Origin of the sequence: Tabrizicola fusiformis (genome assembly GCF_013328815.1) — a bacterium.
In the GTDB taxonomy this organism is placed as follows: domain Bacteria; phylum Pseudomonadota; class Alphaproteobacteria; order Rhodobacterales; family Rhodobacteraceae; genus Fuscibacter.
Window position 1 is genome coordinate 54,706 of the sequence record NZ_JABUHN010000011.1, and the last position, 54,642, is coordinate 109,347.

General features: G+C 62.7%; 59 protein-coding genes and 1 pseudogene (1 of these 60 only partly in view). 28 read left to right on the top strand and 32 right to left on the bottom strand.

The genetic code is table 11. The features are described 5' to 3' along the window. The 4 genes from mrdA to HS053_RS16895 all read left to right on the top strand — a co-directional run. Positions 1 to 104, top strand: partial view of a penicillin-binding protein 2 gene (mrdA, locus tag HS053_RS16880; protein WP_174212438.1) — the end only. Its footprint begins 1,849 nt before the window's first position; 104 of the gene's 1,953 nt are visible here — the last part of the coding sequence; its start codon lies beyond the left edge, outside the window; the stop codon is at positions 102 to 104. Further along, a complete protein-coding gene (locus tag HS053_RS16885) occupies positions 101 to 577 on the top strand; it encodes a c-type cytochrome (RefSeq protein ID WP_165053279.1) in 477 nt (158 codons plus the stop codon). Before mrdA ends, HS053_RS16885 begins: the two co-directional genes overlap by 4 nt. A 104-nt stretch (positions 578 to 681) precedes the next feature. Then, positions 682 to 1,407, top strand: a complete 726-nt coding sequence (locus HS053_RS16890; protein ID WP_051911390.1) for a DsbA family protein — start codon at positions 682 to 684, stop codon at positions 1,405 to 1,407. Further along, on the top strand, positions 1,404 to 2,060 hold the full coding sequence (locus HS053_RS16895; protein ID WP_174212439.1) for a hypothetical protein: 657 nt from the start codon (positions 1,404 to 1,406) through the stop codon (positions 2,058 to 2,060). The genes HS053_RS16890 and HS053_RS16895 overlap by 4 nt, the downstream gene beginning before the upstream one ends. A gap of 62 nt (positions 2,061 to 2,122) precedes the next feature. Here HS053_RS16895 and HS053_RS16900 read toward each other — a convergent pair whose 3' ends face one another. Together HS053_RS16900 and HS053_RS16905 are read right to left on the bottom strand one after the other, a co-directional pair. After that, complete coding sequence (locus HS053_RS16900) at positions 2,123 to 2,590, bottom strand: DUF411 domain-containing protein (protein ID WP_035714052.1); 468 nt, start codon at positions 2,588 to 2,590, stop codon at positions 2,123 to 2,125. 98 nt (positions 2,591 to 2,688) lie between these two features. Beyond that, a complete protein-coding gene (locus HS053_RS16905; protein ID WP_105515995.1) occupies positions 2,689 to 3,300 on the bottom strand; it encodes a hypothetical protein in 612 nt (203 codons plus the stop codon). A 209-nt stretch (positions 3,301 to 3,509) separates the two neighbouring features. Here HS053_RS16905 and HS053_RS16910 point away from each other — a divergent pair, with 209 nt between their 5' ends. The 3 genes from HS053_RS16910 to HS053_RS16920 all read left to right on the top strand — a co-directional run bounded on the left by HS053_RS16910 (position 3,510) and on the right by HS053_RS16920 (position 5,970). After that, the gene (locus HS053_RS16910; protein WP_165053273.1) at positions 3,510 to 3,845 is read left to right on the top strand and encodes a hypothetical protein; all 336 of its coding nucleotides are present in this window, start codon (positions 3,510 to 3,512) and stop codon (positions 3,843 to 3,845) included. Between the two features lie 66 nt (positions 3,846 to 3,911). Then, the gene (locus HS053_RS16915; protein ID WP_035714057.1) at positions 3,912 to 5,387 is read left to right on the top strand and encodes a multicopper oxidase family protein; all 1,476 of its coding nucleotides are present in this window, start codon (positions 3,912 to 3,914) and stop codon (positions 5,385 to 5,387) included. Positions 5,388 to 5,448: 61 nt separating this feature from the next. After that, positions 5,449 to 5,970: a TlpA family protein disulfide reductase gene (locus HS053_RS16920; protein WP_088217531.1), complete on the top strand. Its 522-nt coding sequence runs from the start codon at positions 5,449 to 5,451 to the stop codon at positions 5,968 to 5,970. A 62-nt stretch (positions 5,971 to 6,032) separates the two neighbouring features. On the opposite strand, the gene HS053_RS16925 is transcribed toward HS053_RS16920, so the two are convergent. From HS053_RS16925 to lnt, 7 genes are all read right to left on the bottom strand, one after another. Beyond that, the gene (locus HS053_RS16925) at positions 6,033 to 6,509 is read right to left on the bottom strand and encodes a DUF411 domain-containing protein (protein ID WP_035714060.1); all 477 of its coding nucleotides are present in this window, start codon (positions 6,507 to 6,509) and stop codon (positions 6,033 to 6,035) included. Next, entirely contained in the window at positions 6,506 to 7,669 is a 1,164-nt protein-coding gene (locus HS053_RS16930; protein WP_051911392.1) for a M23 family metallopeptidase, read from the bottom strand. The genes HS053_RS16925 and HS053_RS16930 overlap by 4 nt, the downstream gene beginning before the upstream one ends. 16 nt (positions 7,670 to 7,685) lie before the next feature. Then, positions 7,686 to 8,228 carry an SCO family protein gene (locus HS053_RS16935; RefSeq protein ID WP_051911399.1) on the bottom strand — a complete coding sequence of 181 codons (543 nt, stop codon included), beginning with the start codon at positions 8,226 to 8,228 and terminating at the stop codon, positions 7,686 to 7,688. Positions 8,229 to 8,266: 38 nt separating this feature from the next. Next, a complete protein-coding gene (locus tag HS053_RS16940; protein ID WP_035714065.1) occupies positions 8,267 to 8,740 on the bottom strand; it encodes a copper chaperone PCu(A)C in 474 nt (157 codons plus the stop codon). 3 nt (positions 8,741 to 8,743) lie between these two features. After that, entirely contained in the window at positions 8,744 to 9,334 is a 591-nt protein-coding gene (locus tag HS053_RS16945; protein ID WP_105516000.1) for an SCO family protein, read from the bottom strand. 99 nt (positions 9,335 to 9,433) lie between these two features. Beyond that, a complete protein-coding gene (locus HS053_RS16950; protein WP_088217530.1) occupies positions 9,434 to 9,610 on the bottom strand; it encodes a hypothetical protein in 177 nt (58 codons plus the stop codon). Next, positions 9,607 to 11,172, bottom strand: a complete 1,566-nt coding sequence (gene lnt / locus HS053_RS16955) for an apolipoprotein N-acyltransferase (protein WP_241699904.1) — start codon at positions 11,170 to 11,172, stop codon at positions 9,607 to 9,609. Before lnt ends, HS053_RS16950 begins: the two co-directional genes overlap by 4 nt. Positions 11,173 to 11,473: 301 nt before the next feature. Between lnt and HS053_RS16960 the strand changes: the two genes are divergently transcribed. Both HS053_RS16960 and HS053_RS16965 read left to right on the top strand, forming a co-directional pair. Then, entirely contained in the window at positions 11,474 to 12,139 is a 666-nt protein-coding gene (locus tag HS053_RS16960) for a L,D-transpeptidase (protein WP_174212440.1), read from the top strand. Between the two features lie 89 nt (positions 12,140 to 12,228). Then, positions 12,229 to 12,504 (top strand): hypothetical protein, encoded by a 276-nt coding sequence (locus HS053_RS16965; RefSeq protein ID WP_035714143.1) that lies wholly within the window; start codon positions 12,229 to 12,231, stop codon positions 12,502 to 12,504. A gap of 39 nt (positions 12,505 to 12,543) precedes the next feature. Here HS053_RS16965 and HS053_RS16970 read toward each other — a convergent pair whose 3' ends face one another. Further along, positions 12,544 to 13,725, bottom strand: coding sequence for a ZIP family metal transporter (locus HS053_RS16970; RefSeq protein ID WP_105516001.1), 1,182 nt, complete (start codon positions 13,723 to 13,725; stop codon positions 12,544 to 12,546). Next, positions 13,722 to 14,867, bottom strand: coding sequence for a multicopper oxidase domain-containing protein (locus tag HS053_RS16975; RefSeq protein ID WP_035714076.1), 1,146 nt, complete (start codon positions 14,865 to 14,867; stop codon positions 13,722 to 13,724). The genes HS053_RS16970 and HS053_RS16975 overlap by 4 nt, the downstream gene beginning before the upstream one ends. Positions 14,868 to 14,981: 114 nt before the next feature. Here HS053_RS16975 and mntR point away from each other — a divergent pair, with 114 nt between their 5' ends. Then, the gene (gene mntR, locus HS053_RS16980) at positions 14,982 to 15,437 is read left to right on the top strand and encodes a manganese-binding transcriptional regulator MntR (protein WP_051911394.1); all 456 of its coding nucleotides are present in this window, start codon (positions 14,982 to 14,984) and stop codon (positions 15,435 to 15,437) included. Positions 15,438 to 15,447: 10 nt separating this feature from the next. On the opposite strand, the gene HS053_RS16985 is transcribed toward mntR, so the two are convergent. Genes HS053_RS16985 through HS053_RS17005 form a run of 5 tightly spaced genes read right to left on the bottom strand, consistent with a single transcriptional unit; the run spans position 15,448 to position 19,938 of the window. Further along, a complete protein-coding gene (locus tag HS053_RS16985; protein ID WP_035714079.1) occupies positions 15,448 to 16,107 on the bottom strand; it encodes a DsbA family protein in 660 nt (219 codons plus the stop codon). Next, positions 16,104 to 16,541 (bottom strand): disulfide bond formation protein B, encoded by a 438-nt coding sequence (locus tag HS053_RS16990; protein ID WP_241699905.1) that lies wholly within the window; start codon positions 16,539 to 16,541, stop codon positions 16,104 to 16,106. Before HS053_RS16990 ends, HS053_RS16985 begins: the two co-directional genes overlap by 4 nt. Further along, the gene (gene lspA / locus HS053_RS16995; protein ID WP_035714081.1) at positions 16,528 to 17,013 is read right to left on the bottom strand and encodes a signal peptidase II; all 486 of its coding nucleotides are present in this window, start codon (positions 17,011 to 17,013) and stop codon (positions 16,528 to 16,530) included. Before lspA ends, HS053_RS16990 begins: the two co-directional genes overlap by 14 nt. Then, complete coding sequence (locus HS053_RS17000; RefSeq protein WP_105516002.1) at positions 17,010 to 17,633, bottom strand: methyltransferase family protein; 624 nt, start codon at positions 17,631 to 17,633, stop codon at positions 17,010 to 17,012. Before HS053_RS17000 ends, lspA begins: the two co-directional genes overlap by 4 nt. A gap of 4 nt (positions 17,634 to 17,637) precedes the next feature. Then, positions 17,638 to 19,938, bottom strand: coding sequence for a heavy metal translocating P-type ATPase (locus HS053_RS17005; RefSeq protein ID WP_174212441.1), 2,301 nt, complete (start codon positions 19,936 to 19,938; stop codon positions 17,638 to 17,640). Between the two features lie 89 nt (positions 19,939 to 20,027). Between HS053_RS17005 and HS053_RS17010 the strand changes: the two genes are divergently transcribed. The 7 genes and pseudogenes from HS053_RS17010 (at position 20,028) to HS053_RS17040 (ending at position 27,155) form a co-directional block, all read left to right on the top strand. Next, a complete protein-coding gene (locus tag HS053_RS17010; protein WP_035714088.1) occupies positions 20,028 to 20,468 on the top strand; it encodes a MerR family transcriptional regulator in 441 nt (146 codons plus the stop codon). A gap of 458 nt (positions 20,469 to 20,926) precedes the next feature. Beyond that, positions 20,927 to 21,316, top strand: a pseudogene (locus HS053_RS22640) (MerR family DNA-binding protein); the annotation flags it as partial. After that, positions 21,313 to 21,639, top strand: coding sequence for a YnfA family protein (locus HS053_RS17020; RefSeq protein WP_174212443.1), 327 nt, complete (start codon positions 21,313 to 21,315; stop codon positions 21,637 to 21,639). The pseudogene HS053_RS22640 and the gene HS053_RS17020, both read left to right, overlap by 4 nt. Before the next feature lie 104 nt (positions 21,640 to 21,743). Continuing rightward, entirely contained in the window at positions 21,744 to 22,067 is a 324-nt protein-coding gene (locus HS053_RS17025) for a hypothetical protein (RefSeq protein ID WP_146111630.1), read from the top strand. 98 nt (positions 22,068 to 22,165) lie between these two features. After that, positions 22,166 to 22,561 carry a FixH family protein gene (locus HS053_RS17030; protein WP_174212444.1) on the top strand — a complete coding sequence of 132 codons (396 nt, stop codon included), beginning with the start codon at positions 22,166 to 22,168 and terminating at the stop codon, positions 22,559 to 22,561. Beyond that, positions 22,558 to 24,006: an efflux RND transporter periplasmic adaptor subunit gene (locus tag HS053_RS17035; protein WP_174212445.1), complete on the top strand. Its 1,449-nt coding sequence runs from the start codon at positions 22,558 to 22,560 to the stop codon at positions 24,004 to 24,006. Before HS053_RS17030 ends, HS053_RS17035 begins: the two co-directional genes overlap by 4 nt. After that, entirely contained in the window at positions 24,003 to 27,155 is a 3,153-nt protein-coding gene (locus HS053_RS17040; RefSeq protein ID WP_174212446.1) for an efflux RND transporter permease subunit, read from the top strand. Before HS053_RS17035 ends, HS053_RS17040 begins: the two co-directional genes overlap by 4 nt. A gap of 280 nt (positions 27,156 to 27,435) precedes the next feature. On the opposite strand, the gene HS053_RS17045 is transcribed toward HS053_RS17040, so the two are convergent. Next, positions 27,436 to 28,113 carry a hypothetical protein gene (locus HS053_RS17045; RefSeq protein WP_174212447.1) on the bottom strand — a complete coding sequence of 226 codons (678 nt, stop codon included), beginning with the start codon at positions 28,111 to 28,113 and terminating at the stop codon, positions 27,436 to 27,438. Between the two features lie 141 nt (positions 28,114 to 28,254). Between HS053_RS17045 and HS053_RS17050 the strand changes: the two genes are divergently transcribed. Genes HS053_RS17050 through HS053_RS17060 form a run of 3 tightly spaced genes read left to right on the top strand, consistent with a single transcriptional unit; the run spans position 28,255 to position 31,127 of the window. Further along, positions 28,255 to 28,557 carry an ArsR/SmtB family transcription factor gene (locus tag HS053_RS17050; protein ID WP_174212448.1) on the top strand — a complete coding sequence of 101 codons (303 nt, stop codon included), beginning with the start codon at positions 28,255 to 28,257 and terminating at the stop codon, positions 28,555 to 28,557. A 54-nt stretch (positions 28,558 to 28,611) separates the two neighbouring features. Further along, positions 28,612 to 29,979 (top strand): NAD(P)-binding domain-containing protein, encoded by a 1,368-nt coding sequence (locus tag HS053_RS17055; protein WP_174212449.1) that lies wholly within the window; start codon positions 28,612 to 28,614, stop codon positions 29,977 to 29,979. Beyond that, positions 29,970 to 31,127: an MFS transporter gene (locus HS053_RS17060; protein ID WP_023666616.1), complete on the top strand. Its 1,158-nt coding sequence runs from the start codon at positions 29,970 to 29,972 to the stop codon at positions 31,125 to 31,127. Before HS053_RS17055 ends, HS053_RS17060 begins: the two co-directional genes overlap by 10 nt. Here HS053_RS17060 and arsJ read toward each other — a convergent pair. After that, positions 31,117 to 32,385, bottom strand: a complete 1,269-nt coding sequence (arsJ, locus tag HS053_RS17065) for an organoarsenical effux MFS transporter ArsJ (RefSeq protein WP_023666615.1) — start codon at positions 32,383 to 32,385, stop codon at positions 31,117 to 31,119. The genes HS053_RS17060 and arsJ overlap by 11 nt on opposite strands. Further along, positions 32,382 to 33,332, bottom strand: coding sequence for an ArsJ-associated glyceraldehyde-3-phosphate dehydrogenase (locus HS053_RS17070; protein WP_241699910.1), 951 nt, complete (start codon positions 33,330 to 33,332; stop codon positions 32,382 to 32,384). The genes arsJ and HS053_RS17070 overlap by 4 nt, the downstream gene beginning before the upstream one ends. Between HS053_RS17070 and HS053_RS22365 the strand changes: the two genes are divergently transcribed. After that, positions 33,264 to 33,410: a hypothetical protein gene (locus HS053_RS22365; RefSeq protein WP_241699912.1), complete on the top strand. Its 147-nt coding sequence runs from the start codon at positions 33,264 to 33,266 to the stop codon at positions 33,408 to 33,410. The two genes, HS053_RS17070 and HS053_RS22365, sit on opposite strands and share 69 nt — an antisense overlap. On the opposite strand, the gene HS053_RS17075 is transcribed toward HS053_RS22365, so the two are convergent. Both HS053_RS17075 and HS053_RS17080 read right to left on the bottom strand, forming a co-directional pair. Further along, the gene (locus tag HS053_RS17075; protein ID WP_174212451.1) at positions 33,395 to 34,249 is read right to left on the bottom strand and encodes a metalloregulator ArsR/SmtB family transcription factor; all 855 of its coding nucleotides are present in this window, start codon (positions 34,247 to 34,249) and stop codon (positions 33,395 to 33,397) included. The two genes, HS053_RS22365 and HS053_RS17075, sit on opposite strands and share 16 nt — an antisense overlap. Positions 34,250 to 34,600: 351 nt before the next feature. Beyond that, a complete protein-coding gene (locus HS053_RS17080; protein WP_174212452.1) occupies positions 34,601 to 34,942 on the bottom strand; it encodes a hypothetical protein in 342 nt (113 codons plus the stop codon). Between the two features lie 124 nt (positions 34,943 to 35,066). Between HS053_RS17080 and HS053_RS17085 the strand changes: the two genes are divergently transcribed. Beyond that, positions 35,067 to 35,276, top strand: coding sequence for a hypothetical protein (locus HS053_RS17085; RefSeq protein WP_174212453.1), 210 nt, complete (start codon positions 35,067 to 35,069; stop codon positions 35,274 to 35,276). Between the two features lie 96 nt (positions 35,277 to 35,372). After that, on the top strand, positions 35,373 to 35,633 hold the full coding sequence (locus HS053_RS17090) for a WGR domain-containing protein (protein WP_174212454.1): 261 nt from the start codon (positions 35,373 to 35,375) through the stop codon (positions 35,631 to 35,633). A gap of 6 nt (positions 35,634 to 35,639) precedes the next feature. On the opposite strand, the gene HS053_RS17095 is transcribed toward HS053_RS17090, so the two are convergent. After that, positions 35,640 to 36,002, bottom strand: a complete 363-nt coding sequence (locus HS053_RS17095) for a bactofilin family protein (RefSeq protein WP_174212455.1) — start codon at positions 36,000 to 36,002, stop codon at positions 35,640 to 35,642. Positions 36,003 to 36,265: 263 nt separating this feature from the next. On the opposite strand from HS053_RS17095, the gene HS053_RS17100 reads away from it, so the two are divergent. Continuing rightward, on the top strand, positions 36,266 to 36,556 hold the full coding sequence (locus tag HS053_RS17100; RefSeq protein WP_174212456.1) for a hypothetical protein: 291 nt from the start codon (positions 36,266 to 36,268) through the stop codon (positions 36,554 to 36,556). Further along, on the top strand, positions 36,556 to 36,888 hold the full coding sequence (locus tag HS053_RS17105) for a type II toxin-antitoxin system RelE/ParE family toxin (RefSeq protein ID WP_174212457.1): 333 nt from the start codon (positions 36,556 to 36,558) through the stop codon (positions 36,886 to 36,888). Before HS053_RS17100 ends, HS053_RS17105 begins: the two co-directional genes overlap by 1 nt. Positions 36,889 to 37,009: 121 nt before the next feature. Here HS053_RS17105 and HS053_RS17110 read toward each other — a convergent pair whose 3' ends face one another. From HS053_RS17110 to HS053_RS17135, 6 genes are all read right to left on the bottom strand, one after another. Beyond that, on the bottom strand, positions 37,010 to 39,430 hold the full coding sequence (locus tag HS053_RS17110; RefSeq protein ID WP_174212458.1) for a nucleoside triphosphate pyrophosphohydrolase: 2,421 nt from the start codon (positions 39,428 to 39,430) through the stop codon (positions 37,010 to 37,012). A 10-nt stretch (positions 39,431 to 39,440) separates the two neighbouring features. Beyond that, a complete protein-coding gene (locus HS053_RS17115) occupies positions 39,441 to 39,911 on the bottom strand; it encodes a hypothetical protein (protein ID WP_174212459.1) in 471 nt (156 codons plus the stop codon). Between the two features lie 197 nt (positions 39,912 to 40,108). Next, entirely contained in the window at positions 40,109 to 40,723 is a 615-nt protein-coding gene (locus HS053_RS17120; protein WP_174212460.1) for a hypothetical protein, read from the bottom strand. A 132-nt stretch (positions 40,724 to 40,855) separates the two neighbouring features. Further along, positions 40,856 to 41,782: a DUF2493 domain-containing protein gene (locus HS053_RS17125; RefSeq protein ID WP_174212472.1), complete on the bottom strand. Its 927-nt coding sequence runs from the start codon at positions 41,780 to 41,782 to the stop codon at positions 40,856 to 40,858. 290 nt (positions 41,783 to 42,072) lie between these two features. Then, positions 42,073 to 43,137: a DUF7146 domain-containing protein gene (locus tag HS053_RS17130; RefSeq protein WP_174212461.1), complete on the bottom strand. Its 1,065-nt coding sequence runs from the start codon at positions 43,135 to 43,137 to the stop codon at positions 42,073 to 42,075. Then, positions 43,137 to 47,456 carry a strawberry notch family protein gene (locus HS053_RS17135; RefSeq protein ID WP_174212462.1) on the bottom strand — a complete coding sequence of 1,440 codons (4,320 nt, stop codon included), beginning with the start codon at positions 47,454 to 47,456 and terminating at the stop codon, positions 43,137 to 43,139. Before HS053_RS17135 ends, HS053_RS17130 begins: the two co-directional genes overlap by 1 nt. Positions 47,457 to 47,760: 304 nt before the next feature. Here HS053_RS17135 and HS053_RS17140 point away from each other — a divergent pair, with 304 nt between their 5' ends. Next, positions 47,761 to 48,813 carry an AAA family ATPase gene (locus HS053_RS17140; RefSeq protein ID WP_206677618.1) on the top strand — a complete coding sequence of 351 codons (1,053 nt, stop codon included), beginning with the start codon at positions 47,761 to 47,763 and terminating at the stop codon, positions 48,811 to 48,813. A 126-nt stretch (positions 48,814 to 48,939) separates the two neighbouring features. Next, positions 48,940 to 51,159 carry a S8 family peptidase gene (locus HS053_RS17145; protein ID WP_347233347.1) on the top strand — a complete coding sequence of 740 codons (2,220 nt, stop codon included), beginning with the start codon at positions 48,940 to 48,942 and terminating at the stop codon, positions 51,157 to 51,159. Positions 51,160 to 51,279: 120 nt separating this feature from the next. Here HS053_RS17145 and HS053_RS17150 read toward each other — a convergent pair whose 3' ends face one another. Together HS053_RS17150 and HS053_RS17155 are read right to left on the bottom strand one after the other, a co-directional pair. Continuing rightward, the gene (locus HS053_RS17150) at positions 51,280 to 51,603 is read right to left on the bottom strand and encodes a DUF736 domain-containing protein (protein WP_174212463.1); all 324 of its coding nucleotides are present in this window, start codon (positions 51,601 to 51,603) and stop codon (positions 51,280 to 51,282) included. 813 nt (positions 51,604 to 52,416) lie between these two features. Next, positions 52,417 to 52,839: an antirestriction protein gene (locus tag HS053_RS17155; protein ID WP_174212464.1), complete on the bottom strand. Its 423-nt coding sequence runs from the start codon at positions 52,837 to 52,839 to the stop codon at positions 52,417 to 52,419. A 164-nt stretch (positions 52,840 to 53,003) separates the two neighbouring features. Here HS053_RS17155 and HS053_RS17160 point away from each other — a divergent pair, with 164 nt between their 5' ends. Next, positions 53,004 to 53,294, top strand: a complete 291-nt coding sequence (locus HS053_RS17160; RefSeq protein WP_174212465.1) for a hypothetical protein — start codon at positions 53,004 to 53,006, stop codon at positions 53,292 to 53,294. Positions 53,295 to 53,339: 45 nt separating this feature from the next. Here the strand turns inward: HS053_RS17160 and HS053_RS17165 are convergent, their stop codons facing one another. Both HS053_RS17165 and HS053_RS17170 read right to left on the bottom strand, forming a co-directional pair. Then, complete coding sequence (locus HS053_RS17165; RefSeq protein WP_174212466.1) at positions 53,340 to 53,984, bottom strand: antitoxin of toxin-antitoxin stability system; 645 nt, start codon at positions 53,982 to 53,984, stop codon at positions 53,340 to 53,342. Between the two features lie 63 nt (positions 53,985 to 54,047). Further along, complete coding sequence (locus tag HS053_RS17170) at positions 54,048 to 54,611, bottom strand: hypothetical protein (protein ID WP_174212467.1); 564 nt, start codon at positions 54,609 to 54,611, stop codon at positions 54,048 to 54,050. Between the last annotated feature and the right edge of the window lie 31 nt (positions 54,612 to 54,642).

The following is a 54,642-nucleotide window of genomic DNA, read 5'->3' on the forward strand; positions in this document are numbered from 1 at the left end:
CCTATCCGACATCGCAGAGGGCGCGCGTGCGGGAGGACCTGGCTCTCTTGTCCGAACGCATCCTGCCGCCGGACGGCACGACGGCTACGGTGAGCCGGACATGATGCACTGGCTCAGAAGGGCGTGCTCCCTTAGCGTTCTCGGAGTCGCCGTCGCCGCAACCCCCTTTGTACTTTCGTCGGTTCCAGCCCGTGCGTTTTTTCACGACACGCCCGACATCGAAGGTGGGCGTGCCATTTACGCGGCCAGATGCGCCTCCTGCCACGGTGCCAATCTGGAAGGGCAGCCGGACTGGCAGTCGGCGAGGGAGGACGGCACCTATCCCGCGCCGCCCCACGACGAAACCGGCCACACCTGGCATCATGGGGACGCGATGCTGCGGGACTACATCCGCCGCGGGGGGCAGGCGGTGCTGGACGATATGGGGGTCGACTTCACCTCCGGCATGCCTGGGTTTGGCGACGAGCTGACCGAAGACGACATCGAAGCCGTCCTCGCCTATATCCGGTCAACCTGGCCCGACCGCATCCGCGCCGCGCAGGCTGAACGTAGCCAGTTGGAAGCAGGTTCGCCTTGAAGCCGCAAGCAGGTCCGCCGACCTCCCGATTTCCGCTTGCCTCTCTAGGAACTAGAGGGTGCAGACCGCCTGAAACTCTTTATCCGTCACACAAGGCACTTCTCATGCGCGTCACGTCAATCCTGCTTGCCATCACTCTCGTCTTCGCTCCCGGCCTTTCCCCGGCGCAGGAGATTACCGAGGACCGGATCAGGGAACTGGTCGTCGAAACCTTGCGCGAGAACCCGGAGCTTGTGCTCGAGGCGCTTCAGACGCTGGAGGCACGCCAAGCAGAGGCCCAGGCCGCCGCTGCCGCCGCGACCCTGGCTGACGAGCGCACCCTGCTGGAGCGCGACCCCAACGCGCCGGTCCTCGGCAACCCGGAAGGCGACGTGACGGTGGTGGAGTTCTTCGATTACAACTGTCCCTACTGCAAACGCGCGATGCCTGAAATCGACGCCCTGCTGGCCGAAGACGGAAACATCCGTCTTGTGCTTCGGGAGTGGCCCATACTCAGCGAAGGGTCAGCGATCGCGGCGCGGGCCGCTTTGGCCGCGCGGAAGCAGGGCAAGTATGCCGAATTGCACAATGCGTTGATGGGCGCACGCGCCAAGTTGGAGGAACAGTCGGTGCTGCGGATCGCGGGCGAGGTCGGGCTCGATGTCGAGCAGCTCAAGGCCGACATGCAATCGCCCGAGGTCGAGGAGCATATCGCCACGTCTATGCGACTGGCCGAGGCGCTCGGCTTCAACGGCACGCCGTCTTTTGTGGTAGGCGACCAGCTGATCCCCGGTTTCGTCGAGAAGGCGCAGCTTGCCGAAGCGGTGTCAGCGGCACGGGCTGTCGAATGAGTGCCCGTATCCCACGCCTTCCTGTTATCCTTCTTTGGCGGCCCTTCCCGGTCAGAGTGACGGTCTTGGGCAGGATCGGAAAATCCGTCCTCGTGGCCGCGGTGTGGATCGGCCTTGCAGGGTTTGCTTGGGCGCATTCGTTCACCGTGAGCCTTCTGGTCGTCGGCGAGAACGTCGAGGAAAACCTTGCAGAGGCCGTCCGCGGTTTCCTGCTGGCAGCGGACGAACGGGACGGGCACGCCAACGAAACGTCCGACGGGCATCTCGGCGGGGTTGATGTGCAGATCTTGCCGCTTCCACGAGATGCAGCCGGGCTGGTCGAAGGCCTGTTCGGCACGCCCGACGAGCCGACCGATGTCGTGATTGTCCTTGGCCTCGAACCTTTGGCCAGCGATGCCGCGCGTGCGTATCGGTCGGCAACTACGGTCTTGCAGCAGGCCGTTCCGCCGGACGGGTGGGACAGTGACGACGGAACCGACAGTTTCGTGTCGCGCTATCGGGTCGCTTATGGCGCGACGCCTGGTGTGATGGCGGCAACGGGGTATCATGCGGCTCGCAGGCTCGACGTCGCGATCAGACCTCTGGACGGTGTGGTCCCGCAAGACGCGCTGGAAGACGGCTGGCGATCAACCGCCTCCGGTCTGCCCTGGTGACCAAAGCACCAACAGTGCCAGGCGTCATTGGCACTGGACAGACCTCAACCGGCTGATCGAGATCAGGCTGCGGCGTAGCTCGTGAAGACACTGCCGCTGCCGTCCGTGCCGACGAGGATGACGTCATAGGCCTCGCGCTCGGTCTCGGGGCCCATGCCCGGCGACCCGTAGGGCATTCTGGGAACGGAGAGGCCGACGGCAGCAGGGCGTTCAGCCAAAAGCCGCCGGATGTCGGCAGCGGGCACATGCCCCTCGACCGTGTAGTCGCCGATGGTGGCGGTGTGGCATGAGGCGAGGGTCTCGGGAATGCCGCGCTCGCGCTTGAACGCCTCAAGCTCCTCGATGCTGCGTTCCTCGAAGGTCACGCGAAAGCCGCTGTCGCGTAGATGTCCGATCCACCCGTTGCAGCAAGGGCAGCCTGGATCCTTGACGACGTGGATGCTTTCGTCACCCCCGGCAAGGGCCGGGGTTGCCGCAATTGCGGCCAGCCAAGGAACAGCGGCGAGAACCGTGCGCCGGGACAATGTCATGATGTCGGCCTTTCAATGAGACTCTTCTGCAACCATAGCTCCGGGCGCATGAATTCGCGAGCAAAGTCTGGTGAACCCGGCCACCGATCACTGAAATGCTACTCTAGCCGCGGATCCCCGGCCTGGACCAGCAGAACGCCATGGTTCTCGTCGGCGTCATCGTCGGTGATTGTCCGTGTGGCGACGCCAGGCAACTCGGCAAACGCCTGCATCATCCGCTTCGGATACCAGGTCATCGGCAGACTTTCAAAACCGGGCACGCCGTCGAGCACCCGCGACAGCGCGATGGTGCAGTTCGCCTTCGGCACCGCGCCATAGGCCATCGCCCGCTGCATGATCAGTGCCGCGACCTCGGGCGAAACCTCGACGGTCTGTTCAACCACGTCGTAGGTCTCGCGGGCGTGGTAGTCGATGTAGAAATCCACCATCTTCGGGGTGATCCCGTAGTGTACGTCGTTGCGTTCGGGCAGCCGGGGATGCCGCCAGGTGCCAGCCGGATCGAACAGCACGCGCTGCGATCCGTTGATCAGCAGGCCCGCATGAGCACCCGCTCCGCTGCGTGTCGAGAGTACCGTGTAGAGCGTGACCGAGGTCGGGCCGGGATGTTCGTAGCGCGCGGCGGCCACGGCCTCATCGGGTGCCCAGATCGGCTCGGCGCCGCAGGACGCCAGGCCAAGGATTGCCGCAAGGGCGAGGAGAAGCTTTTTCATCGAGTCGCTGTCCCGCGTTTTCTTGCAGGTTCCGCGCAATTGCGATGGATACCAGTAAACTCTGCGACAGTGCGACGGAGGATTTGGAAACGCGGCATTGATGCCGCAGACATTCGAGGCCGGGTGCCGATCAGGGACACCGAACTGTCAGATGACGGGAGCAGCCAATCCTGATAGATACATAAATCATGGCTTTGTCGTCGTTTCGCATGCGTGTCCTGATCCTCGCCGCATATCTGGTCGCGGCGATCCTGCCCGTACTGGCACTGGGCGAAGGACGGCAGCAGTTCCAGGACGACCATGCACAGATGATGGCCATGGCCGGTCATCTTGCGCAGATGCCGGGGATGGGCGGTGCGGACGACGTGACCCAACAGTTGCTCTGTCAGCAACACTGCATGTTCGCCGCCGCGGCCTTTCCTGCGCCGGACCGGGTTCCGGAAACTGTCGCGCGGTCTTCCGATGGTGAGGTTGGTATCGTCATGCTTCCCACCTCGCTGGCCATTCCGCCCCCGGGGCGGCCTCCCAAGATCGCCGTGATCTGAGCCTACGGTTCTGGCATTCGCCGGGGACCATTTGTCCAATTCACGACACGATACAGGAGAATTCGCATGTCGCCCCTTTCTCGCCGCGGCTTTCTGGCCGCTTCTGCGGCCACGGCCGCTTCACTGGTGCTTCCCGCACGGGTCTGGGCCCAGTCCGGCCGAATGTCGCTGACCGCCACCACCCGCACCATCGACGTGCGGGGGAGAGCCGCAACCGTCTGGGGGCTTCTGGACGGCGCTGGCCGGTCCGGCCTTGTCCTCGATCCGGGCCAGGCTTTCGCCGTCGATCTGACAAACACGCTTGGCGAGGCGACGATCATCCACTGGCACGGGCAGATTCCGCCGAACGCGCAGGACGGCGTCCCCGACCTGCCGATGCCGGTCCTTCAACCCGGCGAAACCCGGGCCTACGATTTCGCGGCGCGACCGGGCACGCACTGGATGCATGCCCACATCCCGGCGCATGAGATGATGCTGCTTGCAGCACCTCTGGTCGTGCGGCGTCCCGAGGACGTTGCTGCCGACCGGCAGGAGGTGACGCTGTTCCTGCACGACTTCGCGTTCAAACCGCCCGCCGAGGTCCTGGCAGAGATCACCGGCGGTGCATCCATGGCCGGAATGGACCACGGCCAGATGGGGCAGGGCGGCATGGACCATTCCGGAATGGACATGGGTGCGATGGGTCAGGGGGACATGATGGCGATGCCGGGCATGGACGGCATGGCGATGGACCTGAACGACTACAACTTCGACGCCTATCTCGCCAACGACCGCACACTGGACGACCCCGAAGTGGTTCAGATCGACAAGGGCGGGCGGGTCCTTGTCCGTATCATCAACGCTGCGGCGGCGACGGTTTTCTGGATCGATACCGGCATCCTGCCGGGGCGGCTGGTAGCGGTCGATGGCGAGCCAGTGCAGCCCCTGCCCGGCAGCCGCTTTGGCGTCGCAATGGGCCAGCGGCTGGACGTCGAACTGGATGTGCCGAGTGATGGCGGGGCCTTCCCGATCCTTGCCCTGCGCGAAGGTGCCAAGGAAAGGACGGGTGTCATCCTTGCCACGCCGGGCGCGGCGGTGACCAGGATCGCCGAGATGTCGGAGGCCGACCATCCCGCCTTCAGCGGCGATCTGGCGCAGGAGGCCGCCCTGCGCGCCGTCACCCCGTTGCCCGAACGCGCGCCAGCCTCGCAGCCGATGCTGATGTTGGGCGGCTCAATGATGCCCTATATTTGGACGATCAACGGGCAGACCTGGGGCACCCACGTTCCCGTCACGGCGAAGACCGGCGACCGGGTCGAGATCATGTTTCACAACATGTCGATGATGGCGCATCCGATGCACCTGCACGGCCACGCCTTCCAGGTGGTGGGTATCGGCATGGACCGGATCGCGGGGGCGGTGCGCGACACGGTGCATGTGCCGCCGATGGGCATGGTGACGGTTGCGGTGGACGCGGGCGAGGTGGCGCGGTGGATGCTGCACTGCCACCACATGCCGCATCTCTCGACCGGCATGATGACCGAGTTCGCGGTGTCGGCCTGACGCACGCCCGGACCCGCAGCCTGTATGCGGGTCCGGGCCCTTTCCCGGAGAGAGCGGACCCATGCCAACACTTATCGGCCGCCGTGCCGTCCTTGGTGCACTCGCCGCGCCCTTCCTTGCAGGGTCTGCCGAGGCTCGCCCACCCTTCCGGCTGCTCAAGGATCCGCAACCGCTGCTGTCTCCGCCGATCCTTGACGAAGCTGGCACTACGCGGAAACTCGACGACTTCGCCGGCCGGGTGATGCTCTTGAACATCTGGGCGACCTGGTGCCCGCCCTGCAGGGAAGAAATGCCGACACTTGACCGGCTCCAGTCCCGGCTGGGCGGTGCGGATTTCGCGGTGCTGCCGCTGTGCATCGACGACGCGGGGATCGGCAGGGGGCGACGCTTCTACGACGAGATCGGCATCGTCGATCTGCCGCTCTATTGGGCCGAAGCCCTTCGGGTTCAGCTAGCCCTTGCCTTCATCGGCCTGCCGACAACCCTTCTGATCGACCGGCAGACCCGGGAGATCGGACGCCTTCAAGGTCCGTACGCATGGGACAGCGAGGACGCCGTTGACCAGATCGTCGGTGCCCTCTGAGGGATAAGTCGGTGTTGGTCGAAGACCGTCTGCCAAAGATCGGACCCCGGGCGGATGTGATTTCAGGCCGCAGGATAGCTGGTGAAAATCTCCAGTTCTCCATCGCGCCGGATCAGCAGCACGTCGTAGGCATCGCGGCTGTCCTCGGACCCCATCCCGGGCGAGCCGTAGGGCATGTCGGGCACCGCAAGTCCGACCGCATCGGGGCGTTCGGCCAGCAGCCGCCGGATGTCTGCAGCAGGAACATGGCCTTCAAGCGCATAGCCGTCGACCACACCCGTATGGCAGGAGAAGGCCTTCGCCGGGACGCCTTGGTCCATCTTGAAGCGGATCAGCAGCGTTCCCATCGACACTTCGTCCGTCACGGTGAAGCCTTGCGCGCGCAGGTAATCGACCCAGGCTTCGCAGCATTCACAGCCGCGTCCCTTGACGACATGGATCGGTGGTTCCGCTTGCGACCAGGCGGCACGCCCTTGGAGCGCGACGCCCGCCGCTGCCGCAAGCATCAGGTTGCGGCGTCCGATGTGGTGTCCGCTCATCCCTGATCCCCTTCAACCAAAGCTGCAAAGCCCGTCTCGCGGCGCCAGGTCGCCAGCGCATCAAGATCCTGCGCCGAAGCAATCTCGCGTTCCGGCAGTGCTTCGCGGTCCGTCGGATCGACCGGCCGACCGTCAACGCGCACCTCGTAGTGCAGGTTCGGGCCGCTGACGAGGCCCGTCGCGCCAACGGCACCGATGCTGTCACCGGCCTTGACCCGCGTGCCTTCCCGCACATCTTCGGCAATCTCGGACAGATGGGCATAGCGTGTCACAACCCCGCCGCCGTGGTCGATGTCGATGGTCAGGCCATAGCCCCGGATCGTACCGGCAAAGACGACGCGCCCTGCGCCGGTGGCCGAGACTTCGGTTCCGACCGGAGCGGCATAGTCGATCCCGGTATGCATCCGCACGCCCCCAAGAACAGGGTGGTTGCGTCGCCCGAAGACGGAAGACAGCCGGGCACCGAGGATCGGCGCGGCGGACCGCTGCACGGCTTCCCCGTCCTCGAACACGATGACGGGACCTGCTGCATCCGTGGCGACGAGTTCAAGTACCCGGTCTGCAAGTTCCAGTCGCGCATAGTTCAGCCGTGGCTCGCCCGCGATGCTGCCGTCAGGAAGCTGGTCTTCCTGCCAGACCAGTGCAAAAGTTTCGCCGCCCTGCAAGTCGCGCCGGAAGTCGACCTGGCCCGCGAGGAGCGCAGTCAGGTCCACGGCGAAGCGTTCCGGCGCGTTGCGCGCAACGAGGGCTTCGTAAAGCGTGCCGTCAAGCACAAGCGTTTCCCGCCGGTCCGTTTCACGGATTGGCGGATCAAGCCGCGCGGCTCCAACGGGGCCGTCGAAGGTCAGCACAATCTCGACGCCATCTTCCACGAAGAGCGACATGCGTGTCAGGCTCGCCGGATCGCCCGATGTGGCCGTCCACTCGATGCGATGGCCTGGCCGCAGGTCGGTGAGGTCGTAAACCCCCGCGAGAGCCAAGGCGGCCTCTGCCCGGATCCCGGCAGGGACACCCGCATGACCGAGCACACTGTCGAGCGTGTCGCCGGAGGCAATCGTCGCTTCGAACACGGCGGGAAGATGCGCGGTCGGCGTGTCGGCTGCAGCCTGCAACGGCACGAGGGAGGCGGCGGCAAGGACTATGAGGGCAGAGCGGATCATCTGGCAGAATGACCTTTCAACTGAGGGTTCGGCGGATCTTCGGAACGGCAAAGCGCCGGTCCTCGTGGAAGTCGATGATGCTGGCAAAGCGTCCGTCCGGGTGGAACAGGAACACACCGGCGGTGTGGTCCATCGTGTAGTCACCATCGTCCCGCGGCACGCGCGCGTATTTCACCCGGAAATCGGCGGCAGCTTTCTCGACCTGTTCGGCGGACCCTGTCAACCCGATGATGCGCGGATCGAAGTTGCTCACGTAGTCGGCGAGGGCCTCCGGCGTATCGCGGTCGGGGTCGACCGTGATCAGGGCCACGACCAGCCGGTCGGCGTCGGGCCCCAGTTCCTCAAGCCAGAGCGAGATGTCGCTTAGTGTCGTCGGACAGACATCCGGGCACCAAGTGAAGCCGAAGAAGGCCATGACCGGGCGACCGACCCAGTCCAAAGGCCTGACGGGTTGTCCGCGGTGGTCAGTGAGATCCCAGTCCATGTCACCGACAGGCAGGGGCAACAAGGCGTTCCCGCGCTGCCGGTCACGTGTCCGCCACGCGCCAACCCCCAGCATGAAGGCGACAGCCGCGCCTGTGGCCCCCAGGCCTAGGATCACTGCCCGGCGTCGCTGCAATCCGGACCCTCCGCGCGCAGGGACAGCACGTCGGCATCGACCGTCACGTCGCCCGCATTCTCGAAGGTCAGGGTGACGGGGAACCGGTCACCCTCCTTCAGCGCTGTGGCCAGACCCATCAGCATGCCGTGGTAGGCGCCGGGGGACAGCGCCACGGTCTCGCCCGCCGGAACCGGGATCGACATCGCGTGCGGCATTGAAGCGATGCCGTCGGTGACGACGGTCTCGTGAAGCATCGGCATGGTCGCGGCCGGCGTCGTGATGCCGATAAGGGCGTCGTCTGTGCTACCTCCGTTCGTGATCTCGACATAGAACACCGCCGGGCGATCCGCGCCAATGGTCGCCTTGGACCAGGCGTGTTCTATGGTGAGGTCGCCGACCGTAAACGTCCCGCAGGCGAAGGCGGCAGGGGCGGCGAGGAGCAGGGCCGTGGAAAGGAACAATGATTTCATTTGTCAGAATCTCGATCTGAGGTCGGAAAGGATTTCGGCGGCTGGCGTGCCGTAGGCGAACTGCCTCAGCCATACGCCGTCAGGGCCGATCAGGAACAGGCCGGGACTGTGCGACATGGTGTAGCCGTCCGCGACCGCTGCGTCGGCCTCACGGGCGAAGTAGATCTTGAAGCTCTCGGCCGCAGCCTCCGTGTCCGCATCAGTGCCCGCAAGCCCGAGGATCGCCGGGTGAAACGCCTCGGTATACTCCCGAAGGCCGAGCCGCCGGTCCCGCACCGGGTCGATGGAAACGAAGATGGGCTGCACCTTCGCCGCATCTGGCCCGAGATCGTCCATCACCTGCGCGACCTCGGATAGGGTGGTGGGGCACACGTCCGGGCAATTGGTGAAGCCGAAGAAGACCAGCAGGAACTTGCCACGAAACTCTTCCGATGTCCGCTGCGTCCCCTCGCTGTCCGCAAGCGAGAAGGACGGGGAAAAGGCCGCGTCCGCAACGTCTTGCATCCCGGCAGATGACCAGCGCAGCGCGAAGAACGCCACGGTCGCCACAATGGCTGCGGTCCAGAGGATGATTTGCAGATTCCGAAGGCGCATTCAGAAGTCCCAAGCTTTGTAGTAGGCGGTCTAGAACCTTGAGCAACTAGAGGTTCAAGTCGCAACCATCCCGTCCACATCCGGCAGGCGGGCTTTCGCCTATCCATGCGGGACCAGAAAACGCGCCAGCGCGATACCGATAAGCACGCCGACGAGGCCGAAGGCAATCCCATAGCCGACTCCGTACTGCAGACAGTCGAGCCGCTTGCCTCCGCGCCTTCGGGCGACAAGCACCCCCCAGACGAAGCCCGCGAGGGCGAAGACGGGTCCAATCATGCGACGCCCCTTTTCTGTGAGCTCGTGGGCCTGGTCCGCCGGAGCAGGCCATATCCGGTCCAGCTTGCGACCAGCATTGCCAGCGGCATCCAGTCCCCGAAACGGGCATAGAGGGTTGCGCGAAGCGGCCTCGGCAGACGTGCGTCGATGATTCCCTGTTCGCCGAGCTCGAGAAAAGCCGTGACGCGCCCGAACGGGTCGACCACCGCCGAGATTCCGGTGTTAGCCGCGCGAACCAGCGGCAAGCCTTCTTCGACCGCACGCATCCGCGCCGAGGCGAAGTGCTGCCATGGTCCGATCGAAGTGCCGAACCAGGCGTCGTTGGTCGCGTTGAAGATCCAGTCGGGCCGTATCGCGTCATCGACCACATGCCCGGGGAAGATGATCTCATAGCAGATCGCAACGCCGGGAAACGGGAAAGGGCCGAAAGCAAGAGTCGCGGGTCCGGGGCCGGGCGAGAAGTCGCCAAGTGACTGAACGATCCGCGGGAACGGCAGAAGCCCGCGCCAGGGCACATATTCGCCGAAGGGGACGAGGTGATGCTTCGCATAGCGAGCCAGGACGCCGCCGTCCGATCCGATGGCAAGGACCGCGTTGTGATAGACTGCGTCTGTACCGGCGAGTTCCCGCTCCGGGCTGCCGGTCAAGAGCACGGCGCGATCCGGCAGAAGCCAGCCGATCACCGCTCTTGCCCCCGGATCTTCGGCAAGAAACCCTGGCCAAGCAGTTTCTGGCCACAAGAGCAGGTCGAACGCACCGGGCCGGGCCGAGAGGAACAGGAGCCGCGCGATGTTGGCGTTGCGCGCAGCCGGGTCCCACTTCGCGCTCTGTGGGATGTTCGGCTGGACGATGCGAACCTCCCGTCCTTGGCCGGTGTCCGCCGACAGAAGCGCAACGCGAAGGTATCCGAACATGGCCAAGGCCAACATCGTTGCTGCAGCCACCCCAAGATATGCCCGACGGCTTTCCCGCGCCGGGCCGCCCATCGCATGTCCGATGCTGGCCGCTGCCAGGACGAGGACGAACCCCAGTCCGTAGCTGCCCAAGACCGAGGCCGCTTGGGCAAGAATGGTCCAGTCGGCCAGTGCATAGGCGGCAAGATTCCAGGGAAAACCTGTGAGCACATGACCACGTAGCCATTCAGCGATTGTCCAGGCGGTGGCAAGCGACAGGGCAGGCGGCAGGCCCGCTCGCGCCAGCTGCGCCGCCAAGGCGCAGGACAGCGCGGGGAAAACCGAGAGAACCGCAGCAAGACCTAGGACGGCGGGCAGCGCCAGTCCGCCGAAGCGGTCGGCCTCGACCTGAAAGCTCTCGGTGATCCAGAACAGCCCCGGCACAAACTGGCCAAGACCGAACGCAAAACCAATGAGCATGGAAGATGTGCCAGTTGCCGCGCGCAGCAGCAGTGAAAGAGCCGCGAAGGACAGTAACGCGAAGGGCAGGAGCGAGAAGGGGGGCAGCGCCAAGACAAAGACGGCACCAGAGATCAATCCAATTGGTAGCCAGATCGCTACGCGCGGTCCTTCCGATCCGACGAACAAGGGTCCATCAAGGTCGATCAACAGCCGTGCCCCCCGAACGTGAGCGAAGACGATAAGTGCTCAAGTGGGTAGAGGTGCAATGGCTGTTTCTTGCGTTCACGCTCTTGTCAGATCTGCCCCCATCGTGGCGCATTCCTTGCGACCAGCGAGCTCCTTTGCAAAGGGACCAGCATTCTGACATACGTCTGTCGCCATCTATTCTCCTTGTACCGACTCCTTCACGCAGACTTGAATGGACATGGGAGGCCATTCTCACGTCCAATTCCGTGTTTGTCGTGCGCGGCAAACCTCGCTGCCCTCAATTGAGCTGAAAGCAGACAACATGTCGACCCGACGGCATTTCCTGAAGATGACTTCCGCTCTCTTCTCCGCGCCACTTGTGACCCCGGCTTTCGCGGCCTCTGATCTTCAGGGCCAGTGGGCAGCCTGGGATGCGCAGGTGACACCCCCGGGCTATGTTGCGGCTACGACCAATCCATGGGGCCTGCATCCGCGGCTGCTTCCGGTCCGCGTCGAGGCTCGCGCCGGGCTGACGCCAGGCGACATCCATGTCGATGCGATCGCGCGCTGTCTCTACCACATCCAGCCTGACGGCACTGCGATGCGCTATGGCGTCGCCATCGGGCGGTCCGGGCTCTACGAGCCGGGCATCTATACGATTGGCCGCAAGGCCAAGTGGCCAAGGTGGACTCCCACACCACAGATGATCGAGCGCGAACCCGAGACCTACGCGCAGTATGCCGACGGCATGGATCCCGGTCCTGGCAATGCGCTCGGGTCGCGGGCGCTCTACTTGTTCCTCGGTAGCCGTGACACCTATCTGCGCATCCACGGCACGCCATTTCCGCGGTCCATCGGCAGCCGGGCCAGTTCCGGCTGTGTGCGCATGGTTATGCCGCACATCATCGATCTCTACGACCAGGTTCAGACCGGAGTGACGGCACATCTGTATCCGGCCGAAGAAGGCAACGTGGAGCTGACGGCCTGAACATGATTGCGGGTAAGAGCAAGGAATTCAGTTCGCGAACTCCGAAGGCAGGGCGTTTCCCCCGCACGGTCGGTGCTGGGCGATCCGCGGTGCTGGCGATCGCCTTGATGATGCTCTCAGCCTGTGTGGCACCGGTCGGAGGGATCGGCGACGAGCCGTCGCGCTTCCTGCAGGAGCTGCCCGAGGGCGTGATGGCCATCGCCGCACCCTACCAGAACCTGCGCGCAGTGGTCTTGCAGCCCGAGGACGGCTGCTACTGGTACGAGCACGTCGGCCCGGTTGAGACGACCATGCTGCCGCTCCGTACGGCGGAAGGTCGTCCGATCTGCACCGCTACGGAAAACCGTCCTGCCACAACCGGCTGAGCGCGCGAAAAATGGTCAGTTGCCCCAGTTCGCCGATGGTCAAACCTTGATCAGTGCCGCCGTCACATACATAAATGCAATCCCGCCGAGGAAGCCGCCGAGGACAGCAGGAGAGTACAGGATCGCCTGCCGGTCGCTGTTCTGGCGTTGAAGATAGGCCGTGACCTCGACCATGACCTGCAGGATCGCCCCGGCGCCGACCGCAAGCGCGAAAGCCGACCATTGCGGGGCGTAGGCAAGGCTACCGGCCCAGATCCCAAGCACGGCGGGTCCCCCGGCAAGCAGCGTCAGCGCGGCAAAGCTCCAGAGCGGAGGGCGGATGCGCAGCATGGGTGCTGCGATGCCGATGCCTTCGGTCACGTTGTGCAGCGCAAAGCCGAGAACGAGGAAGGTGCCGAGGCCCGCCGCACCAGCAGCGAAGGCGCCACCGATGGCCAGCCCTTCGCCGAAATTGTGCAGCCCGATGCCGAGCGCGATGTAGAACGCCAGCGCCAGCCCCTCGGGCCGTCCGCGCCAGCGCCCGATGGCCATGAGGAGAAGGAAACTCGCGAGAGCCGACAGCCAGACCATGGCCGATCCTTGGAACAGCGCGGCTGCCTCAGCCGCGAGTTCGGTGGCCTCGCCCATCATGTCGAGGAGCAGGAAGGCCAGCATGCCGACGGTCAGCGCCAGCACGAAGTTCATGCCGGAAGTGCCGAAGCCGCGCATCGCCGGGTAGAACATCAGCCCGAGGGCGACAGGCAGCAAACCGACCAGCGCGCCGACCAGCGCCTGTAACTGAAGCTGCCCCCCGGATGCCTGCGGCGTGGGCACGGCAACAGCGATTTCGTGCCCGAACACAGTGCCGGTGTTGGTCACGAGGGCCACTTGATGCGCCTCGCCCAGCACCCACGGGTAGGGGATCTGCACCCAGACGGCACTGCCGCGCGCAATCGGTCCCGACGGGTCCTGCGTGAAGGTCCAGTAGGCGTCATCGACGGCAACCTGCGCGATCTGCATCGCCTCCGACCCGCCCGCCCGCACAAGAACCTGGATGCCGGTGCTGTCGAGGATCGTCCGCTCGACGGTGAGCGACTCGACCGGTGGGGCACCGTTGTTGAAGCCGCGCAACGGATCGAGCGAGGCGATCAAGACGAAAGACACCAGAATGGCCGCCAGAGGCAGGAACACCAGCAGAAGCCGGATCAGCGGGGAACGGGTCGGTTGGCTCTGGTCGCTCATGCCCCCGGCCCCCGCACGTCGAACATGCCGACCCAGCCCAGCTCGGTGAACTCGGATTGATGGGCGTGGAACATGTACATGCCGTCCTCATGGTCGGCGAAGCTGAACTCGAGGATGCCGCGCTGCGCCTGGCACTGCATGATCAGATCGACCGTGCGCAGGGTCGGCGTCAGCTGCGTGCCAGTGTCGTAGTAGTCGAAGAAATTCGCGTGCAGGTGGAACGAGTTGATCGGGTCGAACTCGGTCACGTTGACGAGGTAGATGCGCACGGGCCGGGTCTTGTCGATCGGGATCGGCACGTTCATGTAGGCCTGCCCCACGGTGTTGACCGCATAGACTTCGTTCCCACCGTCGAAATTGGTGTCGAAGGCGTTCATCACCATCGCCAGCTCCTGCCAAAGGGCATTTTCGGGGCTGCCCAGAACGCGTGACGCAGCAACGGCAGCAAGCGCGGGGTCGGTCTGCCGGGAAGGGTCGGGGTCGATCACGAACAACCCGTACATGCCCTTGTGCATGTGCCGCTTCAGCGGCAGGGCGTGGCAGTGGTAGAGGTGACAGCCGAAGGGTTTGGCATCGAACTCATAGACGAACTCTTCGCCGGGGCCGATCAGTCCTGCACCGGGAACACCGTCCATCCGCGCAGAGTGAATGCCGTGGAAGTGCATCGAATGCGGGTGCGAGCCGAAGTTGCGGAAGATGATGCGCAGCTTCTCGCCTTCCTTCGCCCGAAGGGCAGGGCCGGGGACGCGGTTGTTGTAGGTCCAGGCGGGAAAGAAGATGCCGGGGGCGATCTCGATTTCCTTGTCGTAAGCCTCGACCTCGAAGGTGCGCAGGGTGCGGCCGTCGGGCAGAAGCTCGGTCGTGCCGGTGTCCCAGTCCGTCAGCATGGCCGTGGGGTCGAAGCCGTTGCGGGCATGATCGACAGAACCCAGGGTGGTCATGTTGCCATGCGCCATGCCGGGCATCGGGGCGGCATAGGGATCGGCCGACATCGCCGACATGTCGTGTCCGGCTATCGGGTCGGGCGCGGTCTGGGAACGCGCGGTTCCCGCGACAATTGCAGCGCCGCCTGCGGCCACGAGTCCGCCGACCAGCAAAGCGCGGCGCGACGGGTCAACCGAAGTGTCTTGGTCGGCAGGCATGGAATGAGGCTTTCCCGGCGCGCACAAAAGGCGTGGCGCGAAATGTTAGACAAGGCTAACAATCTGCCCGGCGCGTTTGCTTGTCAACGGGGTTCGTGCAAGACTGCGCCGACAATGAACGATGATCCACATCACACACTGTCGGCCACCAGTGATGACCGCTCTCCCGACCTGCGCGCGGAGGCTTTTCAGGGCGTGCGCGCCGCGCGTAGCCGCGAGTTGGCAGAGGATTACGTCGAGCTGATCGCCGAACTGATCCACGCGCAGGGCGAGGCGCGCCCCGTGGACATCGCCACCCGGATGGGCGTGACGGCACCGACCGTCGCCAAGACGCTTGACCGGCTCGCCCGCGACGGCCTGATCACCCGGGCCAAGTATCGGTCGATCTTCCTCACGGAAGAGGGTAGGGCGCTGGCAAAGGAGTGCCGCCACCGGCACGACATCGTTCTGCGGTTCCTGCTTAGCCTCGGGCTCGACCCCGAGACGGCCGAGCGGGACGCCGAAGGGATCGAGCATCATGTAAGCGAGCGGACGCTCGAGCTTTTCGCGGCCTTTGTCGCCCGAAGCTGACCGGTGCGGGTCAGGTGCCCTCTATGGCAAGGCGGACATCCTCGAAGAACTTTTCACCCGAGACGATCTCAAGCTTCTTGCCTTGCAGGTAGAAGGTGGGCGTCTGGTTCACACCAAGCGCTTCCACATCCGCCATGTCCTGATTGATCGTGGCCGTGATCCCGGGGAACATCTTGTCGGTTTCCGCTTTGGCCAGATCCAGCCCGACGGCGCCCGCGGCTTGCCACGCGATTTTCATGTCCGGACCGTCGTGCAGCGCCCATTCCGGCTGTTTCTCAAAGATTGCGTCGAGCACCTGCTCGAACTTGCCTTGCATCCGCGCCACCTCGAGGATGCGCGCGGCTTCATCCGACCCTTTGTGGAACAGAGTGTAGCGCAGGACCACCCTGATCTGGGTCGGAAATTGGCGGCGTATTTCTGCGATGATCGGATGGAACGCCCGGCAGGCCTCGCAAGAGGGATCGAAGAACTCGACCAGCGTGACGGGGGCATCGACCGGGCCAAGGATGGGCGAATGGGCGCGCACCAGAAGCGAGTCGTCCACTGCGGGGGCGGTCGCAGCGTCGGCTTGCGCCTCGGCCTCGCGGCGGCGGGTCAGGAATACGGCACCACCGCCGAAGGCGGCAAGTCCAAGGGCGGAAGCCCCGATCAACACAGTGCGGCGGTTCATGTGCGGTTTCCTTTCGGCAGGATGAGACAGGCAAGGATCGCGGCAAAGGCGGCCAGCGAAAGGTAAGGGATGGGTACGCCCAGGATCATCTGCGCCTCGCCGGTGCAGGACGGGCCGTTCTGGGTGCAAGGCACGATGGGCGCAGGAAGAATGCCAGCGTAAAGCCCGGAGTGCCAGGCGGCCAGCGCCAGACCCGCCAGCACCAGCGGCAGGGCATAAAGCCATGCGCTGCCATCCCCGCGCCACAGCGACAGGCCAAGGATCGGCACCAGCGGGAACATCGCGATGCGCTGATACCAGCACAGGGTGCAGGGCATCTGTCCCAGCACCTCGCCGATGAACAACGCGCCAAACGTGGCCCCCAAGGCGATCAGGAAAGCGAGCGTAAGCACCAGATCGTCGCGAGACAGCGCCTGTTCATCAGTTCTGGTCAAGAGCAGGCTCCTTGCTGCGGCGTGACGGAAGCGAGGCCACAAGAATGAACAGCGCCCCAAGCGTGATGGCGATATCGGCACCGTTGAAGGTGGGCCAGTGCCAATCCTGCCAGTAGAGATCGAGGAAGTCGGTGACGGCCCCCTGCCGCAGCCGGTCGATGATGTTGCCAAGGGCCCCGCCAACGATCAGCGCCAGGCCTGCCTTCTCGAACGGGTGGCGTGCCCGGAACGCCATGACGGCAAACATCAGCGTCAGTGCGCCGGTCAGCGCCGCCATCAGCAGGGGCTTGCCTGCCATGACGCCGCCCATCATGCCAAAGCTGGCGCCTTCGTTGAACCCGAGGGCAAGATTGAAGCCCGGAAAGACCGGAACCGCCATCCCCCGGGAAAGCAGCGACAGCGCCGCGACCTTGGTCAACTGGTCCACCAGTAATGTGGCGGCGATAAGGAAAATCAGCTTTGTTCGGGTCATGGTTCAGCCTTGCGGTTGATGCCGATCCAGCGCGGGACCGATGCGGCGTATCGGTCATAGTCCGACCCGATTGCCGCGCGCAAGGCGGCCTCTTCCGAACGGATCTGCGTGCTGGCGGACCACAGGAACAGGATCGGCGCAAGGACCGTCGGTGCAGAGGGGACTGCCAGCGCGACCCCTGCCAGCAACGCCGCCTGTCCGACGAAGGTCGGGTTGCGGCTGAAGCGGTAGAGCCCGCCAGAGACGAGATCGCCGGTCTCGCCGCCGACCACGCCAACACGCCAGGACGACCCCATCGACATCTGCGCCGCGAAAGCCACCATCGCGCCAAGGCCTGCGACAAGGACCCCGATCAGGCCAAGGATGACGGCGTGCCCCTCGGTCCAGAGCGGATCGGTCTTGTGAAGCAGGGGTATCGCAAGCCAGACCAGCGGCCCGAAGAAAGCGATCGCAAAAGCCGCACGGAATCCCATGGCGGCCAGCCGGTCGCGCCCCTTTGCCCGCGAAAACAGCCAGACAGACCGGCCCGCAGACTGCGCTGCCACCGCGCTCCCCCAGAAGAACATCGCAAGATAGCCGAACAGAAGGGCCAGCGCGGCGCAGCCAAAACCCGAGATCATCGAGTCACGCCTCGCGTTCCGGGTTGAACCGCAACAGGCGCAGCGCGTTCAGCGTCACCAGCACGGTCGCCCCGGTATCAGCCAGGATCGCAAGCCAGAGGCCGGTCAGCCCCAAGACGGAAGTCATCAGGAACACCGCCTTCAGGCCAAGCGCGATGGTAACGTTCTGGCGGATGTTGGCCATTGCGGCCCGCGACAGCCGGATCACCGCCGGGATGTCGGTCACCCGGTCGCGCAGGATAGCCGCATCGGCGGTTTCCAGCGCCACATCGGTCCCGGACCCCATCGCCACGCCGACATTGGCCTGCTTCAGCGCGGGCGCGTCGTTGATCCCGTCGCCAATCATCATCACGCCGCCCTCGTCGTGCATCGTCTTGATGAACTTCAGCTTGTCCTCGGGCATCATGTCGGCCTGGAACTCCATCCCCAGGCCCCCCGCGATGGCCGCCGCCGTGCGCGGGTTGTCCCCGGTCAGGATGACGGGTGTGATGCCCATCGCCTTCAGCTGGCGCACCGCTTCGGTGGCATCCGCGCGCGGCTCGTCGCGCATGGCGATCAGGCCAAGCGGGGCCCCCGCGCGGAACACCGCCACGGCCGTCTTGCCGTCTTCCTCGAACACGGTCGCCTGACGCAGCCCAAGCCCGTCCAGCCCGCCGTTCTCCATCGCATAGCGCGGCGAGGCGACCCAGGCCGGCGCATCGCCCACGGTGGCAACAACACCCTTGCCCATCAGCGCCTTGGCATCCTTCGACGCCAGCGCCTCGACGCCCGCCAATTTGGCCCGGTTCAGGATGGCGACGGCAAGCGGGTGGCTCGATCCGGTCTCGACCCCGGCGGCAACGGCCAGCAGTTCGGCCTCGGTCGTGGTGCCGAAGGTGACGACATCGGTGACCTTGGGGCGCCCATGCGTCAGCGTCCCGGTCTTGTCGAACGCAATGCGGCTGACCTTGGACGCGGCTTCGATGACGACACCGCCTTTCATCAAAAGCCCGCGCCGTGCGCCCGTCGACATCGCCGAGGCGATGGAAGCGGGCACCGAGATGACCAGCGCACAGGGGCAGCCGATCAGCAACAGAGTCAGGCCGCGATAGACCCAGGTGTTCCAGTCCGCGCCAGTGGCCAGCGGCGGCACCAGGATCACCAGCACCGACAAGACCACGATCAGCGGCATGTACCAGCGGCTGAAACGGTCGATGAAGCGTTCGGTCGGCGCGCGCGCCTCCTCGGCCTCTTCGACCAGTCGGATGATCCGGGCGATGGTGTTGTCTTCCGGCCCCTTGGTCACTTTTACCCGCAGGACGGCCTCGGTGTTGATCGAGCCCGCGAAAACCGTGTCGCCCGGCCCCTTGTTGACCGGCACGCTTTCGCCCGTCACCGGGCTGTCGTCGACGCCGCTGTTGCCTTCGGAAATCTCGCCATCCGCCGGGATGCGGTCGCCGGGACGGACAAGGACGGTCTGCCCGACCGCCAGGCTGGCTGCCGGAACCTCCTGCGGCTTGCCGTCCACCTCCAGAAGCGCAGTCTTGGGCACGAGGTTTGCTAGCGCCCGGATCCCGTCGCGCGCCTTGCCTGCTGCCACGCCCTCCAGCACTTCGCCCACAGCGAACAGGAACACGACAAGCGCCGCCTCCTCGGCCGCGTCGATGAACAGGGCGCCGATGGCGGCAACCGTCATCAGACTTTCGATGGTGAAGGGCTGGCCCATCCGCAGCGCGGCGAAAGCACGTTGTGCGACGGGGGCGACACCGATCAAGCAGGCGGCGACGAAGGCCCATCTGCCGATGTCCGGCGCGAGATACTCGATGATCCACGCCGCACCCAACAGCAGGGCGGTGAAGATTACCAGCTTACCCTTGCCGGTCTGATACCAGCGCTTGCCCCGATCGGCGGGGTCGTCATGGACATGGCCTGGGCTGCCGTGGCCGGAATCGTCGCTCTTTGCGCTGGCCGTCGCTGCCGGACCGTGGTCGTGCCCTGCATGATCGTGGCCATCGTCGCGGCTGTGGTCCGCGGCGTCCTCGTCTTCGGCCTTGTTGGCGGCACCGGGCAGCATGAAGTCCTTCTTCGCGCCCGCCTTGCGGGGTTCGATCCCGTATCCAAGGGCGCGCACGGTCTTTTCGACCTTGTCGCGTCCGGTCTGCGCCTCATCCAGCGTCAGACGCAGGCGTTCCGACATGATCGCGACCTGGACATCGCTCACCCCGGGCAAACGCGAAACCGCATCCTTGATCTTCGTCGCGCAGGACCCGCAGTCCATACCGGACACGGTCCAGTCGCAGAATTCTTCGCTTTTTGAACCCGACATCGTCTTCCCTCCTGCCCGGAAGCGGACAGTTGCCCTTATCGAATCAGGAACATAAGTTCTCTAGCAACTAGAGCTTCAAGGGGAATCTGATGCTGACCATCGGAAAATTGGGAGACGCTGCCGGTGTGAAGGTTCCGACGATCCGCTACTACGAGCAGATCGGCCTCTTGCCAGAGGCCGAACGTAGCGCGGGCAATCAGCGGCTCTACAGCCGAAAGGCGCTGGAGCGTCTAGCGTTCATCCGGCACGCCCGCGGTCTGGGTTTTACGCTCGAAGCAATCCGCGATCTTCTGAGCCTGTCGGACAGGCCCGATCAGTCTTGCGCCGCCGCCGACGCCATCGCCAGGGCGCAGCTAGCTGAGGTTGAAAGCCGCCTGGCGCGTCTGACCGCGCTCAAGGCCGAACTGGAACGCATGGTCGTGCAATGTGCAGGCGGGAAGATCGCCGATTGCCGGGTGATCGAGGTGCTGGGAGATCACGCCCATTGCGCAACCGATCATTGTCATCCGCACGCAGACCATCTGGAATAGGTGAGCCTCTTGCCGCGTGCTTTATGTGGCGGCCGCCATCTTGCGTTCAGGTCCACAGCTTTCAAGGTCACATTGCGCACCATCGGCAAGGTCGGAAACCTGTTTCATTTGCCGTCCACGTTGCCGAAGCCACATCGCGCCGCCAACCAGAACGGCCAGCGCGATAGCACCGCACAAGATCACATCGAGGGGTAGGCTGGCCAGCCGTCCGCTTACTAAGCCCCCGGTTCCAGCCAGTCCGGCGGCAATGAGCGCAGGCCAGACCAAAGGCACGACAAGCGGGGCACAACAGGCAGCGCAGGCCGCGACCGTTCCGGTGATGGCAAGTTTTCGCGAAACCATGAGATCCTCCGTATCTGCATCTTGAAGTGGTTTAGTTCTTCAAGTTACTTTAAGAGCAAGTTGAATTTTAGGGAGGCCATCTGATGGCAGTCTCCATCGGCTAGCTCGCGAGCAGGTCAGGGTGCACGCCGCCGACAATCCGGTATTACGAAAGCATCGGTCTGCTGGCGGCACCCTTGCGCAGCGAAGCTGGAAGACGGTCCTACGGTCAGGCTGATGTCGCCCGACTGGCGTTTATCCGGCGAGCGCGTGATTTTGGTCTGGGGATACCTCAGGTCCGTGACCTGCTTACTGCGGCAGACGCCCCCGCATCCGCCTGCGCCACAGCGCGCCCCGTGGTCGAGGACCATATCCGCGCTCTGCGTGCGAGACGGGCGGAAATGAAGGCTTTGGAGGCAGACCTGACCGCAATCCTCGTTCGATGCGATGAAGGGTGCAGGACGGGAACCGCCGCCGACTGCGCGATATTCGGAGAGTTTCGCCTGCCGGGACGGCATGTCAAATGACGACGATCCTTGTTTACGCAGGTGCCGCTTTGGCCGAGATCGTCGGCTGTTTTGCGGTCTGGGCCTGGATGAGGCAGGGTGCGAGTGCCCTCTGGCTTGTGCCCGGTCTCCTCAGTCTGGCGGCATTCGCCTGGCTACTGACCCTGGCCCCTTCCGATTTTGCTGGCCGCGCCTACGCGGCCTATGGTGGCGTCTATATTGCAGCCTCGCTTGGCTGGCTTTGGGCCGTCGAAAAGCAGCGACCTGACATCTGGGACGTGACCGGAGCGGTTCTCTGCGTCGTAGGTGCCGCAATCATCCTCCTCGTTCCCAGAGGGACCTGATGGTCATTTCGCGTCCAGCCTGTTGGGATATGCACCCGCTGCGCTGTTGAAAGATCAATCGGACGCGTGTTGCCGGATCGTCCGAGCTGTGCCATTCAGGGCGAATGGCTGCGATTTTTAGGTCATTTCTGGCTCTGCTGTTGGTTGTGACCCTGTTTGGGGCCACGGCCTTTGAGGCATCGGCCAGCCTTGCAGCCGAAATTGCCGCAGTGTCGGATCCTTGCTGCGAAGGCGACTGCCCCGAGGATCCGGCCTGTGGTGCCGCTTGCATGATGATGATGCGGTGCGGAGTTCCGTCCCTTGCCCTGCCGCAGACTCCAGAAGTGCTGTTCAATTCTCCCGAGGCCATCGTGTCCCTGATGATGCCGGAGCAACCTCCGCCGTCCGGGTTGCCACCAGATGGCTTGAAGCGACCTCCCCGGACCTGACCCCGCCGCGTGTCTTGACGCGCAGATGATACCGGTTGCACCCGCGCCTCTTGGGCGATCGGGGCAAGGCTTCAATCAATGCAATGGGGTTACTTCCTATGAAAACGACTTACGCTGGTTTCTGCGGCGCTGTGCTTGCGCTAGCAGTGTCCTCGTCCGCTGTCTTGGCAGGCGCAGAGGATTATCGCTTCGATCTGGTTTCCACCGATCACAGCGTCGGCTCAGGCGCAATCCTCGAAGTTCGGCTGACCGACCTTCGCACCGGCAAGCCGGTCGAAGGAGCTGTCATCTACGCAACCCGCATGGACATGGCGCCAGACGGGATGGAAATGATGACTACGCCGGTAACGGCGATGCCCTCCGACGTGCCCGGTAACTACCGCTTTGCCACCGATCTGACGATGGCCGGCGGTTGGAGGTTCTCGGTCGCGGCCAAAGTTCAGGGCGAACCTGAAACCGTTTCGGCCGAAATCGAGCTGCAGGCCGGTCCATGAGCGGCGCGGCTAGATTGGTGACACTCGGCGTCGTGGCAGGGGCCGCCGCCTGGGGCGGGCTGGCTGCTGGAGAGCGGGGCATCACCGTCAGTAGCCTGCAGGACGCTGCCGTGATGCAGGTCTCCGTGCTGCTGGGCCGCGATGTCGCAGCGATGCCCGCACCGGAACCGACCGGAGCCGTCATCTATTGGCGCCACCCGGACGGGCTGCCGGAATGGTCGGGCACAGAAGCCGTGACAGCGGATGGCCGCGCCTTCCTGCCAGTGCGGTCCAGCGAAGACATCTCGCTGGACCCGTCCGACAAGCCTGTCGCCGCGCCCGCCCCCGAGGAAGGGGGCGAGCGCACCGTACTTTACTACCGCAACCCGATGGGTCTGCCCGACACCTCGCCGGTGCCGAAGAAGGACTCGATGGGTATGGACTACATTCCGGTCTATGAGGGTGGCGACGGTGACGAAGGGTCGGTTACTGTCTCACCCGGCAAACTGCAACGGACCGGGGTGCGGACAAGTGAGGCCGTGCTGGCACCGCTGGCCGCATCCCTGCGCGCGCCGGGGATCGTGGTGCTGGATGAGCGCAAGATCAGCGTCATTTCGCTGCGCGCCGATGCCTTCATCGAGACTGTGGCGGATGTGACCACCGGGAGCACGATTGCCGAAGGTGCGCCGCTGGTGACAATTTACTCACCAGAGATCGCATCGGCACTTGCGCAGTTCGTGACCGATGTTCGGTCAGAAGGGAGACAGCGAGAGGGCGCGCGACAAAGGCTGGAAAATCTCGGCGTGCCGGGCGAGGTCATCGACCGGATTGCCATCGAGGGTCAGACAACCGTCAGCATCCCGATCATGGCCCCGCGTAGCGGGGTGGTTCTGGAACGGATGGCGATCGAAGGCATGATGTCCGAGGCCGGCGAAACCCTCTTTCGGATCGCCGATGTCTCGACCGTCTGGGTGATCGCTGAAGTGCCGGAGTCCGCTTTAACGGACATCGTCCCGGGGTCCGAGGTGCGCGTCAGTTTTCAGGGCCTCGGCGAGGAAGCGACGCCGGGTCGGATCGCCACCATCTACCCTGAACTCGACCTGCTGACCCGCACGGCCAAGTTGCGGATCGAACTTCCCAATCCCGATGGCCTGTTGCGCGCCAACATGTTCGCGGACGTGGAAATCATGCTGGACCAGACACCGGTCGTACAGGTGCCAGAAGGCGCAGTCATCGACACCGGCGACCGGCAGGTGGTGATCCGTGATCTGGGCGAAGGCCGGTTCCGGCCCGAGCCGGTGATCGTCGGGCGCAGGGGCGGAGGCATGATCGAGATCGTCAGCGGAGTTGTGGCTGGCGACGTGGTGGTCAGCGCGGCCACGTTCCTGATTGACGCGGAAAGCAACCTCAACGCGGCCCTTGCAGCCCTTGCAGCTCCCGACTCCGCGCCGGAGGCGAAGCCATGATCGCCCAGATCATCGCCTGGTCTGCCAGAAACGTACTGCTGGTGCTGTTTGCGACCGTCTTCACCGTGGCGGCGGGCCTGTGGTCACTGCGCACTCTGCCGATCGACGCCATTCCCGACCTGTCAGACGTACAGGTGATCGTGCTGACCGAGTATCCGGGGCAAGCGCCTCAGGTGGTCGAGGATCAGGTGACCTATCCCCTGACCTCGGCAATGTTGACCGTGCCGCAATCGCGCGTGGTGCGGGGGTTCTCGTTCTTCGGCATCTCTTTTGTCTATGTGATCTTCGAGGACGGGGTGGACCCCTACTGGGCACGCTCCCGCGTTCTGGAATACCTCAACGCCGCTGCTGCGCGTCTGCCGGATGGCGTGACACCCGCCCTCGGTCCGGACGCCACTGGCGTCGGCTGGGTCTATCAATATGCGCTGAAGGGCGAGAACCTCAGCCTGGCCGAGTTGCGGTCCTTGCAGGACTGGGTGATGCGCTTTGCCATCAGCCGCGCCGATGGCGTGTCCGAAGTGGCCAGCGTCGGCGGCTTCGTCAAGCAATACTCGGTCACCGTCGATCCGGTGCGGATGCGGGCGCTCGGTGTCACCCTGTCCGAAATCGGCGAGGCCGTCGCCGCCAGCAACATGGATACCGGCGGGCGCACGGTCGAGTTGTCGGAATTCGAGTTCATGGTGCGCGGGCGCGGCTATTTGGGCGGCATCGCCGACCTGGAAATGGTGCCGATCCGCGCCGAGGGTGGCGTGCCGGTCCTGTTGCGCGACGTGGCGCGGGTCGAGATCGTGCCGGATGAACGTCGGGGCATTGCCGAACTGGACGGGACGGGCGAGGTGGCCAGTGGGATCGTCCTTCAAAGGGTTGGGGCCAATGCGCTGGACGTGATCGACAACGCCAAGGCCGAGATCGATGAGATCCGGCAGGGCCTGCCCGAGGGGGTGGAGATCGTCACCGTCTACGACCGGTCGAACTTGATCCTGTCCGCCATCGAAACTCTGCGCACCACGCTACTGGAAGAAAGCCTTGTCGTGGCGCTGGTCACGTTCGTCTTCCTGCTGCATGTCCGGTCCTCGCTGGTGGCGATCATCATGCTGCCAGTGGGCCTGCTCATGGCCTTCACCGCCATGCGCGCGCTTGGAATCGGTGCCAACATCATGAGCCTTGGCGGCATCGCCATCGCCATCGGTGCGATGATCGACGCCGCCATCGTGATGATCGAAAACGCGCACAAACATCTGGAACGCGCCGAGCCAGGCAAGCCGCGGGCCGAGGTTTTGATCGAGGCCGCGTCCGAGGTCGGACCGGCGCTGTTTTTCAGCCTTCTCGTCATCACCGTGTCGTTCCTGCCGATCTTTGCGCTGGAAGGGCAAGAGGGGCGTCTGTTCGGCCCGCTCGCCGCAACCAAGACATTCGCCATGGCAGCGGCGGCGCTGTTGTCGGTCACGCTGGTGCCTGCGTTGATGGTGATCTTCGTGCGTGGGCGGATCGTGTCGGAACACAAAAACCCGGTGAACCGCATCCTCATCGCGCTCTATCGTCCGGTCATTGCATGGGTGCTCAGGGCGCGGGTGTTCACAATCGTTCTAGCGCTGATGGCGCTTGTCGCCACCGTTTGGCCCGCGCGCCAGCTGGGGTCGGAATTCATGCCGGCACTGGACGAGGGCACGCTGATGTACATGCCGACCACGCTGCCGGGTCTGTCCGTCGCCAAGGCGGCGGAACTTTTGCAGATGCAGGACCGCATCATCCGCACCTTCCCTGAAGTGCTGACGGTCTTCGGCAAGGCGGGCCGTGCACTGACCGCAACGGACCCCGCGCCCACCGAGATGTTCGAGACGATCATCCAGTTGCGCCCGCGCGAGGAATGGCGCCCCGGCGTGACGATGGACAGTTTGCGCGCCGAGATGGACGCCGCCCTGCAATTTCCCGGCGTGTCGAACGCCTGGACCCAGCCGATCCGCGCCCGGATCGACATGCTGGCGACCGGCATCCGCACGCCGGTGGGGGTCAAGGTGTTCGGCACCGATCTGTCCGAAATGGAGGCCGTCGCGCGGCAGGTCGAGGCGGTGCTGCGCAACGTTCCCGGCACCACCAGCGCCTATGCCGAACGGGTGATCGGCGGCTACTACCTGGACATCGTGCCAGACCGCGAACGGCTGGCGCGCTATGGCCTGTCGATCCAGGACGTGCAGGAGGTGATCGCCATGGCGCTGGGGGCCGAGGCAATCACCCAGACCGTCGAAGGGCGCGAGCGCTACAACGTGGCGCTGCGCTATCCCGCCGCACTGCGGCAAGACCCGGATGCCATCGCCCAAGAGGTGCAGGTCGCTCTGCCCGGTGGCGGCACCGTGCCCCTGGGCGAGGTGGCAAAGGTGGAACGCACGCGCGGGGCTACATCGATCCGCACCGAGAACGGCCAGCTTGCGGTCTATATCTTCGTCGACATCGCCGGACGCGATCTGGGCGGCTATGTCGCCGAGGCGCAGGCGGCTGTGGCGGGCGAGGTCACCCTGCCACCGGGCTATTCGCTGGGCTGGAGCGGACAGTTCGAATACCTCGAACGTGCCAAAGCGCGGTTGGCCATCGTGGTGCCAATCACTCTGGCGGTGATCTTCCTACTCTTGTTCCTGAACTTTCGCCGCCTGACCGAAACGCTGATTGTCATGCTGTCGCTGCCCTTCGCGTTGGTGGGTGGCGTGTGGCTGATGTGGTGGATGGGATTCAACACGTCTGTCGCGGTGGCCGTCGGGTTCATCGCACTGGCCGGTGTCGCGGCAGAAACCGGGGTGATCATGCTGATCTACCTCGACCATGCCCTCGCCGAACGCAGGGCCGACGTCGTCAGCTCGGGCCGCTCCTTCACCCGCACCGATCTGGACGCCGCGATCATGGTCGGCGCGGTCGAACGGGTACGACCCAAGATGATGACGGTGGTGGCCATCATGGCGGGCCTGATGCCGATCCTCTGGGCCCATGGCACCGGATCCGAAGTCATGAGCCGCATCGCCGTGCCGATGATCGGCGGCATGGTGTCTTCGACGATTTTGACGCTGGTCGTGATCCCGGCAGTCTATGCGCTCATAAAGGGGCGCGGGCTGGCCCGGGATGAACGAAAGGAGATCAAAGGTTCTATCGTGGGGTTGTAGCGCTGAAGAAGCGCATGACAGTGACTGTCAACGGGGCTGGCAGCATGGCTCTCACGAGAACAGGTCGCCTGAAGTTTCGAGTTTATTCTTGAAAAGTCATTCGCGGCTTTCACAACGGCGTTTATTGAAACGCATTCATGTTTCCGGGCGGTATATTCGCCTCGGTGGCACACGACTTTCATCTTCAGTCGACACCTCTCCATGAAGAAACCGGCGCGTTCTTTGCGGTCTTGCCTTCTGATCACGCTCGCGGAGCTGCGGCCTTGGCCATGATTGAGCGTCATTTTGATATCTCTCCTGCCAACACTGCTTGTCCATGCACTGCGAGGGCTGCAGCGAATCTAGAGCATCCAAACTGCCGGACCGTATGGATGACTCGAGCCTCATAGGCAGCCTGCCCAATCAGCCTGCAGAGATCCGAAGCATGAAACTGCCGATTGGAACTTGGGGCGGCCCGTATCTGGTCATGAAGCTCCTGCGTCTTGAGATCAGCATTGCGCTGCAGTTCTGGCCTTGAAGCAAATGATGACGTCGTGCTTGACGAACTGGTCCGCCAGCGGCGCATGAAGCCGAGCAAGAAGCCAGCCGGGACTCGGGCATTCCCACGCGCCCGGTTGAAGGCGAGAAAGCGCTCCCAAATGACCTGCGTGTCGACGTTCCAGCAGGCAAGCGATGTTTTCGCAGCCTTGATCAGGTCCGCCCACGGCGTCCGGTGGACGTTAGTTTCGTCCGCAATCTCAATCCTCCCTGCAAAGATATTTTTGTTCTTGGAGTCTCTAGATAGTGATTTGTCACGTGGGGATGACACGACATCTGGCGGCGTTTCAGCATCCTTATGCCCCCCAAACCTAAACAGCCACGGCGCAAACTTGCCATTCGGCTTCCATCGGACCAGTGCCAAACCAGATGCCGCGAGTTCGATCAGAAGTGCCGTCAGATGCTGCCGCGAAACTCCCATTTTCTCGGCAAGATGCGCTAGTGTGAACGCCGCCGTCCCGCGCTCGAGCCCGTTGTAAGGTAAGCGTCATTTTGGGCTTCTATCAAGTTATTGACTTTAAATTTCGATATTTCTAGAAATACAGGAAAAGGAGTTGCCTTGATGGATGTCGACCTTGCCGCCGCCCGCCTTGCTGCACTGGGGAATCCGACTCGCCTGCGCTTGTATCGACTGCTCGTGCGGTCAGGTGATTCCGGTCTTTCGATGGGCCAGATACAGGAGAAGCTGGGGATTCCCGGTTCTACTCTGTCGCATCACTGCCGCGCGCTTGTTCAGGTCGATCTAATCCAGCAGGGGCGGGTCGGCACGTCTCTCATCTGCAGGACGAACTATCCTGTGATGCGAGGACTGATCGATGATCTGGCTGCAGAATGCTGCGCGGACGCTTGTGTCACGGGTAAATGATGGGCGCTTCTGTGCCTTTAATTTCGATATTTCTAGAACAAAAGGAAGAGTGGAATGATAGAGACAGTTGCGATCATCGGGGCGGGTCCGGTGGGACTTGCTGCTGCCGCGCATGTGTTGGAGCGCGGCATGGTTCCCCTGATCCTAGAGCAGGGGGACGCCGTGGGTTATGCCGTGAGGGCCTGGAGTCATGTGCCGATGTTTTCGAACTGGCGGTACAACATCGACGGTGCCGCAAGACGTCGGCTCGAAGCGACAGGCTGGCAAGGTCCGGACTTGGACGTACACCCAACGGGCGCGGACCTGTTGGCGGATTACCTAGAGCCGCTCGGCAAGTCGCTGGCGCCTTGGTTGCACTTTGGTCGACGCGTCGTTGCCGTCTCGCGCGAGGGAATTGACAAGGTCAAGGATGCGGGACGCGAGACGGCACCCTTCCTGATCGAAACTGATGGCGCGGAAGGCCGGGAATGGCATCGCGCAGATGCGGTGATCGACGTCACCGGGACCTGGTTCCAGCCAAACCCGGGCGGAACTGGGCGTCCCGTTCCCGGAGAAGCTGGAAACTCGCATATCACCTACGGCATGCCAGATGTTGCGGGGAAGGACCACGCGCGCTTTTCAGGCAAGCGGGTGGCGGTTCTTGGTGGCGGACATTCTGCCATTGGAACACTTATCGCGCTGTCGAACCTTCCTGACACGCAAATCGTCTGGCTCTGCCGCGCAAGGACGATCACGCGCGCCCTGGGCGGGGGTAAGGCGGACCAGTTGGCAGCCCGGGGTGCCCTGGGAACTGACCTTGCACGGTTGGTGAATTTGGGTCGCGTCCGAGTGGAAAGCGGCTTCCATCTCGGATCGGTCGCGGGAACCGGATCGCTGCAGGTGCTTGCCACCGATGGCCGACAGGCTGAAGTGGATGAACTGGTGATCGCGACAGGCTTTCGGCCCGATCTGTCCCTGCTTCGGGAGCTGCGGGTGGCACTGGACCCGGCCTTGGAATGCCCTTCGGTTCTTGCCCCGTTGATCGACCCAAACCAGCATTCCTGCGGCACGGTCCGGCCGCATGGGGCCCTGGAACTTGCCCATCCCGAACCCGGCTTCTACATCGCCGGGATGAAATCCTATGGCCGGGCACCGACCTTCCTTCTGGCGACAGGGCATGAGCAGGTGCGCTCGATCGTCGCCGCACTAGCCGGAGATCACGATGCTGCCGCGCGAGTGGAACTTGTTCTACCTGAAACAGGCGTGTGTTCCGGGCCGGGGCCACAGGTAGCGCAAGTCGCAGCAACGGGGTGTTGCGGTGGGACTGCCAAGACGCGGCTTGACGCCTGCTGCGTCAAAGATGAAGTGGCCAAAGACAGCGGCGCGTCCGGTTGCGGCTGCGGAGCAACGGAAGACGCTTCCAAGGTCAAAGCATGCTGTTGACCCTTCCGCCCGGCCGTCGCGGTTGGGTTGTCACCAGCCTCGGCGTTGCGCAGACGATCAGTTGGGCGTCGAGTTACTACATCCCCGCCGTCCTCGCCGCCCCGATGGCGGCAAGCTTCGGTCTGTCACCCGTCTGGGTATTCGGGGCGTTTTCCATGGCGATGGTGGTTTCAGCCACTGTTGGACCATGGGCCGGGGCGCGGATCGACCGGATCGGCGGGCGAGGCGTTCTGATGCTATCGAACCTGATCTTTGCGACTGGACTTGCAATTCTTGCTGCTGCGCCCTCGGTGCCGGTCCTCTTCGGCGGATGGGCGATAATTGGGCTGGGAATGGGCATGGGGCTCTACGAGGCGGCCTTTGCGTCGCTGGCAGCCATCTATGGAAAGGAGGCGCGGGGTCCGATCACTGGCATCACGCTGATCGCCGGGTTTGCCAGCACAGTAGGCTGGCCTCTGTCCGGGCTGATGCTGGCAAGCTGGGGCTGGCGCGAAGCCTGCCTTGGCTGGGCGCTGATACACCTGTTCCTTGCCTTGCCATTGAATGCGGTTCTGCCGAGAGGCTCACAGAAGATCGTTCCCACAGAGGCTTTAATAGCGGAGGGACCACCGCCACCGCGTCACGCGCTTTGGCTCTTGGCCTTCGTCTTTGCTGCTACCTGGTTCAATTCGACAGCAATGGCAGCGCATCTTCCGGGGTTACTGCAAGCGGCCGGGTCCAGCCCGGCCGTGGCAATCGCCGCGGGCGCGCTGATTGGCCCGGCGCAAGTAGCGGCCCGGGTGCTGGAGTTCGGGCTGCTGCGCCGGTTCCATCCCCTTGCCTCGGCCCGGCTGGCGGCCTCATCGCATCCTGTGGCGGCAATCTGCCTCCTGGTCTTGGGTGGTCCGGCGGCTTATGCCTTTGCACTTCTGCACGGGGCCGGGAACGGGATCCTGACCATTGCCAAAGGCACCCTGCCGCTCGCCCTCTTCGGACAATCGGGCTATGGCGCTCGGTTAGGTTGGCTGAACGCTCCGGCACGTATCTTGCAAGCCGCCGCACCACTGGTCTTCGGCGCTGCCCTCGCCGCTTGGGGGCTGAACGCCATCTGGCTGACGGCAGGGATAGGCGTGCTAGCCACCGCCGCCCTTCTGGTACTCAGGCGCTGAGCCTCCTTGCGGCCAGCCACGAGGCGAGTGCCATCACGCCCGCAGTGGTGAGACAGAGCGGCAGGCCTCCGACCTGATAGCTGAGGCCCGAGAGCAGCGTGCCGATCAGGCGACCCGCCGCGTTGGCCATGTAGTAGAACCCCACATCCCGTGTGATCCGCTCTGCCGATCCGAAAGCGAGGATCAGGTAGGAATGAACTGAAGAGTTGATCGCGAAGACAAAGCCGAAAACCAGAAGGCCCCCGATCAGCGTCGACGTAAGCCACGCCGCAGGGTCGCCGGCCACCCAGGTTGCTGCAGCAAGAGCAAACGGGATCGGAACGAGTAGCCCTGCCCAAAGGATCGCCTTTCGGGTGGTCTCTGCCTCGGGCTGACCTCTGCCACCCAAGAGTCGGGGGGCAAAGGCTTGCACTGCCCCATAGGCGATGATCCAAAGCGCAAGGAAGCTGCCGATCAGAAAGAAGGCTTCCCGCCTGCCCTCGGCCGTGCCGTCGGACAGGACCGCTTGGAAATAGACCGGGATGCCAACCACGAACCACACATCCCGCGCGCCGAAAAGGAACATGCGGGCAAGGCTCAACTTGTTCACGCGTGGGTCCTTTGACCGCCAGCCACCCCAGGCCTCATCGGATTTCATGCGCCCCGGCAGGCCCGCGGGCAGGAACAGGACGACAGCGATTAGGATCGCTGTCAGCACGGCCGCCATGCCCCAGACGGCCGCCTGAAACCCCGCCAGCGCCAGAAGCGCCGCGCCCATTAAGAAGCCCAGCCCCTTTACCGCATTCTTCGATCCGGTCAGCAGAGCCACCCAACGGAACAAACCGCCGTCCTCCTTTGGGGCCAGCAGCTTCACAGCGGATTTCGAGGACATCTTGGCAAGGTCCTTGGCCACTCCCGACACGCCCTGAACCGTCATCACGAAGGCGACCGATGCGGCGACACCCCAGGACGGATCAAGCTGTGCCAACGCCACCAAGGCCCCGATCTGCAAAGCGAGCCCGCCGTAAAGCGTGGCCGCCAAGCCAAAGCGCGCGGCCAGCCAGCCTGCTGCCAGGTTGGTGACGATGCCCGCGACCTCATACAGCAAGAATAGCCAGGCCAGCTGGATGGGCGTGAAGCCCAGGGTGTTGAAGTGCAACAGCACCAGCATCCGCAGCGCGCCGTCCGACAGCATGAAGGCCCAGTAAGCCGCCGTAACGGCAGCATAGGCGCGAAGCGGGTTGGGCGGCGGCGCGGCGGGGTTTGCGGCGTCAGTCACAGCGACCCCGCCACCATCCGCGCGATATCGGCCAGCCGGCAGGCATAACCCCATTCATTGTCATACCAGGCATAGACCTTCACCTGCGAGCCATTGATGACCATGGTGCACGGCCCATCCACAATGGAGGAGCGCGGATCGTTGGTGAAGTCGCAGGACACCAAAGGCCGGGTTTCAAACCCGAGGATGCCCTTCAGCGGCCCTTCAGCCGCGGCGGCGAAGAGCGCGTTCACCTCCTCGGCCGTTGTCGCCCGCTCTACCTCGAACACGCAATCCGTTAGGGAGGCGTTCAAAAGCGGCACCCGCACCGCATGGCCGTTCAGGCGGCCCTTGAGTTCAGGATAGATCAGCGTGATCGCCGTTGCTGATCCCGTCGTCGTCGGGATCAGGTTCATCAGGGCAGATCGGGCGCGGCGCATGTCCTTTGCCGGACGGTCCACGATCGTCTGCGTGTTGGTCACATCATGGATCGTGGTGATCGATCCGTGGCGGATGCCAAGGTTCTCGTGGATCACCTTCACCACCGGGGCAAGGCAGTTGGTGGTGCAAGAGGCGGCGGTGACAAGGGTCTGGCTGCCATCATAAAGATGATGGTTCACCCCATAGACGAGGTTCAAGGCGCCCCCGTCCTTGACCGGGGCCGAAACGACCACCTTCTTCGCCCCTGCGGCATAGTAGGGCGCCACCTTCGCGGCAGTCTTAAAGACACCCGTGCAGTCGATCACCAGATCGACGCCCAGTTCGGCCAAGGGCAGCGCCTCGATGGTCTTCTCATGCGTCAGTCGGATGGTCTGGCCATTGAGGACCAGGGCTTCATTGCCTGCTGTGACCGGCGTGCGCCAGCGGCCATGGACGCTGTCGAATTCCATCAGCAGCGCATGCTGATCAGCATCGCCGACGGGATCGTTCAGCAGTACGATCTCGCCACCGGCGCCTGTATCGATCAAATCGCGCAGGACAAGCTTTCCGATCCGGCCAAGGCCGTTAAGAGCGATACGGGTCATGGGGATCAGGCCTTTGCTTGAGCGTCAGTGCCGATGGCGTCGACACGGGATTGGAGGGACATGCGGCTTAGCGACTCGAACGGCAGCTCGACGAAAGTCATGATCCGCCGGCGCAGTGCGGCATAGGTCTGGGCAAAGACAAGCGCCCTTTCGGCATCGGTCCCGGTCGCCTTTACCGGGTCGGGCAGGCCCCAGTGACCAGTGATCGGCTGGCCTGTCCAGGGCGGGCATTCCTCGGCGGCGGCGGTATCGCAGACTGTGAAGACGAAATCCATCACGATGGAGCCGGGCTGTTGGAATTCCGAGAGGTGCTTGGACCGCAAGCCAGAGATATCGTGGCCGTTGCGCTTCAAGATTTCCAGCGCAAATGGGTTCAGTTCGCTGTTCGGCCGGGTGCCAGCTGAGAACGCCTGAAACTTGCCCTTGCCCAGATCGCGCAAAAGCGCTTCAGCAAAGATGGAGCGGGCAGAATTGCCTGAGCAGATGAAGAGTACGTCGAAGTCGGTATCGGGAATAGTCCGGTCCATTTGAACGGTGTCCTTTGGGGCGGTGAGCAAGGGGGCAAGGAGGTCGGGTCGGGCGCGGCCCACGTCCAGCGCGAGGTAGCCGATCAACCCTTCGGTCGTGTCGAGATCGACGGCGTAGTAAAGCGACCGGCCGGCTCGGGTGACTTGAACAAGACCAGACGCCGCAAGGTCGGCAAGATGGTGCGACAGAGTATTTTGTTTCAGACCCAACGCCTCGGCGATCTCGGTCGGGCGCACACCTTGCGGCGCAAAGCGCATCAGAAGCCGAAAGACCGCCATCCGGCCGGGATGTCCGAGCGTAGCGAAGGCATGAATGGCGCGACTCTGTTCCATAATTCCTGATTAAAGGAAATAAATTGCGACGTCCAATGAAGGTTTCATGACAGCCGAAGCACTGGCACCTGCACTCCTTGATCCAGATCACTACAAGCGAGTGCTTTTCGTAGGGCAGACTGAACCGCCCTCCAGGACGGAGAAATGCTATCGTTCCGTGTCCACATCGGCTCGGTAATCGCCCTGAGGTTCTTGGAGCCGGGGCAAGGTCATTCTCTTGCAAGAGGCGCTGAGCGCGCGCAAAGCGCGCACTTTGGAATGAGCCGCGCCCACCCTGTCATCGACAAGCGATAGAGTGGAAGGGTGGTGGACGTCACTTCGGCCCCAAGTAGTGCCAAAGTTCCGGCTGCTTCAACAGCTGCCGGCCGGGACAAGCTGCGTGCTCGGAGCGACCAGCAGAGGAGAAGAATGCGCGGCAATCGTTCGCGAAAACAGCCGTTCTTCATCAATGCTAGGGAAGAGCGCGTTGTGTGTCTGTTGCGAGTATCGGTCACGCCGGAAAAGCGCACCGTTGGGCGTCGGCCCGAAAACGCGATCCGGATCGCAGACAAGGCGCACCTCACCCGCCTCTGTGGTGAGCGCGTAGGTCGGCATGCCACGCTCGACACCGACCGTCCAAGCGTCAAGCGCGTGGACAGGAACAGACATCGCCGCAAGCGCGGAAACAACCAGTACGGGGGACAGAACATGCATCGACAGGAACGCCTTTCGTGGTTCGCGTGGCGACAGCAAAGCACCACTTATGATATCGATAGATATGTTCTGACGGGCCTCATGTCCATGACTGCAGCGCGACAACGGTTCATCGGGGGCAGGAATGGATGACGTCGCCCAAATCAGGATCAAGCAGTCGATCATCGATCGTCGGCTGTGGCGGAACGACTGCGAGAACCGGGAACTTGTTGCGGAGCGCTATCGCACCGTGAGCGGTCGCTTCAGGACCGTGTGGCTGGTCCCGGAAGAAACCCTGCGCGGAGTTCTCTGGGTCGAGGTTGTCGAAGGACCACCGACCGATCCACCGCCATGACCCATCAGCTTTCTGAATCGGACCGCCCGGATCGATTCAGAAATGCAATTGGACTTGGAGAGTAACAAGGCGGAGTCTGTGCCGAGGAGGACCGCTATGTCTCTGGCACATCTGCACCGCATCGACCCGGGGGCCAACATGGCACGGTTCTACTGCATCGATGTTGCGGCGACGCTGTTCGGAGACGTCTCCGTCTTGCGGACCTGGGGCCGGATCGGAACGCACGGACGGACAAGACTCGAGACTTGCGCCACCGTGGAAGAAGCGGAGAGGGCAGCATCTCAAACCCTTCGACAGAAGACGCGGCGGGGCTATCTGCCTGCTGGCCAAATGCTGCCGCCAGACCTTGTGGTGTGAGATCTGTCAGGCCTTACGCTGAAGCCTGCCCTCAAGCTCGGCACCGGCTTCGATGGCGATCCGCTCATGGATGACATCGGCCTGCACGACCGCACTCGGCGCGAGCTGAACGTTTCGCGCTGAGACCGTGCCGGATACCGCCCCAAGCACGACGAGGTCGTTGGCGACGATGGAACCTTCAACACGACCTGAACCAGCCACGGTGATCTCCGGCGCCCGCAATGAGCCAATTACGTTGCCATGGACCTCGATCGGTCCACTGGAGGTGGCATCGCCTTCGACGACAAGGTCCTGCGCGAAGACGCTGCGGCGAGCGTTCGAACTTGCCGGGTCCGGCCATCGGTCCAGATCGCCATTTGGGGTCTTCATCTTGGTGCTGCCTCGGCTCAACGTCATGCCGACAGACTGGACCAGAAGCGAAATGAAAGGGCAACGCGAGGCGCTGTGATCGGCGAAGAAGTGCAGTGGCCGTCGGCGCGGCACAGCTCGTCCGGCCAGAGTCGTCCCTCATGAGCTATAGATCCTGCGTCTATCGCTCATCCATGGCCTCCAGACCCTTGCCCACTTCCGATCGTTGAAAGCATTCAGCGGAGAGGCTATGGTACTCCAATGGATTACCGAGGGAGAAGATGATGGGCGTACACAAGCAAAGTGTCAGCTTCACCGATGCAGCCTTCAACTTCGCCCGCGAGCTCGTAGAGAGCGGCGAGTATCCGAACATCAGCGCTGCGGTCTCTGGCGAAATGGCCCGTGCGCGCGCAGCGCGGGAGAGGGAGCGTCTTCTCTTCGAAGCCGAAGTTCAACGGCGCCTCGCGCTTCCTCCTGATGCCTGGGAGCCCGTCCAAACGGGCGAGTCCATCACGTCAGGCGCGCGCGCACATCTTGCCCGACTTGCAAAGGCCGCCGGTGGCACCGCTGCCTGATGCGCATCGTTCGACATCCCCTGGTCGACCAGGACCTTGCTGCGTTGGTGGATCATATCGTCGACGTCACCAGCGGGGACTTCGACGCCGCCGGCAGGCGCCTTGATGAGGTCGATGACCTGATTGCCGACATCTCTGCCAACCCGATGTCCGGCGTTCGCTTGGCGCCACCGCTGGACGGATGGTTGGTCCGCCATGGTGGACGCGGCCATCGTCTGACCGTCGTGTTCCGCGCCGATCTCAACAAGAACTGCGTCTATGTCGCACTCGTTGCCTTCGGTGGGCAGGACTGGATGACCGAAGGCGAGACGAGGAAGTCCTTCAACGAATGACCGCGGTGCGCCGTGGCCGGAAGGGCGTGTGCGACAGTTCTACTTTGCGACAAGGCGATGACGCATAATTTTGATTATGTAATGCTACCGGACTTAGTTTAGTGGCGGCGACCCGGATTGGCTATGTCTTGCTGTCAAACAAAGAAAGCTGGGCGCCGTCCAAAGCAACCGGCTCATTGCTTGGCTTCTCCTTCAAGCTAAATTCAAGCTGTAGCGCTCCGCGCTCAAGTCTTGCCTTGAGTGTGAGACCTAACCCTGGGTGAGCTATTTCAATCGGTCGTCTCCCTATGGTCCCTATTGCCGAAGCCATCGGGATAACAAAAGCATTATCTGCGACCGTCGGGGAATACAGCTCAGCTAGCGCCACACTGGAACTGGCAATCGCTTCCGCCTTTGCAGCCGACAGTTCGGTCTCCAAAAGAACTCTCCGCCGCTCGAAGCCTCCGGCCTTGGTTCGCTTCTTATCTGCGGCGGCCACGACATCGGCAAAATCAATTCCACATGCGAACGCCAAGCCTCTAACGACCTCGAGTACGTCAGCCAGTTCCGCAAGCTTCTCACCCTGATCCTGGGCGCTGAGGAACTCTTCGATCTCTTCAAAGATCTTACCGCTTAACGCCCAAGGAGCATCGACCTTGTCAAGTTCGGCTTCTCTCACGCTTTCACCGCCCATAGCTATGTTCTGAGGGATAAGGTCTCTAACCAGTTTTCCGAATACTCTACGCCCTCGCACACGGTTATATCTTGCAGCGTTTGGCAAGATTACAGGGACGCCAACTTGACAAAGCCTATAGTACACGTGCCCCAGAATCGATCCAAGTAGCTTTACAGGGTAATCAAGCTCTTTCGCTCTGGACACCACACGCTCTAGGAAGTCTTCATTGCGTATAAGCTCTGCGTCTGGCTGATAAACTAATGCTACTTTCCTGTCAGGGACTCCCGCGAGGTCTCTGTCGTTCCGAACAACAAAATCCTCATACCGATCTTCTGCGCGCCGAACTTCCTCAAGTTGGTCCCGTGACCTATACCACGGTAAGTTGCGACCTAGATCGAAATCCGCAGGAATTTGACAGAACCACATAATTTGAGCTGTCTGATTGAGGCTATCAGCAATCCCCTTGGTCCTTTCAGCAATTTCGAGAATATCAGCCGACCTAAGGACCTTGGTTCTACCCTTAGAAGTCAGCACTTGAACATACTCCCACCTGCCGTCCGCCCCTTCATTGAGGAACATCGGCTTAAACGTGGACTTTGTCGGGATGATCTTTCTCTTTGTTGTAACCACTTCATAAGTATCTACGGGTAAGATCTGAATTCCGTCCGGCAAGCCCCAAAGGGCGTCAATTCTAACGTTTGCACTGTCCGGGTCAGCATAAGCCCACGCTGATGCCTTCGCAGGAATGAACCCGTGCACGAGGAAAACGACGTTCTCCGGCAGCGCACCCCTATCTATTAAGTCAGCTAAGGTTAGCTCTGCCCAAGCTACCGCGCCGGAATCTGAGACTGTGTCAGTTCGCGGTAAATTATACCGAGGAAAACCACTTTGATCTACGTCGGTACGAACCACCAGCTCACCGCCAGTCACCCGACCGATTTCCTCAACAAGCTCGCGTTTGATTTCAGGATGCTTAGAGGACAACGCAAGCACGTCCGAACTCAATTCATATATTCTCGGTGCAGCGTTTCCAGCCCGGAAGTCGAAGTCCGAGAGATTCTCGAGCTTCTTCCATCTTGTCTCGGCCCCGACGTCGTAAAGCTTCAATAAAGAGAGTTTACCATCCCCGTACCTAGGCGCCGAGCGTGTGAGCGCCGGAGCTGTGGGATCGTACCCGCTCTCATGCTCTCTCCACTCCAAATCCAATTGGACAATGTGGAGCTGACCCCCCGATATTCGCCACTCCAAGTGGCACCGTGGAAGTACGTTCTCCGCGCACCAACTGGTAACAGACCTCAATGCCCTATGAGGAGAACCATTAAGCTGAAGCTGCCAGGCAGGATCTGCACGAAGTGCAAATTTGCTGTTGATGCCTCGGCGGAGACTCTGAGGATGCTCTACTTCATACTGCCACTGATTTCGGGTCGGTGAAATTCTAAGTTCGTTTGAGACATGCCCCCAAAATTCTGAGTGCACATACTGCTGAACAACAATACCCATCTTATCATGAGGATCGAGTTGTTTAGCCTGCCCGTAAATGGCCTCAATTGCCTCTCTGATCATTACCTCAGAGACCGTCGGCACGAACCGCGAGTGATACTTTCCTCGATCTCGGATCGTCTCGAGCTGACCACTTGTGCGCAACATGACAGATCCAAGTGCGCGACTATCGCACCACTCAATAACTCTCCTTACGGCTTCATCCGGAACCGAGCAGGTTTTCATCCATGAATCAAAGTATGCAACTTCAAGTCCAAACCAGGCCGGAACCCAGCTTGCTGGAAGCATTGCGAGGCCTGCCGCCTTGCCACCAAACTTCTCACATTCTCGAGTATAGTCGAGGAACGTAACACCAGCTGCTCGTGGGCTCTTCGCCATAATGTCCAAGTGTTAACGGTTATTCTTCGCGACCCAAGGTTCCGAAGATTTTTTGTGCAAAATTTTGGAGCGCGGCTAGGATATTGTCGGAAAAGTATCCAAATATGAAACCAAAACTTGCCGCCATAAGGGGTGAGTCGAGACTCTCATCCTTCAGAAACGGAACAGCGCCTGATGCGAAGAGAAATCCCGTAAAGAGCGCTACTGTCGCCGAGTTGAGTGGAACCACAAACCGCCAAAGAACTCTATCCCTGCTCCATACCCCCTTGGCCACTGAATGGTAAAGCCACTTTAAGCTAAAGACGGTTCCGCCTACCAGCCCAGATACGCCAAGAGATACCCACTTGAGCGCCGTGCTTCTTATCTCCAATCCGCCAAAGTAGCTGATGTAACTACCAGTTTGTGCGCCGAGATCTGACTTCGAAAGAGCCGGGTCTATGACGACCAACAAGCAGGCTATCAGAATAGCAGAGAGATAGATCAGTTCCACGGTTATTTGGGCCCAAGCGGGTCTCGGATATCTCGATGCCCAACTTCCGACCGGGCGCCCATCATCGAGCTTCGAGTTGTCGTGAACATTTGCCAAATCTTCACAGTCAGCCTGGTTTCCAGGAGATGGCGCTCGACCATCCGATTCGGAACCGGCTACACCGCCGCTGTTCCGCTTCTCTATTTCAACCACACTGGTCAAACAGCGACCCCGAATTGACTGGCCATCCATTTGATCCTTGGATGGTTGGGTGCCAGTTTGTAGTCCCAGTCGACGCTGCCTAGCGTCGCTCCAATCAACTTTCGAAACCATTGCGAAGTCGGTTGCTGGGGATTAGCGATTAGGGCGTTTCCGTTCCCCTGAACGAATAGGTAGTCCGTCAACCCCGCGGATTCAGTAGTCAGCAAAGAAATGTCGCTGGACTGGCGCCAAGCCATCTCTGTGGCTTTGCACACTTCTATCAAATCGAACGGCAACCAAGCCATGTGCAGATGGGCTTGGTCGACGCCACAACTCACGACCCCGCCATAGACGCCTCCATGCTCGAATTCATAGAGAGCTTCGCTCTGGCTGCGTGCACAAGCCCTGGCCTTTAGTTGCCCGCGCATATCATTCAAAGCGGCCCGCTCTTGGTCGGTCATGCTGCTTAGGGTCGCCATAGGCCGTCTTGGGATGACAACAAGCCAAACATCTACTAGAGCACCAAGGGATGGCATCGCGACAAAGTATTCATTTTCAAGAACAACGACATCGTGCAATGGCCGGACGTTTGTGCCGGGGTGAGTCAACCACAGGAATTTACTGCTCTTCATTGTCTTGGATTTCCGGTTGATTCGAAGGGGCGCCGTTACGCCTCAGAGGCTACACTTGTCAAGGATAATTGTATAGCGCTTCTGTGGGGCGCCTCGGTGGGGATGTCTGCGCTTGGGGTATGGTGGCAGCGCTCACGCGCTGCCGGTCGCCATACGATAGACTGGGATGCCCATCTTGCGCGCTTTGTCGGCCAGGTTGTCCTGGATGCCGGTGCCCGGGAAGACCACGACGCCGATCGGCATGCAGTCCAGCATCTGGTCGTTGCGCTTGAAGGGTGCGGCCTTGGCGTGTTTGGTCCAGTCCGGCTTGAAGGCGACCTGTGGCACTTTGCGGTTGGAGGCCCAGGTGGCCGCGATGCGCTCGGCACCCTTGGGTGAGCCGCCGTGCAACAGCACCATGTCGGGGTGCTTGGCGTGGATCTGATCGAGACGGTCCCAGATCAGCCGGTGATCGGTGGTGTCGCCGCCCGAGAAGGCAACCTTGGGTCCCGGAGGCACCAGGCTCTCGGTCTCTGCGCGTTTCTTGGCGGCGATGAAGTCGCGGCTGTCGATCATCGCGGCGGTCAGGTGGCGATGGCTGGTGCGCGAGCCCGAACGCGGTGACCAGTGAGTGCCGGTGGCCTTGAGGAAGAGGTCGGCAGCGGTTTCGCGGAAGAGTTCCATGCTCTCACGCCGGTCGATCAGGCCCTGTCCGATGTCGATCAGAGTTTCAAGCTGGACGGATTTCACCTCGGAGCCGTCCTGTTCGCGCTGAAGGCGTTTCTGTGCTTGCTCGTTATCGTCGAGCTTGGTCTCGATCCGCTCGGCGGCACGGTGGAAGGTGTTGACGGTCGACCACAGGATCTCGTCGAGGTCGAAATCGAGGCTGGTGTCGGCCATGGTGGAAATCAGGGCGTCGAAGATGTCGGCGACGGCGGTCTGGATGACGTGGTCTTCGGGCGTAATCCGGGGATCGGCCTCGCCCGCTGCGGGACGGTAGCCATAAAGCTGCAGGTCCTGGATCATGGTGTCGGTCGGCGAGGAGGTGTGATCGGGTTCGAATTCATCGTGGGCGTACATGGGATGCTCCATCGTCTGGACCGCGACCGTCGCGGCCTTCATGGCGACGAAAAGCCGACAAGCGGTCTGGTCTGGCAGCCCGAGCCTTTTGCGAGGGCCTCGATGGCCAAGCCCGGCTATTTTGCCTCGCGATGCAAAGGCGGGGTCTTCCCCGCCGGCGGAAAATAGTCGGGCGCCGCCATTGCCTGACCGGACCGTTTGTGGGCCGCTCGCCCTCTAGAAGGCCGAGGCGCGGTCCCGCTGATGGAACTGCAGCCTCGTATGCCCGTGACGAGGTCGGACCTCGTGGATCACTCGCTGCGACGGGTCACATAATCCTGCGTCAGGTAGCGACTGACGTCCTCCGGCGCGAGTTGCACCCGGATATGCGCCCGAAGTGCATCCAGACCGCGGGTGGTGAGATCGTCGTTGAAATCCTCCAACATGGGCGAGAGCGTGATTGCCTCGATCCCGGCATCAAAGGCCCGGGCGACCAGGCTATCCCTTGCGCCGTCCCCCGCCGGATCGTTGTCGCGGACGATATAGAGCCTGCGCAGATGTGCCGGAAAGAGGAGGGCTGCGAGATGTCCGGCCGACAGCGCCGCAACCATCGGCATTTTGGGCAGGGCCTGTCGGAGGGAGAGCACGGTCTCGATGCCCTCCCCTGCTGCCATGACCTCTTTGGCCACCCCGAACCAGACCGCGTGGCCGAGCAAATCCCCCATCGCCTTCCGCTGTGTGTCGACAGGCGCCTTTGAGCCGCCATCGCGCGCAAGCCAAGTGCGGTGCACCCCGGTGACCTTGCCACCCTCGTCGGTGACGGCAGCGATCATGGCGGGCCAGGTCTCGGTCTGATCCTCGCCCTGCCCCCGATAGTAGCAGTTCGGGTGGAACTTCAGGGCTCCAGTGTCGCGCAGATCGGTGATGCCGCGCGACCGCAAATAGGTCGCCGCCAGCGAGCCTTTGAGCGGGCCGGACATGCTAAGGAGCCGCCGTGCCGCTTCCGACGATCCAGAGGGTGCAGGGGCAAGTTTCGAGGATGGGGTGTTTGCCGCTGGCTCGAGTTGCGGCAGGCTAAGGAAGCGCCGTGCTTCCTCGAGCACGTCGGCGAAATCGCTGAGCCCAAGGCTTTCGCGGATGACGTCGAGGAGGTCACCGTGAGTTCCTTCGGATGGATCCTGCCACTTTCCAGCGGCACCCTTGCCTGAAGCGGGACCGGTGAGGCGCACGAACATCGAGCGGCCGCCCGTGTTGCGGATATTGCCGACCTGCCAGTAGTTGCCCTGCCTGCGCCCGTTGGAGAGATAGGTTCGACAGACTGCCTCGGCCTGTTGGCCAAGGCGCTTCGCCAAATCTGCGGCATCAATACGGGACATCAGGCAACCTCACGCTCAGAAACGCGGGAGATAGGCCAGAGGTTGAAGAGCTTGGCAAGCACTCCCGCGCCGTCATCTCCGACCGGAACGAAGAAGCGCAGTTTCCACGAAATGATCTCGCTGAAGAGGCCGTAAGCCCGCAGTCGCTCGCGCATGCCTTCGGTGAACCCGGTCAACTCGATCCGGTTCACTCCCATCACGCGGGAGCGGCGGAGTTGCAGGCTATCAGCCAGATCGAGAATGGTCTTGCCCTCGATCAGCGCAGCATAAGCCTGATCGGCGGAAAGGTTCGGCACCCCTGCCCCGGTGGCCGTGGCGGCCCATGCGGGCGACACCCGGCGGCCGATGATCCGCTCGCCGTCATCGGTCTGCAGCCGGTAGACGCGGGTTTCGTCGTGGGGCAGGCGTTTCCAGACCGGCAGGAGAAGACCCGAGACGACATGCAGTGTGCTGTCGGTGAACTCCGGAACTTCGGCCACCTCGGCATTCCAGGCGCCAACAAAGGCGGGGCGATCCGTCTCGACCCATTGCGTACCGCCCATCAGGCGGATGGCGATGTTCTGACTTTCCACGGGGCGGATCAGCCGTACGCGTCGTTCGATCTCGCCATCGTCCAGCATCAGGCTGGTGGTCGGCACCTGCACTGCCGCCCGGCCTGAACGGGTGTTGATCATCAGGACGGCACGCGGGTCGTCGAGTTCGGCGAGAGCCTCGTCCAGCAGGCGCGGCTTGTTACGACGGCGTTCCGTGATGGAGAGAAGCCGGGTTTCTGCGCCGGTGGTCGGATGGGTGTAGATCACCTGCCGGTCGGTGACACGGAAACTCTCGGCACGAAGCGTCTCCAACCCGAGATCATAGGTGCCGGAGGCCATAGCCCCGTCGATGCGCGCCTCAAGGAGTTGCTCGAAGGCCGAAAAGAGGATGCCCTGCATCTCGATGGTCAAGGCCAGGAGGCGGTTCAGGAACGTGGTGATCGGCGGCAGGTCGTCCTTGATGCCATTGGTGTCCATCAGTTTCAGGCCCGTCGCCGCTTCGAAACGCTGCAGCGAGCAGCCATCGATCTTGCCGCGCACGATCAGAAGGTAGAGTTGGCGCAACGCGTCGCGGGCATAGAGGCTTTCGAGATTGTCCTCGGGCCGGAACAGCCCCTGCCCGCCCGTCTGACGTTGCCCCCGCGTAATGGCACCGAGCGTATCGAGGCGGCGGGCGATGGTACTGAGAAAACGCTTCTCCGCCTTCACATCGGTCGAGATTGGCCGGAACAGCGGCGGCTGTGCCTGGTTGGTTCGGTTGGTGCGACCAAGGCCCTGGATTGCGGCATCGGCCTTCCAGCCCGGTTCCAGCAGGTAATGGACCCGGAGCCGCTGATTCTCGGCGGACAATTCGGCGTGATAGCTGCGCCCGGTGCCACCGGCATCGGAGAAGATCAGCACACGCTTCTGGTCATCCATAAAGGCGGAGGTTTCCGCCAAGTTGGCCGACGGCGCGCGGGTCTCGACCGCCAGCCGCGCCGCAGGGCCTTCTCCCTTGCGGATGATGCGGCGCGACCGACCGGTGACCTCTGCGACCACTTCCGTCCCGAAATGCTGGATCACCTGATCGAGCGCGCCCGGAACTGAGGGCAACGATCCGAGGTATTCCAGCATTTCATCGCGCCGGCGCACGGCCTCCCGGCATTCGACCGGCTGACCATCGCGGAAGACCGGGCGAGAGGACAGGTTGCCCTCCCCATCGGTGAAGGGCTCGTAAAGCTGCACCGGAAAGGAATGCTGAAGGTACGAACCTACATACTCACGCGGAGTGACATCAACCGTGAGGTCATTCCATTCGTCGGTCGGGATTTCTGCCAGCCGCCGTTCCATCAGCGCCTCGCCCGTGGAGACAATCTGGATGACGGCTGCATGGCCCTCCGCCAGATCGGCAGTGACAGACCGGATCAGCGTCGGGGTTTTCATGCTGGTCAGCAGGTGGCCGAAGAAGCGTTGCTTTGTCGATTCAAAGGCCGAGCGCGCGGCGGATTTGGCCTGCCGATTCAGCGTGCCATCCGAGCCAGTGATGTTGGCCGCCTCCATCGCCGCATCGAGATTGTTGTGGATGACGGCGAAAGCGCCCGCGTAAGCATCATAGATGCGGCGCTGCTCGTCGGTCAGCTGATGCTCGACCAGCTCGTATTCGACACCGTCGTAGGAAAGCGACCTCGCGGTGTAGAGGCCGAGGGCACGCAGATCGCGGGCCAGAACTTCCATGGCCGCGACGCCACCGGCCTCGATCGCCTCGACGAATTCGGCGCGTGTCGCGAAGGGGAAATCCTCGCCGCCCCAGAGGCCGAGCCGCTGCGCATAAGCGAGATTGTGGACGGTCGTCGCCCCAGTAGCCGAGACATAGACGATGCGGGCATCGGGCAGTGCATGCTGCAGGCGGAGACCCGCCCTTCCCTGCTGCGAGGCTTCGACATCGCCGCGCTCGCCCTTGCCGCCGCCCGCATTTTGCATGGCATGGCTTTCGTCGAAGATGATGACCCCGTCGAAATCGCGCCCCAGCCAGTCCACGATCTGGCGCACGCGCGAGACCTTTTCGCCGCGATCATCCGAGCGCAGTGTGGCATAGGTGGTGAATAGAACGCCCTCCGACAGGGTGATCGGCTTGCCTTGGGCAAAACGCGACAGCGGCGTGACCAGGAGCCTTTCCTGGCCAAGTGCAGACCAGTCGCGCTGCGCATCTTCGATCAGCTTGTCGGATTTCGAGATCCAGACCGCCTTGCGACGTCCCCGCAGCCAGTTCTCGAGGATGATCCCGGCCGACTGGCGCCCCTTGCCCGCGCCGGTGCCATCGCCCAGCATGAAGCCGCGGCGAAAGCGGACCGCGCCTGAGGCGCCTTCAGCCGCAGCGCTGACGGCGTCGAAGGTCTCATCCATGGTCCAGCTTCCGGCAAGATGGTCGGAATGGGCCTCTCCGGCATAGATCACCGTCTCCAGCTGGGCATCGGACAGCCGTTGGCAAATGTCGGAAGGCAACATGGGCCGATAGCTCGGGCGCGGCGGCGCGACCGAGGCCATGGCAGCGGATTGCACCAACTTGGTCGGATGCGGCACGGCGCCGGGAATCCGGATCGATTGCAGGCCGTATTCTTCGTAGATCGCATCCGACAGGCGGGCGGTATCAGATGGCACAACATCGATGACCTCGTATGCGAGTTCGACGGCGGCTGGCGAAGCGGTGGGTCTGCGGGGAGTTGGTGCTGCGTTTGCCCGAGCGAGATAGCCCCGAACAGATCGCGCCGCCGCGGGCTGCGTCGGTGACGGTGGCTTCGGAGAATCCTCAGACAGGCGCGGCGGCACTTGGTCGGCGATCCAGCCGAGCAGGGTCGCGACATCTGGCGCCATGCCGGGAGAAGCCGGGAACGAAGTGGGATCGTTGGCCGGGATCTTGTCGATCACCGTCAGACGCGTCGGAAACGTTGTCCCATGCCGTGCATAGACCGAGCCGTCGATTGCCGCCGAAAAGACGACGGTCCCACCTTCCTGCAGCCGGACGAAAGCCTCGCGCCAGGCGGTTATGTCGGGGCCGAAACCGGCACCGGTGATCGTGACCAGCCGCCCGCCTGGAGCGAGGCGCGCCAGGGCGGAGGCGATGTGCCGGAAGGCGGCGTTCTGAACCTTGCCGCTAACATTCGCCATCGCCGAAAACGGCGGGTTCATCACGACCACTGAGGGCACGACCCCGGCGCCGAGGTGGTCATGAATTTGCGCCGCATCGAAGCGGCTGACGGAAAGGGCCGGGAAGAGGGAAGCGAGGAGATCGGCTCGGGTGTCGGCCAACTCGTTAAGGATCAGACTGCCGCCGGAGATTTCGGCGAGGATCGCCAGGAGGCCAGTGCCTGCCGAAGGCTCCAGTACCACATCGTCGGGGCCGATCGCGGCTGCGGTCAGCGCAGCTAGGCCAAGCGGGATCGGTGAGGAGAACTGCTGCAACGCCTGGCTTTCCTCGGAGCGGCGCGTGTGGCTGGGCAGGAGGCCGGAGATTTTCGAAAGCGCTGCCAGCCGCGCCGCAGGTGCGCCAGCTTGACGGAAGATCGTGCGGCCGTACTTCCGCAAGAACAGAACTGTCGCGGCCTCGCAGGCATCATAACCCGCCTTCCAGTCCCAAAGACCTGAGGCATCGGATGCGCCGAAGGCTGCTTCCATAGCGACACGTAGCGTCGCACTGTCAACGCGCTGCCCGTGTTCGAGCGACGGCAACAAGAGGCCAGCTGCCGCCAAGATGGCTGAAGCCGGAGCGACCGGCGCTTGCGCCAAGATCGCCGGGGAAAGGTCGTTCATCGGGAATTCCTCAAGAGAGCAGGAACGGGTCAGGCCCGATCAGCGCTCTCTCTCATCCGCCGGACCTGACCCGTCCCGGCTCCCCTCTCCCTCTTCGCGCCAGGGATCGTCGCCCGCATGGGTGGAGACTGCCTCGCAGGCTCCAGTCCGAAGGACCAGGGCCCGGTCCCGGCGGAACGCCGGGAGGTGCCCGGCTTCGCCTCAGTTCAAATTGTACAATTCAGACCAAAAAGTTGGATCGACTTGACTGACATCCCACTTCGCAATCGCCAGTGAGCGGCGGACTGCAGATGCCTGGGGAAGCATGACCACGTCCAGAATATTTGTGGTCACCGCCACTGGCGCGCGCTACAACATGTTGACAGGAGGTGGTCACGTGGCTCGCGGCGAACTAATGAAAAAATTGCTTGCCAGCTACGGCCGGGACGATGAGTTCCGCGTTGTGGTCGAGCAGATTATTGCCGATGAAGAAAAGAAGAACAACCATGTCCTCGCGCGGTCTCTGCGTAAGACTTTGGAAAATATAGGTTCCGTCGCACCATCGACTGGCCTCTCGCGCTTGCTTCCGTTTCCTGACGAGGCCAAGGACTTCATTCATCGCGTCGAGCCAAAGCGCAGTGCGCAGGATATCTTGCTTTCGCGCGAGAACACGGAGCTGTTCGTCAGCTTGATTCAGGAGTTCCGACAAGCTGACCGCTTCAGGCGTCATGGGCTCCCGTTGCGATCAAAACTACTCTTTTGCGGCCCACCAGGCACCGGCAAGACGCTTTGTGCCGAGATATTTGCTGCAGAGTTGGGGCTTCCGTTCTTCCATGTGCGGCTGGACAGCCTGATTTCCTCTTACCTTGGCGAAACCGCGAGCAACATCCGAAAGACTTTTGAATTTGCCCGCCGTCAGCCATGTGTACTGTTTTTCGACGAGTTTGATGCCCTCGCCCGCTCACGGGAGGAGGCTGGCGAGCACAACGAATTGCGCCGGGTCGTAAACAGCCTTCTGATTTTTATAGAGCAGATCGAGCCTAGCGGCTTCCTGATTGCAGCGACCAACTTGGATCAACATCTGGATCCCGCTATCTGGCGTCGGTTCGACGAGGTAATCTGGTTCGAGTTGCCCGATATGGGCATGATCGAAAAGTATCTGGCCCAAGCCTTCAAGAATTCAAGAATCAATTTTGATCCCGCCGCGTTTGCTGCGGAACTGCGAGGGTACTCCTATGCAGATTTGGAGAAGCTATGCGTTCAGACCCTGAAGATCTCGATTTTGGACGGAAATCGAGCAGTGACGGAGGCTCACTTCCGCAACGCCCTGCGGCACGCGCAGCGTCGTCGCAGGCGGGAAGCGCAATTGGATTCCTGATCTACGGGGCAGTCATTGCCGCAGCTTGACCATCTTCAACTCATTCGCCTACCCGAGACACTTCCGCGTAGAAAGACTGGCTTTCCCGGTCCAACGCCACAACGTGGCGGAGGATATGGTCATCGCGTGAAGGCCGAAGTGGAGGCCGCGGTCGAAGCCCAAATCCGAAATCGTCCACCGCAGTTCGTCGATCCCTCACTAATCCTTCGGGTCAGGATGGAAGGCATGCTGCTTGAGGATGAGTGGGAAGCGCTCGGACTTACGCTCCTCGCGAGTGATGAAGACAAGAATATTGTCCTATTCTCATCCGCAGGTGATCTCGCTGCGCTCGTTCAGCGGCTCGACGCTTTTGACGGTCCGATTCCCGAAGGTCAGCGGGGCCGTCGCTATGAGGGTTTCGTTGCGCGGATCGAAGGCGTGAGTACTCTGGCACCCCGTGACCGTCTCGGGCTGCGATTGCGCCAGGCGGGGTTTACGGAGGCAACGGATCTGCAGGACGATCAGGTCTACGTTGTCGATATTGAACTTTGGGACTTCGGTGTTCGCGGCGCGCGAGAACGCAAGGCTACGGAGATTGAAACCTTCATCACAGCCCAAATGGGCGATGTCTATGACGTTTACATTGGCCCTTCAATCACTCTATTGCGGGCAGCAGCCTCAGGTCGGGTACTGCGCCCGCTGCTCTCCGTGCCAGAAATCGCCTATATCGATCTGCCGCCTGTCCCTGATCTCGAGGCGGCCGAACTCGTTCGTATGGACCTTCAGAATGCTCCCGCGATCCTCCCAGCAGATGAAAATGCGCCCGTCATCGGCGTTCTCGACAGCGGATTGAACGATCACCCATTCCTTGCCGGAAGCATTGTAGGACAGATTGCTTTTCCCGCTGCCCTGGGTGCAGCAGATGTTTGGGGTCACGGAACACGAGTCGCCGGTGTGGCAGCCTTTGGGGACTTGCGCGCTATCGCCCCAGGGCAGCCACTGCAACCCGCCGGAAGGCTGGTCTCAGCAAAGGTTGTACAAGACAACGGCAGTTTCTACGAGCGGCGCACTTTGCCTGGCCAGATGCGGGAAGCTATCACTCGCCTAAGAGCGGAGTACGGCTGCCGGATTTTCGTGATTTCGCTGGGCGACGTCCGAGCAAGAAATGAGCCTGGGCGGGTTGGGCCCTGGGCTGCAACCCTAGACGAGTTGGCCCGAGAGTTAGATGTCCTGATATTTGTTTCTGCAGGAAACCGCTGCCCACGAGGAGGAGCTGCAGTGGAGCAGGGCGTCACGGAATATCCCGGCTATCTCCTGGAACCGGCGAACCGGCTTTGTGAACCGGCGGGCGCCGCAAACATTATCACGGTCGGTTCCTTGGCGCATGGCACTGGAATCGGAGCAAGGCACGCACACGATGCTCATGTCCGGGCAATCACCAATGCCTTGGAACCATCGCCATTTTCAAGGTCAGGACCCGGAGCGGGCGGAATACGAAAGCCAGATTTCGTAGATATCGGCGGTACGCTTGTCTTTGATGCGCCATCGGCCAGCCTTCAGGGGGCCCCGAGGTTTCCAGAGGCTGGGCTCATAACGCTCAATCACGAGTTTCTGCGCCAGCTCATCACCAGCGGCAATGGTACCTCCTATGCGGCGCCAATGCTTGCGAACAAGGCGGCCTATCTCTTGCGGCGCTTCCCTTGGGCCACATCTAATCTGATCCGGGCGCTGCTGGCTGGTGCGGCAGCGCTGCCAGAGCCCTCTGAACTTGCCCTTCAAGCACTTGATGAGGATGCAAAGGCCCGGATCTGTGGGAATGGTCTGGTAGACACCCTGCGTGCAGCCTATTCGGACGATCATCGCGTTGTGCTTTTTGCCCAAGAACGCCTCGGGATAAATGAGTTTGCGGTATACAGGGTGCCGATCCCTGCAGAGTTTCAATCTAACGGACGGCGCACGATCAGGGTATCGCTCGCTTTCGATCCGCCTGTCCGAAGGACTCGTGCCGAGTATATCGGAACCAAAATGAATTTCCGACTCCTGCGGGGATGCGAAGTAGAAGACGTGTTCGAACATTTCCGGGCCCGCAACGAAGAGGAGGGCGACCCGCCCGGCATCCCTAACCGGTTCAAATGTGGCCTTGAACCCGGCCCAAATCGACGGGATGGCAACACCCTGCAAGCTGCGGCGAAGAGTTTTGAGCGCGACACCAGCGCATATGGCGATGAATACTACCTCGTCGTGCGCTGTGTTGGCGGCTGGGCGGAGGAGCAGGAGGTTGGCCAAAACTTCGCCGTGACCGTCGAACTTGAACATCAACCGGCGACACAGCTCTACGCGCGGTTGCGGCAACGGATACGGGTTTGAGCGAGGCTTGACGTGAAGTGCTTTGGGCCCATGCCCCGCCGGTTGTGCGGATCAAAGTGACTTGCGGCCAACACCCGCGTCGCGGCCCCGGTCTTTCGACCGGGGCCTTTGCTTTGGTGATCAATCGCCGCGGCGGGTGTTGGGGCGGGACCAGATGAGGCTGTAGCCATCGCCGTCTTCGTCATCGAAGAGGTTGGCGTAGATCGGCGCGGCAAAGCTCGGATCGTCCAGCTTCAGGCCCAGGTATTCGCGGCCCTCGTTCGATTTCTTCGTCCAGGCGGCGCCGATCTCGGCGCGGCCGACCAGAACCCGGTGTGAGGGGGCGTTCTCGCCCGAGGCCCGCAGGTCGGGGACAAGGCGCACACCCTTGGCCTGCAGGCTGAGGGTGAAGATTTCGCCTGTGTATTCGGTGCCAGTCTTCTTGAAGGTGCCGATGGTCGCCATGTTCTTTCTCCGTTTTGCTGTTTCGGGCCCGCGTCCTTGCGGCCTCGATGGCGATCGACAGCCCGGGGGCGACCGCTGGCGCACCCCCCGCATCCCGGGGTCCCCTGCACGCTTGCGTGCTGGGGTGGGTCGGGGGGCCAGACAGCACAGGAGGAACTTTCTTGCCGCGCGAGGAATGGCGGCTCAGCCGACAGGGGAAGAAAGTTGAGACGACGCTGTTGCGCCGAAGCGGTCGAGGCGAAGACGTCCTTCGGGCAGATCAGCCCATCACCAGAGGCCACTGGACGCGGGCTGGGACAGACAATCTACGGAGATCAAGGCGACCATGAAGGCCCGTCAGGAAAGACAGGACAAGCATCACCGGCGATAGCCGCCCCTCAGGCGGGCACATCAGGCCAGCTTGCGCCTCCCCCCTGCCCTGCTGCCTCGCGACTTCCGCCACCCCACCAGTTCTGGTCTGCCATCGTGATGGCAGGCAAAGGACGATCTTCGGACGAGGGCAGCCGTTGGGCCAATGTGCTGGCCGATCCGGGCCGAGACTCCCCTCCAACCGGCGAAACTCGACGATGATCTGACGGTGAGGCCGCTGCCCTCACGCCCCGCCCCATTTCCCGCCGCCTCATTGATCACTTGGCAAAGGCTCCTCGAAACCAGAGGCCGTCCAGCCGTGGCAATCCGCATGCCGCTGTGCGCGACCCATTGCGAATGCCGCCCGCGCCGAACTACGACGGCCAAATGCAAACACCCCCCGACGAAACCGCCGGAGGGTGCCAAAGGGTCAGGAATTGTCAGTCGGCTGGTGCGGCGCCCGCGTCAGTCGATCGCCTTGAAGATCTCTCCCGCCTCTGGGTGATCACCTGCGAACTCGTAAAGCCGCATGTAAGCTTCGGACAGTTGGTCGGCCTCATGTCGGAACGAGAGATGCGACAGCGCGAAGAGGGTGGCGATGATCCCGGCGGCCTCGGCCGAAACCTCGCCCATATAGCCGTTCGTCTCGCAGAAGATGCGAAACCTCTTGTCAGCGTCGGGCGACATGAACAGGGGCTGGCCACCCCGCTCGTGGAAACGCCAGAGACCACCAGCGTAATCGTCGGGGGCCAGCCAGGACATGAACTGATAGACGGCCCGCTCGCCGATCAGCATCAGGGCGGGGCTGAAAAGCGCGGGCAAGAACGCCATCCGGCGCGCCTCGGGTACAATGGTGGCAGGTTTTAGCGCGGTTGCAGCTTGCGTCATCGGAAATCCTCCGGATCAAGGGTGAATGGCGCGCCCCGGCGGCTCTCTCGACCCGCCCGAACACGCTGATTTCCGACCCAACTCTCGCTCTCTGGCGGACGCAGAGTTAATTTGGTTCACTTTATGTTCTATATTGGAAGGACGATCCGCATGGGAGACCCATCATGGACGGTGCCAAATTTGCCCTGCCCGCCACCGAACGCCAGATCGCCTATGCGCGGTCGCTGGCGCTCAAGAACCAGAGCCTGCTGCCCTGGGAAGTCCAACAGGATCGCCGTTCGCTCAGCGCCTGGATCGAGGCGCAGGCGAAGCTGAAACCTGCGGACACCAGCCATCCGACCTCCAAGCAGGTCGCCTTTGCCGAACGGCTTGCGCGGATCAAGCGCCGTGCCGTGCCGGACGAATGCTTTCGGGACCGACAGTTGCTGTCGCGCTGGATCGACAGCAACCGGTGAGGCACGACCGGGCTCTGGGGTGAGCACCGCAGTGTTTCCTGACGGCTATCCAAACCGCCGTCCTTCCTGAGTGAAGGTATAGCCATTGGCGACCAGCGTCTCGTCCACGGCTTCATCCGAGGTCAGGTGGTCGTATTCTTGTTCCAACTGCCGGTAGAGCCAATTGGCGAGATCGCGCAACGCTTCGGTGACTACGGCCTCAGCATCACCAATGATCTCGGCCGCAGCCGAACTGTCCCGCGTCACAGAGACGGCCATAGTGAAGGCATGATAGTAGGTGCCGCGATGTGAAACCTCGGCGCGCAGCTGGTAGAAATTCTGCCGCTGCGCCGCCTGCAATTTCTCAGCGATGCGATGCAGGGCCTGATCGTTCGGCGCATAGGCACGCAAATCGGCGGCGGCGGATTTCCGGTAAGAATAGACGCCCTCCCAAGCCGCGCCATCGCCCTGCGACCAGAAACCGCTGAACCAGATGCAGGGATCCTCGCGGGAGCGACCGCCGACCAGCCGGGAAACCCGTGTCTTGAGGCGGATGCCGAGGATGTCCGCGATGCGCTGGAAATCCTCATAGATGGCGTCGTACCAGTCATGGTCGAAGCCGCCTTCACGATACCAGGCGCGGACTCTGCCCTTGGCGCCTTCGGGAAGTTCATCGTTGCGATAGACGGTCGTGGCGATCACTTCGGGCATGAGCGGTTCCCTCATTTGCATGGCCCGGCCAATTGCCGGGGTGGGTTTTCGGCAGGGGGAAGATCAGGCCGCCAGGTCGAGGTCGACGGCGGCGGCAGCAAGGTCCCGCCAGAACGGGTCGACCAGACGGCCTTCCAGCGCGCGGGCGCGGGTGAGCAGCGCAGCGGCAGATGCGGGATCGCCCGCGTCCCCTGCCGCGCAGGCCTTGGCCCGAAACCCGCAGGCCTCATTCACCACGCGCCGCGCTTCGGCATCGCTGTCGACAGGGATGCACCAGTGAACGCCGCCCATCTGCACCTCCCCCGCCAGCACGAGGCCGTGTTCGGCATCTAGGATGGTGACGAGCTGTGGCACCAGGCGCAGGGCCGCATCGCGCCCCGCGTCGACATGACCGGAAGCGACGGCGTTGCGGGCCAGGGTTATGGCAGCCGCGAGGTCACCGCAGGTGCCGAGATCGACCTCGCGGTTGATGCACAGCTGATCGAGAGCCGGATCGTCCCAATGGGCAAGGCAGTGGCAGCTGACCCGCAGGGGCAAGCGGTCCGCGAGGCGCAGGCGGGCAAGAACCCCGCCGATCAAGTTGTCGCCGGGGCCACGGAAGGCGGTTTGGGAAATGGGTGCAGTCATCGGGATCACTCCGCGACGGGCGGCAGGAGAC

Excerpts from the sequence above, each read along its gene's own strand:
- HS053_RS16885 (WP_165053279.1), top strand. The coding sequence starts at position 101 with ATGATGCACTGGCTCAGAAGGGCGTGCTCCCTTAGCGTTCTCGGAGTC.
- HS053_RS16890 (WP_051911390.1), top strand. The coding sequence starts at position 682 with ATGCGCGTCACGTCAATCCTGCTTGCCATCACTCTCGTCTTCGCTCCC.
- HS053_RS16895 (WP_174212439.1), top strand. The coding sequence starts at position 1,404 with ATGAGTGCCCGTATCCCACGCCTTCCTGTTATCCTTCTTTGGCGGCCC.
- HS053_RS16900 (WP_035714052.1), bottom strand. The coding sequence starts at position 2,590 with ATGACATTGTCCCGGCGCACGGTTCTCGCCGCTGTTCCTTGGCTGGCC.
- HS053_RS16905 (WP_105515995.1), bottom strand. The coding sequence starts at position 3,300 with ATGAAAAAGCTTCTCCTCGCCCTTGCGGCAATCCTTGGCCTGGCGTCC.
- HS053_RS16910 (WP_165053273.1), top strand. The coding sequence starts at position 3,510 with ATGCGTGTCCTGATCCTCGCCGCATATCTGGTCGCGGCGATCCTGCCC.
- HS053_RS16915 (WP_035714057.1), top strand. The coding sequence starts at position 3,912 with ATGTCGCCCCTTTCTCGCCGCGGCTTTCTGGCCGCTTCTGCGGCCACG.
- HS053_RS16920 (WP_088217531.1), top strand. The coding sequence starts at position 5,449 with ATGCCAACACTTATCGGCCGCCGTGCCGTCCTTGGTGCACTCGCCGCG.
- HS053_RS16925 (WP_035714060.1), bottom strand. The coding sequence starts at position 6,509 with ATGAGCGGACACCACATCGGACGCCGCAACCTGATGCTTGCGGCAGCG.
- HS053_RS16930 (WP_051911392.1), bottom strand. The coding sequence starts at position 7,669 with ATGATCCGCTCTGCCCTCATAGTCCTTGCCGCCGCCTCCCTCGTGCCG.
- HS053_RS16935 (WP_051911399.1), bottom strand. The coding sequence starts at position 8,228 with ATGCTGGGGGTTGGCGCGTGGCGGACACGTGACCGGCAGCGCGGGAAC.
- HS053_RS16940 (WP_035714065.1), bottom strand. The coding sequence starts at position 8,740 with ATGAAATCATTGTTCCTTTCCACGGCCCTGCTCCTCGCCGCCCCTGCC.
- HS053_RS16945 (WP_105516000.1), bottom strand. The coding sequence starts at position 9,334 with ATGCGCCTTCGGAATCTGCAAATCATCCTCTGGACCGCAGCCATTGTG.
- HS053_RS16950 (WP_088217530.1), bottom strand. The coding sequence starts at position 9,610 with ATGATTGGACCCGTCTTCGCCCTCGCGGGCTTCGTCTGGGGGGTGCTT.
- HS053_RS16960 (WP_174212440.1), top strand. The coding sequence starts at position 11,474 with ATGTCGACCCGACGGCATTTCCTGAAGATGACTTCCGCTCTCTTCTCC.
- HS053_RS16970 (WP_105516001.1), bottom strand. The coding sequence starts at position 13,725 with ATGAGCGACCAGAGCCAACCGACCCGTTCCCCGCTGATCCGGCTTCTG.
- HS053_RS16975 (WP_035714076.1), bottom strand. The coding sequence starts at position 14,867 with ATGCCTGCCGACCAAGACACTTCGGTTGACCCGTCGCGCCGCGCTTTG.
- mntR (WP_051911394.1), top strand. The coding sequence starts at position 14,982 with ATGAACGATGATCCACATCACACACTGTCGGCCACCAGTGATGACCGC.
- HS053_RS16985 (WP_035714079.1), bottom strand. The coding sequence starts at position 16,107 with ATGAACCGCCGCACTGTGTTGATCGGGGCTTCCGCCCTTGGACTTGCC.
- lspA (WP_035714081.1), bottom strand. The coding sequence starts at position 17,013 with ATGACCCGAACAAAGCTGATTTTCCTTATCGCCGCCACATTACTGGTG.
- HS053_RS17000 (WP_105516002.1), bottom strand. The coding sequence starts at position 17,633 with ATGATCTCGGGTTTTGGCTGCGCCGCGCTGGCCCTTCTGTTCGGCTAT.
- HS053_RS17005 (WP_174212441.1), bottom strand. The coding sequence starts at position 19,938 with ATGTCGGGTTCAAAAAGCGAAGAATTCTGCGACTGGACCGTGTCCGGT.
- HS053_RS17010 (WP_035714088.1), top strand. The coding sequence starts at position 20,028 with ATGCTGACCATCGGAAAATTGGGAGACGCTGCCGGTGTGAAGGTTCCG.
- HS053_RS17020 (WP_174212443.1), top strand. The coding sequence starts at position 21,313 with ATGACGACGATCCTTGTTTACGCAGGTGCCGCTTTGGCCGAGATCGTC.
- HS053_RS17025 (WP_146111630.1), top strand. The coding sequence starts at position 21,744 with ATGGCTGCGATTTTTAGGTCATTTCTGGCTCTGCTGTTGGTTGTGACC.
- HS053_RS17030 (WP_174212444.1), top strand. The coding sequence starts at position 22,166 with ATGAAAACGACTTACGCTGGTTTCTGCGGCGCTGTGCTTGCGCTAGCA.
- HS053_RS17035 (WP_174212445.1), top strand. The coding sequence starts at position 22,558 with ATGAGCGGCGCGGCTAGATTGGTGACACTCGGCGTCGTGGCAGGGGCC.
- HS053_RS17040 (WP_174212446.1), top strand. The coding sequence starts at position 24,003 with ATGATCGCCCAGATCATCGCCTGGTCTGCCAGAAACGTACTGCTGGTG.
- HS053_RS17045 (WP_174212447.1), bottom strand. The coding sequence starts at position 28,113 with ATGGGAGTTTCGCGGCAGCATCTGACGGCACTTCTGATCGAACTCGCG.
- HS053_RS17050 (WP_174212448.1), top strand. The coding sequence starts at position 28,255 with ATGGATGTCGACCTTGCCGCCGCCCGCCTTGCTGCACTGGGGAATCCG.
- HS053_RS17055 (WP_174212449.1), top strand. The coding sequence starts at position 28,612 with ATGATAGAGACAGTTGCGATCATCGGGGCGGGTCCGGTGGGACTTGCT.
- HS053_RS17060 (WP_023666616.1), top strand. The coding sequence starts at position 29,970 with ATGCTGTTGACCCTTCCGCCCGGCCGTCGCGGTTGGGTTGTCACCAGC.
- HS053_RS22365 (WP_241699912.1), top strand. The coding sequence starts at position 33,264 with ATGCTGATCAGCATCGCCGACGGGATCGTTCAGCAGTACGATCTCGCC.
- HS053_RS17075 (WP_174212451.1), bottom strand. The coding sequence starts at position 34,249 with ATGGAACAGAGTCGCGCCATTCATGCCTTCGCTACGCTCGGACATCCC.
- HS053_RS17080 (WP_174212452.1), bottom strand. The coding sequence starts at position 34,942 with ATGCATGTTCTGTCCCCCGTACTGGTTGTTTCCGCGCTTGCGGCGATG.
- HS053_RS17085 (WP_174212453.1), top strand. The coding sequence starts at position 35,067 with ATGGATGACGTCGCCCAAATCAGGATCAAGCAGTCGATCATCGATCGT.
- HS053_RS17090 (WP_174212454.1), top strand. The coding sequence starts at position 35,373 with ATGTCTCTGGCACATCTGCACCGCATCGACCCGGGGGCCAACATGGCA.
- HS053_RS17095 (WP_174212455.1), bottom strand. The coding sequence starts at position 36,002 with ATGAAGACCCCAAATGGCGATCTGGACCGATGGCCGGACCCGGCAAGT.
- HS053_RS17100 (WP_174212456.1), top strand. The coding sequence starts at position 36,266 with ATGGGCGTACACAAGCAAAGTGTCAGCTTCACCGATGCAGCCTTCAAC.
- HS053_RS17105 (WP_174212457.1), top strand. The coding sequence starts at position 36,556 with ATGCGCATCGTTCGACATCCCCTGGTCGACCAGGACCTTGCTGCGTTG.
- HS053_RS17120 (WP_174212460.1), bottom strand. The coding sequence starts at position 40,723 with ATGAAGAGCAGTAAATTCCTGTGGTTGACTCACCCCGGCACAAACGTC.
- HS053_RS17125 (WP_174212472.1), bottom strand. The coding sequence starts at position 41,782 with ATGTACGCCCACGATGAATTCGAACCCGATCACACCTCCTCGCCGACC.
- HS053_RS17130 (WP_174212461.1), bottom strand. The coding sequence starts at position 43,137 with ATGTCCCGTATTGATGCCGCAGATTTGGCGAAGCGCCTTGGCCAACAG.
- HS053_RS17135 (WP_174212462.1), bottom strand. The coding sequence starts at position 47,456 with ATGAACGACCTTTCCCCGGCGATCTTGGCGCAAGCGCCGGTCGCTCCG.
- HS053_RS17140 (WP_206677618.1), top strand. The coding sequence starts at position 47,761 with ATGACCACGTCCAGAATATTTGTGGTCACCGCCACTGGCGCGCGCTAC.
- HS053_RS17150 (WP_174212463.1), bottom strand. The coding sequence starts at position 51,603 with ATGGCGACCATCGGCACCTTCAAGAAGACTGGCACCGAATACACAGGC.
- HS053_RS17155 (WP_174212464.1), bottom strand. The coding sequence starts at position 52,839 with ATGACGCAAGCTGCAACCGCGCTAAAACCTGCCACCATTGTACCCGAG.
- HS053_RS17160 (WP_174212465.1), top strand. The coding sequence starts at position 53,004 with ATGGACGGTGCCAAATTTGCCCTGCCCGCCACCGAACGCCAGATCGCC.
- HS053_RS17165 (WP_174212466.1), bottom strand. The coding sequence starts at position 53,984 with ATGCCCGAAGTGATCGCCACGACCGTCTATCGCAACGATGAACTTCCC.
- HS053_RS17170 (WP_174212467.1), bottom strand. The coding sequence starts at position 54,611 with ATGACTGCACCCATTTCCCAAACCGCCTTCCGTGGCCCCGGCGACAAC.